50 protein-coding genes and 2 pseudogenes (1 of these 52 running past the window's edge) are annotated in these 57671 nt (G+C 59.8%); 25 read left to right on the forward strand and 27 right to left on the reverse strand.

Annotation, left to right across the window (positions count from 1 at the left end; all coding sequences use genetic code 11):
• The first annotated feature begins 554 nt into the window (after positions 1–554).
• From J2046_RS29110 to J2046_RS34415, 6 genes are all read left to right on the forward strand, one after another.
• A complete protein-coding gene (locus J2046_RS29110) occupies positions 555–926 on the forward strand; it encodes a plasmid mobilization protein (RefSeq protein WP_210057779.1) in 372 nt (123 codons plus the stop codon).
• A 1-nt stretch (position 927) separates the two neighbouring features.
• A complete protein-coding gene (locus J2046_RS29115; protein WP_210057780.1) occupies positions 928–3135 on the forward strand; it encodes a relaxase/mobilization nuclease domain-containing protein in 2208 nt (735 codons plus the stop codon).
• A gap of 158 nt (positions 3136–3293) precedes the next feature.
• The gene (locus J2046_RS29120) at positions 3294–4223 is read left to right on the forward strand and encodes a HEPN domain-containing protein (protein ID WP_210057782.1); all 930 of its coding nucleotides are present in this window, start codon (positions 3294–3296) and stop codon (positions 4221–4223) included.
• Between the two features lie 246 nt (positions 4224–4469).
• A complete protein-coding gene (locus tag J2046_RS34410; RefSeq protein WP_407721336.1) occupies positions 4470–4826 on the forward strand; it encodes a hypothetical protein in 357 nt (118 codons plus the stop codon).
• Complete coding sequence (locus J2046_RS29125) at positions 4780–5136, forward strand: group II truncated hemoglobin (protein ID WP_210057937.1); 357 nt, start codon at positions 4780–4782, stop codon at positions 5134–5136. The genes J2046_RS34410 and J2046_RS29125 overlap by 47 nt, the downstream gene beginning before the upstream one ends.
• Positions 5137–5140: 4 nt before the next feature.
• The gene (locus J2046_RS34415) at positions 5141–5407 is read left to right on the forward strand and encodes a hypothetical protein (protein ID WP_407721338.1); all 267 of its coding nucleotides are present in this window, start codon (positions 5141–5143) and stop codon (positions 5405–5407) included.
• A gap of 13 nt (positions 5408–5420) precedes the next feature.
• Here the strand turns inward: J2046_RS34415 and J2046_RS29135 are convergent, their stop codons facing one another.
• Positions 5421–6293 carry a GntR family transcriptional regulator gene (locus J2046_RS29135; RefSeq protein WP_210057784.1) on the reverse strand — a complete coding sequence of 291 codons (873 nt, stop codon included), beginning with the start codon at positions 6291–6293 and terminating at the stop codon, positions 5421–5423.
• Positions 6294–6400: 107 nt separating this feature from the next.
• Between J2046_RS29135 and J2046_RS29140 the strand changes: the two genes are divergently transcribed.
• From J2046_RS29140 to acnA, 10 genes are read left to right on the forward strand one after another with little or no spacing between them, the layout of a single operon-like run.
• Complete coding sequence (locus J2046_RS29140) at positions 6401–7561, forward strand: C45 family autoproteolytic acyltransferase/hydolase (protein ID WP_210057786.1); 1161 nt, start codon at positions 6401–6403, stop codon at positions 7559–7561.
• A 36-nt stretch (positions 7562–7597) separates the two neighbouring features.
• Positions 7598–9166 carry an ABC transporter substrate-binding protein gene (locus J2046_RS29145; protein ID WP_210057788.1) on the forward strand — a complete coding sequence of 523 codons (1569 nt, stop codon included), beginning with the start codon at positions 7598–7600 and terminating at the stop codon, positions 9164–9166.
• Between the two features lie 3 nt (positions 9167–9169).
• Positions 9170–10123: an ABC transporter permease gene (locus tag J2046_RS29150; protein ID WP_210057790.1), complete on the forward strand. Its 954-nt coding sequence runs from the start codon at positions 9170–9172 to the stop codon at positions 10121–10123.
• Positions 10120–10935, forward strand: a complete 816-nt coding sequence (locus J2046_RS29155; RefSeq protein ID WP_210057791.1) for an ABC transporter permease — start codon at positions 10120–10122, stop codon at positions 10933–10935. The genes J2046_RS29150 and J2046_RS29155 overlap by 4 nt, the downstream gene beginning before the upstream one ends.
• Entirely contained in the window at positions 10935–12542 is a 1608-nt protein-coding gene (locus J2046_RS29160; protein WP_210057793.1) for an ABC transporter ATP-binding protein, read from the forward strand. The genes J2046_RS29155 and J2046_RS29160 overlap by 1 nt, the downstream gene beginning before the upstream one ends.
• Before the next feature lie 52 nt (positions 12543–12594).
• Positions 12595–13800: an ornithine--oxo-acid transaminase gene (gene rocD, locus J2046_RS29165; protein WP_411828564.1), complete on the forward strand. Its 1206-nt coding sequence runs from the start codon at positions 12595–12597 to the stop codon at positions 13798–13800.
• Between the two features lie 18 nt (positions 13801–13818).
• Positions 13819–15258, forward strand: coding sequence for a M20 family metallopeptidase (locus tag J2046_RS29170; RefSeq protein ID WP_210057795.1), 1440 nt, complete (start codon positions 13819–13821; stop codon positions 15256–15258).
• Positions 15255–15398, forward strand: a complete 144-nt coding sequence (locus tag J2046_RS29175) for a hypothetical protein (protein WP_210057797.1) — start codon at positions 15255–15257, stop codon at positions 15396–15398. The genes J2046_RS29170 and J2046_RS29175 overlap by 4 nt, the downstream gene beginning before the upstream one ends.
• A gap of 22 nt (positions 15399–15420) precedes the next feature.
• Entirely contained in the window at positions 15421–16740 is a 1320-nt protein-coding gene (aptA, locus tag J2046_RS29180) for an omega-aminotransferase AptA (RefSeq protein WP_210057941.1), read from the forward strand.
• Between the two features lie 31 nt (positions 16741–16771).
• A complete protein-coding gene (gene acnA, locus J2046_RS29185) occupies positions 16772–19384 on the forward strand; it encodes an aconitate hydratase AcnA (RefSeq protein WP_210057799.1) in 2613 nt (870 codons plus the stop codon).
• A gap of 770 nt (positions 19385–20154) precedes the next feature.
• Here acnA and J2046_RS29190 read toward each other — a convergent pair.
• Positions 20155–20430, reverse strand: coding sequence for a transposase (locus tag J2046_RS29190; protein ID WP_210057801.1), 276 nt, complete (start codon positions 20428–20430; stop codon positions 20155–20157).
• Positions 20431–20717: 287 nt separating this feature from the next.
• A pseudogene (locus J2046_RS29195) lies at positions 20718–21341 on the reverse strand (IS5 family transposase); the annotation flags it as partial.
• A gap of 231 nt (positions 21342–21572) precedes the next feature.
• Here J2046_RS29195 and J2046_RS29200 point away from each other — a divergent pair.
• Positions 21573–21968, forward strand: coding sequence for a YybH family protein (locus tag J2046_RS29200; protein WP_210057804.1), 396 nt, complete (start codon positions 21573–21575; stop codon positions 21966–21968).
• Between the two features lie 59 nt (positions 21969–22027).
• Here J2046_RS29200 and J2046_RS29205 read toward each other — a convergent pair.
• The 6 genes and pseudogenes from J2046_RS29205 to J2046_RS29230 all read right to left on the reverse strand — a co-directional run.
• Positions 22028–22150: pseudogene (locus J2046_RS29205) on the reverse strand (transposase domain-containing protein); the annotation flags it as partial.
• Positions 22151–22474: 324 nt separating this feature from the next.
• Positions 22475–23758, reverse strand: a complete 1284-nt coding sequence (locus J2046_RS29210) for a type II toxin-antitoxin system HipA family toxin (RefSeq protein ID WP_210057805.1) — start codon at positions 23756–23758, stop codon at positions 22475–22477.
• A complete protein-coding gene (locus J2046_RS29215; protein ID WP_210057807.1) occupies positions 23758–24108 on the reverse strand; it encodes a helix-turn-helix domain-containing protein in 351 nt (116 codons plus the stop codon). The genes J2046_RS29210 and J2046_RS29215 overlap by 1 nt, the downstream gene beginning before the upstream one ends.
• Before the next feature lie 508 nt (positions 24109–24616).
• Positions 24617–24871, reverse strand: a complete 255-nt coding sequence (locus tag J2046_RS29220; protein ID WP_210057808.1) for a toxin-antitoxin system HicB family antitoxin — start codon at positions 24869–24871, stop codon at positions 24617–24619.
• Positions 24868–25350 carry a putative toxin-antitoxin system toxin component, PIN family gene (locus J2046_RS29225; RefSeq protein WP_233470367.1) on the reverse strand — a complete coding sequence of 161 codons (483 nt, stop codon included), beginning with the start codon at positions 25348–25350 and terminating at the stop codon, positions 24868–24870. Before J2046_RS29225 ends, J2046_RS29220 begins: the two co-directional genes overlap by 4 nt.
• A 402-nt stretch (positions 25351–25752) precedes the next feature.
• A complete protein-coding gene (locus J2046_RS29230) occupies positions 25753–26853 on the reverse strand; it encodes a nucleotidyltransferase family protein (protein WP_210057810.1) in 1101 nt (366 codons plus the stop codon).
• A 918-nt stretch (positions 26854–27771) separates the two neighbouring features.
• On the opposite strand from J2046_RS29230, the gene J2046_RS29235 reads away from it, so the two are divergent.
• The gene (locus J2046_RS29235; protein ID WP_210057812.1) at positions 27772–28017 is read left to right on the forward strand and encodes a BrnT family toxin; all 246 of its coding nucleotides are present in this window, start codon (positions 27772–27774) and stop codon (positions 28015–28017) included.
• Positions 28014–28304 (forward strand): BrnA antitoxin family protein, encoded by a 291-nt coding sequence (locus tag J2046_RS29240; RefSeq protein ID WP_210057814.1) that lies wholly within the window; start codon positions 28014–28016, stop codon positions 28302–28304. The genes J2046_RS29235 and J2046_RS29240 overlap by 4 nt, the downstream gene beginning before the upstream one ends.
• A gap of 392 nt (positions 28305–28696) precedes the next feature.
• Here J2046_RS29240 and J2046_RS29245 read toward each other — a convergent pair whose 3' ends face one another.
• From J2046_RS29245 to J2046_RS29300, 12 genes are all read right to left on the reverse strand, one after another.
• On the reverse strand, positions 28697–30232 hold the full coding sequence (locus tag J2046_RS29245) for a tannase/feruloyl esterase family alpha/beta hydrolase (protein ID WP_210057815.1): 1536 nt from the start codon (positions 30230–30232) through the stop codon (positions 28697–28699).
• A 621-nt stretch (positions 30233–30853) separates the two neighbouring features.
• Complete coding sequence (locus J2046_RS29250; RefSeq protein WP_411828565.1) at positions 30854–32107, reverse strand: type II toxin-antitoxin system HipA family toxin; 1254 nt, start codon at positions 32105–32107, stop codon at positions 30854–30856.
• Positions 32100–32537 carry a helix-turn-helix domain-containing protein gene (locus tag J2046_RS29255; protein WP_233470368.1) on the reverse strand — a complete coding sequence of 146 codons (438 nt, stop codon included), beginning with the start codon at positions 32535–32537 and terminating at the stop codon, positions 32100–32102. The genes J2046_RS29250 and J2046_RS29255 overlap by 8 nt, the downstream gene beginning before the upstream one ends.
• A complete protein-coding gene (locus tag J2046_RS29260; protein ID WP_233470369.1) occupies positions 32479–33588 on the reverse strand; it encodes an IS5 family transposase in 1110 nt (369 codons plus the stop codon). The genes J2046_RS29255 and J2046_RS29260 overlap by 59 nt, the downstream gene beginning before the upstream one ends.
• A gap of 322 nt (positions 33589–33910) precedes the next feature.
• Positions 33911–35407: an amidase gene (locus J2046_RS29265; protein ID WP_210057817.1), complete on the reverse strand. Its 1497-nt coding sequence runs from the start codon at positions 35405–35407 to the stop codon at positions 33911–33913.
• A gap of 13 nt (positions 35408–35420) precedes the next feature.
• Complete coding sequence (locus J2046_RS29270; RefSeq protein WP_210057818.1) at positions 35421–35876, reverse strand: TSUP family transporter; 456 nt, start codon at positions 35874–35876, stop codon at positions 35421–35423.
• A gap of 5 nt (positions 35877–35881) precedes the next feature.
• The gene (locus tag J2046_RS29275; protein WP_210057820.1) at positions 35882–36229 is read right to left on the reverse strand and encodes a TSUP family transporter; all 348 of its coding nucleotides are present in this window, start codon (positions 36227–36229) and stop codon (positions 35882–35884) included.
• Between the two features lie 3 nt (positions 36230–36232).
• Entirely contained in the window at positions 36233–37615 is a 1383-nt protein-coding gene (locus J2046_RS29280; RefSeq protein ID WP_210057822.1) for a M20 family metallopeptidase, read from the reverse strand.
• A gap of 9 nt (positions 37616–37624) precedes the next feature.
• Positions 37625–39280, reverse strand: coding sequence for a dipeptide ABC transporter ATP-binding protein (locus J2046_RS29285; RefSeq protein ID WP_210057824.1), 1656 nt, complete (start codon positions 39278–39280; stop codon positions 37625–37627).
• Complete coding sequence (locus J2046_RS29290; RefSeq protein ID WP_210057826.1) at positions 39280–40182, reverse strand: ABC transporter permease; 903 nt, start codon at positions 40180–40182, stop codon at positions 39280–39282. Before J2046_RS29290 ends, J2046_RS29285 begins: the two co-directional genes overlap by 1 nt.
• Before the next feature lies 1 nt (position 40183).
• Complete coding sequence (locus J2046_RS29295) at positions 40184–41101, reverse strand: ABC transporter permease (protein ID WP_210057828.1); 918 nt, start codon at positions 41099–41101, stop codon at positions 40184–40186.
• 165 nt (positions 41102–41266) lie between these two features.
• Positions 41267–42784: an ABC transporter substrate-binding protein gene (locus tag J2046_RS29300; RefSeq protein ID WP_210057830.1), complete on the reverse strand. Its 1518-nt coding sequence runs from the start codon at positions 42782–42784 to the stop codon at positions 41267–41269.
• A gap of 175 nt (positions 42785–42959) precedes the next feature.
• Between J2046_RS29300 and J2046_RS29305 the strand changes: the two genes are divergently transcribed.
• Positions 42960–43652: a GntR family transcriptional regulator gene (locus J2046_RS29305; protein WP_210057832.1), complete on the forward strand. Its 693-nt coding sequence runs from the start codon at positions 42960–42962 to the stop codon at positions 43650–43652.
• A gap of 38 nt (positions 43653–43690) precedes the next feature.
• On the opposite strand, the gene J2046_RS29310 is transcribed toward J2046_RS29305, so the two are convergent.
• Complete coding sequence (locus tag J2046_RS29310; RefSeq protein WP_210057948.1) at positions 43691–46009, reverse strand: transketolase-like TK C-terminal-containing protein; 2319 nt, start codon at positions 46007–46009, stop codon at positions 43691–43693.
• A gap of 200 nt (positions 46010–46209) precedes the next feature.
• Entirely contained in the window at positions 46210–47223 is a 1014-nt protein-coding gene (locus J2046_RS29315) for a 1-aminocyclopropane-1-carboxylate deaminase (RefSeq protein WP_210057834.1), read from the reverse strand.
• 159 nt (positions 47224–47382) lie between these two features.
• Here J2046_RS29315 and J2046_RS29320 point away from each other — a divergent pair, with 159 nt between their 5' ends.
• Positions 47383–47847 carry an Lrp/AsnC family transcriptional regulator gene (locus tag J2046_RS29320; RefSeq protein WP_210057836.1) on the forward strand — a complete coding sequence of 155 codons (465 nt, stop codon included), beginning with the start codon at positions 47383–47385 and terminating at the stop codon, positions 47845–47847.
• A 249-nt stretch (positions 47848–48096) separates the two neighbouring features.
• Here the strand turns inward: J2046_RS29320 and J2046_RS29325 are convergent, their stop codons facing one another.
• The 4 genes from J2046_RS29325 to J2046_RS29340 are packed head-to-tail and all read right to left on the reverse strand — an operon-like array spanning position 48097 to position 53158.
• A complete protein-coding gene (locus J2046_RS29325) occupies positions 48097–49626 on the reverse strand; it encodes an ABC transporter substrate-binding protein (RefSeq protein WP_210057838.1) in 1530 nt (509 codons plus the stop codon).
• Between the two features lie 27 nt (positions 49627–49653).
• Positions 49654–50481: an ABC transporter permease gene (locus J2046_RS29330; RefSeq protein ID WP_210057840.1), complete on the reverse strand. Its 828-nt coding sequence runs from the start codon at positions 50479–50481 to the stop codon at positions 49654–49656.
• Complete coding sequence (locus J2046_RS29335; protein WP_210057843.1) at positions 50478–51449, reverse strand: ABC transporter permease; 972 nt, start codon at positions 51447–51449, stop codon at positions 50478–50480. Before J2046_RS29335 ends, J2046_RS29330 begins: the two co-directional genes overlap by 4 nt.
• Positions 51449–53158: an ABC transporter ATP-binding protein gene (locus J2046_RS29340; protein ID WP_233470370.1), complete on the reverse strand. Its 1710-nt coding sequence runs from the start codon at positions 53156–53158 to the stop codon at positions 51449–51451. The genes J2046_RS29335 and J2046_RS29340 overlap by 1 nt, the downstream gene beginning before the upstream one ends.
• A gap of 271 nt (positions 53159–53429) precedes the next feature.
• Between J2046_RS29340 and J2046_RS29345 the strand changes: the two genes are divergently transcribed.
• The 4 genes in view from J2046_RS29345 to J2046_RS29360 are tightly spaced (at most 38 nt apart) and all read left to right on the forward strand, a layout consistent with a single transcriptional unit that may run on beyond the window.
• Positions 53430–54143 carry an SDR family NAD(P)-dependent oxidoreductase gene (locus J2046_RS29345; protein ID WP_210057846.1) on the forward strand — a complete coding sequence of 238 codons (714 nt, stop codon included), beginning with the start codon at positions 53430–53432 and terminating at the stop codon, positions 54141–54143.
• A gap of 22 nt (positions 54144–54165) precedes the next feature.
• Positions 54166–55479 (forward strand): NAD(P)/FAD-dependent oxidoreductase, encoded by a 1314-nt coding sequence (locus J2046_RS29350; RefSeq protein ID WP_210057848.1) that lies wholly within the window; start codon positions 54166–54168, stop codon positions 55477–55479.
• 38 nt (positions 55480–55517) lie between these two features.
• The gene (locus J2046_RS29355) at positions 55518–57572 is read left to right on the forward strand and encodes a hydantoinase/oxoprolinase family protein (protein WP_210057850.1); all 2055 of its coding nucleotides are present in this window, start codon (positions 55518–55520) and stop codon (positions 57570–57572) included.
• Positions 57569–57671, forward strand: partial view of a hydantoinase B/oxoprolinase family protein gene (locus J2046_RS29360; RefSeq protein ID WP_210057852.1) — the 5' end (the start) only. Its footprint extends 1550 nt past the window's final position; the window shows 103 of its 1653 coding nt (coding positions 1–103); it begins with the start codon at positions 57569–57571; its stop codon lies off the right edge, out of view. The genes J2046_RS29355 and J2046_RS29360 overlap by 4 nt, the downstream gene beginning before the upstream one ends.

The following is a 57671-nucleotide window of genomic DNA, read 5'->3' on the forward strand; positions in this document are numbered from 1 at the left end:
CCGAGGCTGAAGATCGGTACTACACCATGCTGGACCTGCCAGCCATGGCCGCATAACTTAACCTAACAGGTCTCCGGTAAACCCGGTGCGGTTCATGACGAAGTATTTCTGGACATAAGACGACTCCTTCTCATGTATCCGCGGGTGGACCATTGGCTTGTCGAGAAGTCCTGTCCCGGGCTGCGCATGCATCGATCCCTCGTCACTCATACAGCCACGGCATTTCTTGCTTTACCTCGGACATCCATTCATCGTCCCATCTCGTAATTTAACGAAAAAGGTTATAAACTTATCCCACGGAAATTAATAAAATTGATTAATTTTTTACTATATAACACTGATAAATAACAGTTTTTATCAAAAGAAAAGCCGAGGAACGGAAAGGTTGCAGTATCTCCAAAACTCAAGAATATAACAAATTACGTAACCTTCCCTAGATCAGCGCAAGAAACTGCGATATGCTCGCCGTCGCATTTGCCAAACATCGAGGTCGAGGCTGAAAATGCCATCAAAGAGCAGCGATCGAGATGCACCAACGGTTGAGGTTTACTCATATGGGCCAGCAGCAAAGAGTAAAATGCATCTCCGTCCGTGTTACGGCAAATGAGCTTACAGCGATAGCGCGAACCGCGGCGCAGGCGCAAACGACCGTGACTGATTTTGTTCGCTCCGTGGCGCTCGACCGTGCCGGGGTTCATCCGTTCTATTCCGAGGAAGATCGTCTGCTTCTTCTCTTTTTACGCGATGAGCTCAAGCGGGAGGGGCTGAACCTCACTCGCCTGTTGATCGCCCTCAACCGCGATGAACGGTTTGCCGAAGCGTCTTGCAAGCAAGAAGTACTCGGCATGCAGCGTGTGATCGCGGCTTTGTGCGTGGAGTTGTCCGCTCATACGAAAAGACTGACGACACATCCAGGGAAGAGTTGAAATGCAACCGATCTATCACCGCTTAGCAGAGGAGTGGCTTGGTCAGCGCGAGACCCTCCTGCCGGAGATTTCGAAAAGAAAGGAATTGCTTGAGGACGATTGGCGCCGGCGCGCACGAGCAAGTCTTGCTCCTCAGGCACCGGAACAAGCCGGAATGAATGCCGGTAGCCATGCCGGGCGCTTACCGCATGGAAGATTTGATTGCAGCGATGAACGGGACATGAGGCAACGTTTTGTCAGCCTCGCCTCCGGAGCCCAGCCTGCGGTCGTCAAGGTGGCCGGCTTTGGCGGCGGCATCGGGGCCAGAAAGCTCGTTGACTATGTGTCACGCGGCGGCGAGGTCAAAATCGAGAATGAGCGTGGCGAAACACTAACGGGCGGCCACGCACCGAATATTACCGTGAGAGATTGGGAGCCCCTCCTCAGTAATCGAAAGGCGAGCCAGGACCTCGGACTGTTCGAAATCGAAGTTTCCTGGCAGGCTTCGCACAGGCCACCTGAGGATGCTGGCTTACAGATTGCCAGATATGCCTTCAAAGACAGATCATTTGCGTTCACGGTGACCCAGGCCCCACAATCCGTGCGCATAGAAGGATTGGTCGTGCTTCTGTCTCCGACAGAAGGCCGTCTTACAGCCGATCGTCGGGCGAGCGGGGCGATAACCGGGCGACTGAAAGAAACGCTGTCGCGAGAGGCTGAAACGGTAAGCGTCCAGTTCACCGGTCATGGTCACGGCGTTCGGTTTGGGACAAAACGGCTTCGAGATCTCGTTGAGAAGCATCCTGATCAGGTTCACGACGAGCGCGGCAGACCGGTTGCTGACGTCAGTGCGGCAAATGAGCTTGTCCGTCGACGGTGGCGGGACAACCTCGGAAGCAGCCGGCCGCGGGATACGCTGCATCTTATCATATCGGCGAGCAGTGGAACGGACGCCGCACGGTTTCAGGACACTGTCCGGGCCTTCCTCGCCGAAGAATTCAAGGGACACCGGTATATATTTGCAGTGCATGATCCGATGCGAGATCCGAGGCCGCAGCGTGAGGGGGGAAAAAGACCCCACATCCACGCGCATGCCGTCATTACGACAGTGTCAGACTACGGTGATCGGTTGAAGACTTGGGTTACCGATCTTCGGCGCTGGCGCTTGAGCCTTGCGGAAAATGCCCGTGCCAACGGCATCAATATGGAGATGACCGACCGCCGTGAAACGGTGACAGCACCTGCATATACGAACCATCACGTTCGACCTGTCAGCTATGTCGGCCGCACGAAGCATGAGGGTACGAGTTTCAGCGCACAACGCCGTTACGATTATAAACGCTTGGAGGTTCCACATCTCGCCGGCGGCGAGCGCAGCCGAGACTATCGCGCAATGGCTCGACGGAACTGGCAGGCGTTGGCCAGCCAGGGCTATAGCGAGACAGTCCAACAATTCGCGAAATCGACCCTTTTTCGGTTTGAGGTAGCCGATCGACGATCATCAAATAGACGGTCGGAATCCGTCAGACAATTACCGCTCACGTCTGATCGGACTGCTGGAGCGGCGCAGAGGCTTCACTCCGAGGCGAACCCAAGCGGAGAACCCCAGCGCGGAAACAGGAAAGCGATGGCAAGTGCTGCCGAGAGGTCCAAGCAAGATCTGCGGGATCTTGAACGGAAACTGGCCGAGGGAAACGATCGCAGCGTCTCTGAACCAATTCGAGGACCCCGTCCGCCAGCGCCACGCCACATGCCGGAACAAAAGAAGCATGCGAGAGAAGCGGCCGATCAGCACTACACCGGAGAACGATCTGATACCGCCGCCGCTGCGCCGGAAAGTCGCAGTCTCGCCGAGGTCGCGACGTCGGTCTTCAGAGCGTTCGGGCGCCTGAGAGAAGCAGCGATCCGGTCGAAACATGACGAGCATGACCGTGCGGTGCTCAGATCGGAAATAAGACAAACTATGCAAGAAAGAATATTAAAATCAGCGGAAATCCCAGGGAGCGGTAGAATTCACGACTGGTCTACCATTGAAAGCCATGCCGATCGAAGCTCTGCGACGCAGGGGGCAGAAGCCGGCAGAGCTACTGCCGTACCTGCTTGGCAATTGGAACAGAAACGCGAGAGCGGTGATCGGCAACTTGATGTTTCAACAATATCAGAGCTTCAGAATTTACGGGCTAGCCGGGAACGGGATCGTGATAATGACCGAGACGAGTACGAGAGGTGACTTCGCTCATGGGAGCCGATGACCTTCGAAGCCAGCCTTCCAATGTTTCGCCAACCTTCAGCGCTTGCGTCCTTGACGGCGGATAGTCCGAGGTGAATGTTGACTGCCAATCGGATCCGAGCGCGTAAGTTGCAGCGAATGAAGGTGCGACGCAGACCATGGACACAGGTGTTTTGGTGACGGACAACAATGACGGCCTCGGCCATCTTCCGGAGCGCAAGCAGCGGGAGCTTTCGCGCGCCTTGAAAATCATTTTCGAGGAATTCGAGGCGGCTCAACAGTCGAAGCTTTCCGAAAAGAAGAAAGCCGGGCGAATCTTGAAGGTCATCCTCTTTGGTTCGCACGCCCGCGGCGACTGGGTGGAAGACCGCAAGAGCGGTTACAGGTCCGACTACGACATTCTCGTTGTCGTCAACATGAAGAGCGTCGGGGAAGACAATGATCTATGGCACGAGGTATCCGATCATTTCCTGCGCGAATTGACGATCACCAAGGAAATCGAGACACCGGTCAACATCATCGTTCACACGCTGCAGGACGTGAACGACCAGCTGGCACGCGGACGGCCATTCTTTATCGACATCATCCGCGACGGCATCATGCTCTACGAGAAGGAAGGGCATCCGTTTGTGACGCCAAGACTTCTCAGCGAGGACGTGGCGCGAAAAGAGGCCCAAGGTTACTTCGAAAAATGGTTTCCTGCTGCGGGTTTTTCCCTTCATCTCGGTCAATATTCTTTGGGCAGTGGGCAAGTCAATCATGCTGCATTCAATCTTCATCAGGCGACAGAACAGCTTTATCACTGCGCCCTGCTTGTCCTGACCCTCTACTCGCCTAAGTCGCATCGCCTGAAATTCCTGCGCTCTTCGGCCGAGCGGATCGACCCGCGACTGATCGAGGCGTGGCCGCGAGATACCAAGTTTGCTCGCCGCTGTTTCGAGCGGCTCGATCGCGCTTATGTCGACGCGCGCTATTCTCCGCATTACGAGATCACCGAAGAAGAGCTGGAATGGCTGATCGAGCGCATCCAAGTGCTTCAAGGGCTCGTCCGGGTTAGTTGCGAAGAGCGCCTGATGAAAATACCGTAGCCCGAATGCCATCTCCTCTGCCTCCACAGGCCGAACTGCCACGCTCGCGGGCTGGCTAACTCGTCCTAAGGTCGTCGAATCAACCGACGGATCCGAACTCGCTGCCAAGGGTATCGATCACGGTTGCCTCTTGCCCGGGCACCCAATGTCCCGGTGACAGAAGTTATTATGCTTGCTCCTCTATCCCTGCCAGGTCCTTGAAAGGACGGGGCCTTCGACAGTCATAATGAAGCCGTCCAAAACGAAGTGGTCGGCCTCGATAAGCGAGTTCAAGCAGCCAAGCAGGACAGGCATTTCAGCCAATTCGTCCGTGGGATGCATATTTCTCCAGCAACGGAGATTCTTGAAACGGCCAAGACCAAAAATTGCGGCCTGATCGCAATTGCCTCTGACGGGTGCGAAGGCCTCAGTTGCATCATGCTCGAGAGCCAGGCCACGGAAGTCGCCGAAAATTCGGTAATCCCCACCTCGTCGTCAATAGGACGTCCCCACGAGACCATCAGTGCCGGACGATCCAACCTTGCACGGACAATCATCGCCAACCTCCGAATAGCCGATCGGCGGCGACACGACGGTGCGCGCCCTGGTGAAGCGCTTCTATGAACTGATGGATACGCTGCCGGAAGCAGCCCGTTGCCGTGCCATCCATCCGCCGAGCCTTAAAGGCAGCGAGGCGAAGCTTTACGATTATCTCACCGGTTATCTCGGAGGCCCTCCGGTCTCTGTGGAAAAACATGGCCATCCGAGGCTGCGCGCCCGCCATTTCGCCGCGGCAATCGGCCCTCAGGAGCGCGACGAATGGATGCTCTGCTTCCGCCGTGCGCTGGACGAGACGATCGACAACGAAAAGCTGCGCGAGATTATCTGGCCACCGGTCGAGCGCCTCGCCCTCCACATGCAGAACCGGGAATAGGCCGATGGAAAGACTCGACAATCTGCGGCCGTTGATTCTTTTTGTGAGCGGCATGATGGGGGCCATGGGCGTCGCCCTGGCGGCAGCGGCAAGCCACGCAGGCGACACGCTGTTTCTGGGTTCCGCCTCCACCATGTGCCTGGCGCACGCCATCGGAGGAACCGTAGAGGGCACTTGGTTGGCATACTCCCGAAAGACGCGATGCTTGTCACCACATCCCTGCGCGCAAGTCTGGCGTCGCGATGATCAGCTGACCAATATGGTATTTTAGAAACCAAAATGCATCATCTCGCTTTTGCCGTGCCCCGCGCGCCCATCAGATGCTTGCGCATCAAGGCCGCAGCCACGTCTTGATCGCCTTTTTCCAGCCGCTCAAGGATTTCCAGGTGTTCACGGCACGTCACCGCGACGCGATCGGATCCGTGCTGCCAGTTGTAGTTTGATAGCCGCCGAAGCTGGTTCTGGCGGTGCATTGCCTCCTTGATATAGCGATTTCCGGAAGCCGCACTGATGACCAGGTGAAACTCCGCGTTCATCTCAAACAGCGTGACGCTCGACGAATCCGTCCAGGGCGCGCTCAATATCGCTTCATGCCGCGACTGCATGGATTTTATCCAATCCGCGGAAAGAGAAAATTCAGGCGACATGATGGCTGCGCATTCGATGAGCAGGCGGAAATCATAGCTTTCCGCGCGCGCGCGGGCATCGCGGACCGGATCAAGGAACTGCCAGCCATAGCCCTGCCGGCGCTCGATGACGCCAAGTCCCTCAAGTTTGATCAGCGCATGGCGCACCGGCGTTCGCTCGCAGCCCGTCAGCCGCATCAACTCCAGTTCGGCAAATTGTTCGGCAAGCCCCCCCTCGCGGCGCAGCCTTGCGATGGCGACGAGCAGTTCTTCATCTTCCGGCGGCGTTTCCGGTTTTTCGACGCGTGGCGGGATTGTTGCAAGCCTCATGCCGCGGTTGGGCTCGTGCTGCACGAAACCTTCCTCCGCCAGCATTTCCAGTGCGATGCGCACCGGCGTGCGGGAGACGCTGAGCCGGGCGGCAAGCTGGTTCTGACGCAGCCGCGCACCTGGCTTTAGATCGTCGTCATGGATGACGTCGATGATGCGGCGCATCAGGTCCTGTTGAAGAGGCGTGCTCGCGTCCGACATTTTCCGCTTGCCTTCCCGTCATTTTTGGTTTTTGTTTTATGAAATACTTTTTTGATGAAGGCAATCGGGTCCGCCCTCGCCATCGTTCAGCATCTGGAAAAGCCGCCATGACCTCACCCCTTCCCTGCCCCCTCATCGAAGTTTCCGGTACGCCGTTCGAACGCGGCCAACAATACGGAGAGCAGGCTGCGGACCGGATTCTCACAGGCGTCGAACATTACAAGGTCCAGCTGCATTCCTCAGGCCTGAAGGATGGCGATCTTGCCGCGATGATCGACCGCTTCGCCGGCGCGGTCGACAATTACGGCAGCCAGTATATCGAAGAGATGCGCGGCATCGCCAGAGCCGTCAATATCGACCTTGCGGCGATCCTTCTTCTCAACGCACGGACGGAAATCCTCAAGCTTGCACGAAGAAGGCAAAAGGGTGAGGCCGACTTCATTCAGTCGGACGGCTGCACGGGCGTCTTCATCATGCCGCAGGCCAGCCGCGACAAGACCTTCATTCACGCCCAGAACTGGGACTGGAAGGCGGAATGCGCCGATACCGCAATCGTCCTGAAGATCAAGCGCAACGACGGTCCGGATATCATCACCTTCACCGAGGCCGGCGGCCTTGCGCGCACCGGCTTCAACGCCGCGGGCATTTCCATCAGCGGCAACTATCTGGAGACCGATCGGGATTACCGTGAACTCGGCGTACCGCTCGCCATCATCCGCCGCAAGGTGCTCGAACAGGATCATCTGGCGATGTCGATGCAGGCGGTCTACGGCACCCGCAAATCGGCCTCCAACAACATGATGATCGGCCACGCACATGGCGTCGCGATCGATTTCGAATGCGCGCCAGACGAGACCTTTCTCATTCATCCGCAAAACGGCGTGCTTGTGCATGCAAATCACTTCCAAAGCCAGGTCGCGCTGTCGAAGCTGCTCGACAGGGGCGTCGTCAACATGCCGGATTCGCTTTATCGCGATCTGCGCGTCCGCCAGCTGATCGAGCCGCATATCGGCAAGGTTACGGTCGACACGGTGAAGGCGGCACTTTCCGACCGGTTCGAAAGCCCGTGGTCGGTGTGCCGCCCACCGCGCAAATCGCTGTCCAACAACCAGTCCGCAACGGTGGCGATGATCGTCATGGTGCCGGCTGAAGGCCGCATGGAAGTGGCACTCCTGCCGGCGCTCGGAGCACATTTCTGGGACTACAGCCTCGACATGCAGATCAGGCCCGTCGACGAGCCCCGCAAGGCACAGACGACCGCGGCCTAACCAAAACCAACAAGGGAACGAATACGGGAGCCTCCAATGAAATTTCAAACCCTCTTGAAGACCACGGCAGTCATGGCGCTGCTGGCTGCAACCGCCGGCACGGCGATCGCGCAGGACAAGATGATGCGGGTGCGCATCAATGCCGACATCCGCTCGACCGATCCGGGTGTCAATCGCGATGCCAACAGCGATGCGGTCGTGCTGCACATGGTCGAGGGCCTTGTCGGCTATAAGGACGACGCCTCGATTGCGCCTCTGCTGGCAAAATCGGTCGATATTTCCGCCGACGGCAAGACCTATACGTTCAAGCTGCGCGACGGCCTGAAATTCAGCAATGGCGAGCCGCTGACCTCCGCCGACGTGCTGGCCTCCTGGCAACGCTATGTCGATCCGAAGACCGCCTGGCGCTGCCTGAAGGACGTGACGGGTTCGGGCGTCGCCAACGTTACAAACGTCACCGCCCCGGACGCGTCGACCGTCGTCTTCACGCTGGAAAAGCCGACAGCCCTCTTCCTCACCACGCTTGCCCGCACCGATTGCGGCGGCACCGGCATCTACCACAAGAGCTCGCTCGATGCGCAGGGCAAATGGGTAAAGCCGATCGGCACCGGCCCGTTCATGCTGAACGAATGGCGCAGCGGTCAATATGTCGAGCTTGCCGCCAATCCGAATTACGTCTCCCCCGGCGGCGAGCGAAGCGGTTACGTGGGCGACAAGACGCCGAGGGTCCCCGCCGTGCGTTTCATGGTCATTCCGGATGATGCCGCAGCCAAGGCGGCGTTATATTCCGGCGATATCGACGTCATCAGCGACGTCAACAATGCCGATGTCGAAGAGTTTTCGGCAAGCGACGAGTTGAAGGTCGACAAGGTCGCCAGCATGGGCCTCACCGGGCTTCTTTTCCAGACGCGAGACCCGCTCCTGAAAGATGTCCGGATCCGCAAGGCGCTGCTGCTCACGCTCGATATCCCGCAGATCGCCGAAGCGCTGACCAATAGCCAGGCGCCGGCCAACTTTTCGGTCATTCCGGTTCCAAGCCCCTATTCCGGCAAGCTGCAGAAGGACGTACCGGCCCGCGATCTCGAAGCGGCCAAGACGCTGCTCGCGGAAGCGGGATACAAGGGCCAGCCGATCAAGTGGCTGGCGACAAAGTTCTATCCCTCGCTCTTTGATGCTGCCGTACTCGTGCAGGCAATGGCTCAGGAAGCCGGCATCAATATCGAGATCGAAACGCTCGATTGGGCAACGCTGCTCGACCGTTATACGGCCGGCAACTATTCGGCCATGTCGTTTACCTATTCCGCCCGGCTTGATCCTTCGCTCTCCTTCGACATGGTCAGCGGCAACAAGGACAAGAGCCCCAACAAGGTCTGGGACAATCCGGAAGGCCTGAAGCTGATCGCAGAAAGCACGACCGTCAGCGACAGCGAAAAACGCCAGGTCCTGTTCGACAAGCTGGAAGGCATGATCCGCGCCGACGTGCCGTTGATCCCGCTTTATTCCGGCACCCGCATCGGCGCGGTGCGCGCCAATGTGGACGGCTACAAGACCTGGCCGGTCGGTTATCCGCGCATGTGGGGCGTCTCCTTCGCAGCCGGAAAGTAAGCCATGCACGCCCTTTCGAAATATGTCGCGAAGCGTCTGTTATGGACGCTTCCGACACTCCTGCTCGTGGCCGTCATGGTGTTCTTCCTGGTGAGGATGATCCCCGGTGACCCCGCCCAGCTGATCCTCGGCGATAACGCCAGCCCGGAAGAACTGGCCAACCTGCGCGCCAATCTCGGCCTCGACCAGCCTGTGCCGCTGCAGTTCGTCTATTGGCTCGGCAATATGCTCAGGGGCGATCTCGGTCACTCGATCTCCAACGGTGCGGCCGTCCTGCCGTTGATGCTCGACCGTTTCCAGGTCAGCGCCACAATCGTGCTTGTCGCCGTGGCACTCGCAACCGTGATCGCAGTCCCGGCCGGCCTGATTGCAGCCTGGCGGCAAAACGAGCATGTGGATGTCGCGATCGTCGCCCTATCGACATTGCTGATGTCGGTTCCAAGCTTCTGGCTCGGCCTCGTCCTGCTGCTGGTCTTCGGGCTGAAGCTTGGATGGCTGCCGGTCGTCGGCTACGTACCGTTCACCGAAAAGCCCTGGACCGCGATCACTTATGTGATCCTCCCGGTGGTAACGCTGATGCTGATCGAGGTCGGCGTGCTGACCCGCATGATGCGCGCAAGCGCCATCGAAGCCCTGCGGCTGGAATATATCATGCATGCCCGCGCCAAGGGCCTTTCGGAACGCAAGATCCTGCTGCGCCACGTGCTGCCCAATGCCTTTGCCCCGACCTGGACGATGATCGGCCTGGTGCTCGGCGGCCTGCTGGGCGGCATCGCGGTGCTGGAAACCGTCTTCACACTGCCCGGCCTCGGGCGCCTTCTCGTCGATGCGATCTTTGCTCGCGACTATCCGGTGGTACAGGGATGTCTTCTGTTCACCGCCTTGATCTACGTGATCGTCAATCTCATCGTGGATCTTTGCTATCCGTTGTTCGATCCGCGGGTCACCGCGTCATGATCAGACAACCCGCAAATCTGATCATAGGCTCCATCCTGCTGATCTTCATTGGCGGCATGGCGCTGCTTGCGCTGTTCTGGACGCCCTATGATCCGGCGGCGATCAAGCTCATCTCCAGGCTGAAACCGCCGTCGGCGCAATTCTGGCTCGGCACCGACGAATTCGGCCGTGATGTCGTCTCCCGCCTGATGACCGGCGCGGTGCAGAGCATGACGGTCGCCATCTTGACTGTCGCTTTCGCGGTCACCGTCGGCACCCTCACCGGCCTCATCGCCGGATATACGCGCGGACTGGCAGACCGCATCCTGATGGTCTTCAGCGACGCGCTGCTCGCCTTTCCCGGCACCCTGCTGGCGCTTGGTCTGATGGTGATTTCCGGTCCGAACAAATATGGCATCATCCTTGCTCTCGGCATCGCCTATTCCCCGTCGGTACTGCGTATCGTCCGCGCCAGCGTTCTTTCAGCCCGTGAGCGCGAATATGTCGAAGCCTCCCGTGTCATCGGCAATTGCGAACTCACCACGATGTTCAGGCATATCCTACCGAACTGCACGGCGCCGATCGTGGTGCTCGCCACCTCCATGTTCGGGTGGGTGGTGCTGGCGGAAAGCGGGTTGAGCTTTCTAGGGCTCGGCGTTCCGCCACCGGCGCCGACCTGGGGCAACATGCTGTCGGCGGCGCGCACCTATATCGAAAAGGCCCCGTGGCTCGGGCTTGCCCCCGGCATCTGCATCTCGCTGACTTTGCTCGGCATCAACCTTCTGGGTGACGCATTGCGCGACCGCTTCGATCCGAGAATGGAGCAACGGTGATGACTATCGAAACGTCCCGCCCTCTGCTGAGCGTCCGCAACCTTCGCGTCGAAACATCCAACGGCCATCCGGTTTTGCACGACATGTCCTTCGATGTCGAGGCTGGCAGCATCGTGGCGCTGGTCGGCGAAAGCGGCAGCGGCAAGACGGTTGCGGCCCGCGCCGCCATGCGGCTGCTTCCCAAGGCAATCAGGCCGGTTGCCGGGGAAATCCTGTTCGACGGCCGCGATGTCCTGAACATGTCGGATGCCGAGATACGTCAGGTCCGTGGCGCAAGGATCGGCATGGTTTTCCAGGAGCCGATGGTCTCACTCAATCCCGCGATGACGATCGGTGCCCAGCTCGTCGAGGGCCTGCGGTTGCATGAACATCTCACCTTAGAAGAAGCTCTCGCCCGCGCGACGGAAATGCTCGAACGGGTAAAAATCGCCGACCCGGCCGCCTGCCTCTCGGCTTTCCCGCACCAGTTTTCCGGCGGCATGCGCCAACGCATCATGCTCGCGTCCGTCATGTTGCTCAGGCCGAAACTGCTGATCGCCGATGAACCGACCACGGCGCTCGACACGCTGACGCAGCGCGAGGTTCTGGAAGTGATGGTGGATCTCACCCGCACCTTTGGCACGGCGGTGCTGCTCATCACCCACAATCTCGGCCTCGTCGCGCAATATGCCAAAAAGGTCATCGTTCTGGAACGCGGCAGACTGATCGAGACGGGGCCGGTGGCAGAGGTGCTTCATCACCCCAAGGAACAATATACGCGCACGCTGATCGACGCGCTTCCGAAGCGCGACCACGGGCGCAAGCCGCCGGCCGATGGGGCACCGCTGATTGAGGCGCGCAATGTCGAGGTCACCTTCTCGGGTGCCGGCAACATGTTCAGCACGGCGCAAAAGAAGCTTGCCGTGCGCGGCGTCTCGCTTAGCGTTCGCCCCGGCGAAGTCGTGGCGGTCGTCGGCGGCTCGGGTTCCGGCAAGACGACGCTCGGCCGGGCGATGCTCGGCCTGCTGCCGCTTTCCGACGGGGACGTATTTTTCCGCGGACGCCCGATGGCATCCGCCGATCGCGCGACACGCCGTGATTATCGCCTGCAATGCCAGCTCGTTTTCCAAGACCCCTACTCCTCCCTCGACCCGCGTCAGAAGATCTCCGACATTATCGGCGAGCCGCTGGCGCATGGCCCGAAACTCAGCCGGGCGGAGAAGGCGGAAAGGGTTGGCGCCATGCTGAGCGAGGTGGGACTTGCCGGGCTTGGCGAGCGTTTCCCGCATGCACTTTCCGGCGGGCAGAGACAACGCGTCGCAATTGCGCGGGCGGTGATCCGCAACCCGGCCTTCGTCGTTGCCGACGAGCCGGTCTCGGCGCTGGACATGACGATCCAGAAGCAGATCCTCGATCTCTTCCGCAGGCTGCAGGAGAACCATGGCTTCGCCTGCCTGTTCATTTCACACGATCTTGGCGCCGTCTCCCGCGTGGCCGATCGGATCGTCGTCATGCAGCAGGGCCTGGTCGTCGAGGAAGGCAGTGTCGACCGGATCCTGGATCACCCGCAACATCCCTATACGCAGGCCCTGATCGAGGCGACGCCGACCCTTAAAATCGCGGCCTGACGAGACGAGAAGTCTGTGAAAAATGGCCTCCCGGAGGCAGGAGAAATCCATCATGTTAACGGAAGACTTGATCGCTATCGAAGCCCGGTTGGGCGCCAACAACTACAAGCCGCTCGACGTGGCCCTGTCGCGCGGCGCCGGCGTCCATGTCTGGGATACCGACGGAAACCGCTATCTCGACTGCCTGTCGGCCTATTCCGCCGTCAACCAGGGCCATTGCCATCCGAAGATACTGGCCGCCATGATCGAGCAGGCCGGCAAGCTGACGCTGACCTCCCGCGCTTTTCGCAACGATCAGCTTGCGCTGTTTTACGAGGAGCTTGCCGCGCTGACGAAATCGCATCGGGTACTGCCGATGAACAGCGGCGCGGAGGCGGTAGAAACCGCCATCAAATCGGTGCGCAAGTGGGGATACGAGGTCAAGGGCATCGCGGAGGACCGCGCGGAGATCGTCGTCTGCGCCAACAATTTCCACGGCCGGACGCTCGGCATCATCAGCTTCAGCACGGACGAGACGGCGAGAGAGAGCTTCGGCCCGTTCCTGCCCGGTTTCAGGATCGTGCCGTTCGGCGATATCGAGGCGTTCGAACAGGTGATCAACGCCAATACGATCGCCTTCCTGGTCGAGCCGATCCAGGGCGAGGCCGGTGTGCTGATCCCGCCTGCCGGCTACTTCACGAAGGTCCGCGAGATCTGCACGGCCAACAATGTCATGCTGATCCTCGACGAGATCCAGACCGGCCTCGGGCGCACCGGCAAGCTGCTTGCCGAAGAGCACGAGGCAATCGAGGCGGATGTGACGCTCGTCGGCAAGGCCTTGTCGGGCGGCTTTTACCCGGTCTCCGCCGTGCTTTCCAACAATGAGGTGCTGGGCACCCTGAAACCGGGCCAGCACGGCTCGACCTTCGGCGGCAACCCGCTGGCCTGTGCGGTCGCTCGGGCGGCATTGAAGGTGCTCACCGGGGAAGGCATGATCGAGAACGCCGCCGTTCAGGGCGACTACTTTCTCCAGGGACTGAAGGACATCCGCAGCAACATCATCCGGGACGTGCGCGGGCGCGGCCTGATGCTCGCCGTCGAACTGCATCCGCAAGCTGGCGGCGCCCGCCGTTACTGCGAAGCGCTCCGCCGGTCGGGCATCCTTGCCAAGGAGACTCACGACCACACCATCCGTCTTGCGCCGCCGCTGGTCATCGAGCGGGAGCAGATCGATTGGGCGCTGGAGCGGCTGACGCCGGTTCTAAGCGGCATGAACTGATCAGGCAACGAGGACGCAATGCAGAATTCCCAATCCATCTGGACGATTGTCGACGAAAAGAGCCCCGCCTTTTTCGAGCTCAGCGACCGCGTCTGGGAGACGCCGGAGATCAACTACGAGGAGTTCCGCTCCTCCCGCGAACATCGGCGACTTCTGGAGGCGGAAGGGTTCAGGATAAAGCCCAACGTCGCGGGCATTCCGACTGCCGTCATGGGAGAGGCTGGCGAAGGCGGTCCAGTCATCGCCATTCTCGGCGAATACGACGCCCTGCCCGGTCTCAGCCAAGAAGCCGGCGTTGCCGAAAAGCGGCCACTCGTGAGCGGCGGGCACGGGCACGGCTGCGGCCACAATCTTCTCGGCGCCGGTTCGATGCTCGCGGCCGCCGCCGTGAAGGACTATCTCGCCGCCAACGGTCTGAAGGGACGTGTCCGCTATTACGGCTGCCCGGCGGAGGAAGGCGGGTCGTCAAAGGGCTTCATGGTGCGTGCCGGTGTATTCGACGATGTCGATATCGCCATTTCCTGGCACCCGGCCGCCTTCAGCGGCGTCAACAATCCGATCTCGCTTGCCTGCAGCGAAATGAACTTCCACTTCTCCGGCCGGGCTTCGCACGCCGCCGCGACGCCGCATCTCGGGCGAAGCGCGCTCGACGCGGTCGAACTGATGAATGTCGGGGTTAATTTTCTGCGTGAGCACATGCCCACAAGCGCTCGTATCCATTACGCGATCACCGATACCGGCGGATCTGCGCCGAACGTTGTGCAGGCCAACGCGACGGTGCGGTATCTCGTCAGAGCAAGGACGCTGCCAGAACTTCTTTCGCTTGTAGCGCGCGTCAAGCGCGTGGCCGAGGGGGCGGCATGGATGACCGAAACGTCCATGCGGCAGGAGATCATATCGGGGGACGCCAATCTGATTGGCAACGAGCCTCTGGAAAAATGCATGCATGCTCAGCTGGAGCGCCTGGGACCTGTCGTTTTCGACGAAACCGACAAGGCAACCGCGCGAACGTTCCAGGCGACATTCACGCCGGACGATATCGCCTCGTCCTATGCTCGCTTCGACCTCAAACCCGGCAAGGACGAACCGCTTTGCGATCTGATCGTGCCGCTTTATGCGGGCGACGGATCGATGGTCGGGTCGACCGATGTCGGCAGCGTCAGCTGGGTGGTCCCAACCGTGCAGATGCGCGGCGCGACCTACGCGATCGGCACCCCCGGCCATTCCTGGCAACTCGTTGCGCAGGGCAAGCTGCCCGCAGCCCACAAGGGCATGGCGCATGCGGCAAAAATCATGGCTGCCACGGCGATCGAGCTCGTGTGCAATCCCGCACTCATCGAAGCGGCCAAGGCCGACCATAAAGACCGCCTCGACGGCAATCCCTTCGTTAATCCCATTCCCGATGAGGTCATGCCGCCTATCCGGCCGGAGCCTGACACACCGGATGCTGGGCAATGACGAAACAGATCCCTGCGAGCGGCGACAAGCTCGCCCGCGACGCCGATGCGCGCCTCGGGCGGTATTTTGTCAAGGATCGCTGGCCCCACGTTGTCGGGGCCGCGATCGCAAAAGCTCGCCAGAAGACCGACGTCACCTGATCCGAGAATGAAAGCCATGCCCATGCAGCAGCTGAATGCCAATTCGCTCGAAGCCTTTTGGATGCCGTTCACGGCGAACCGGGATTTCAAGAAGAAGCCTCAGATCGTCACCGGCGCGTCTGGCATGTATTACCAGATGAACAACGGCCACCGGGTGCTGGATGCGATCGCCGGCCTTTGGTGCGTGAATGCCGGGCATGGACACCCGAAGATCGTCGAGGCTATTCAAAAACAGGCAGCACAGCTTGGTTTCGCGTCCTCCTTCGGTCTCGGTCATCCGCTCGCTTTCGAATATGCCAGTCGGCTGACATCCGTGGCGCCCGAGGGGCTCGACCACGTCTTCTTCACCAATTCCGGGTCGGAGGCGACCGATACCGCGCTCAAGCTTGCACTTGCCTACCACCATGCGCGCGGCGAGGGACAAAGGCAGCGAATCATCGGCCGTCAGCGTGGCTATCACGGCGTCGGTTTCGGGGGCCTTTCCGCGGCCGGCATGGGAGCGCACAAGAAACAGTTCGGCATGCTCCTGCCGGGAGCCGCCCACATGCCACATACACACGACCTTGCCCGCAATGCCTTCAGCCGCGGTCAGCCGAGCCACGGCGCGGAGATCGCCGACACGCTCGAACAGATGTTGCAGACCTACGATCCGTCGACGGTCGCGGCGGTCATTGTCGAACCGGTCGCCGGCTCGACCGGGGTTCTGGTCCCGCCGCTCGGCTATCTCGAACGGCTGAGGGAAATCTGCACGCGTTACGGTATTTTGCTGATTTTCGATGAGGTCGTCACTGGTTTCGGCCGGCTGGGGCGGCCATTCGCGGCTGATCGTTTCGCCATCACACCCGACCTTATCGCCATCGCCAAGGGCATGACGAACGGAGCGGTTCCCATGGGCGGGGTCATCAGTTCAAACGAGATCTGCCAAAAGCTCATGGAAACCGCGCCGCAAGGGACCGTGGAATTTTCCCACGGTTATACCTATTCCGGTCATCCGCTGGCTTCGGCGGCGGCGCTTGCAGCGCTCGATGTCTACGTCAATGAAGGCCTGTTCGAGCACGCAACGTTGATTGAACCGGTCTGGGAGGAGCACGCGCATGCGCTTAAAGCCGTGCCCGCAGTGGTCGACATCCGCAATATTGGCCTGCTTGCAGGCATCGAGCTCGGTGAGGAGGTCGCAAGCGGCAAGGCGATGGCCAAGAAGGTATATGACTTCTGCTTTGAGCGCGGCGTCCTGGTACGCCCCGTTGCGAACACGATCGTGCTGTCTCCCCCTTTGGTTATTTCAGAAGCGGAAATCGCCACCGTGTTCTCGACGATTGCCGCCGGGTTGAAGACGCTGTAGCGCGGAAACGGCGAGAGGCTGAACCGAAGGCATGCACGCGAACATCGAAATTGACGGCGTAAGTTTTGACTTCATCGACGTGCCGGCGGTCGTCGGCGAGGCGCTTGTGCGCATGCCCTATATCCATAGGATCTTGCTGGAGAACGTGCTGAGGACGGCCGGAGGCGACGCTGCGAGGGCCAAGGCGGCCATGATGGGTTGGCTAAAGACGGGCTCCAGCGATGCCGAGATCCCATTTCTGCCAAACCGCGTCCTGATGCACGACACGACTTGCGGCCCGGCCCTGGTCGACATTGCCGGCATGCGCTCCTGCCTGGCGGAGGCAGGCGGCGATCCGGCGCGGCTCAATCCGGTCGTGCCGGTCGACGTGTCTACCGATCATTCGGTCGCGGTGGACGCTTTTGGCGAACCTTTTGCCCTCAAACACAACATGAAGCGCGAATACGAGCGCAATGCCGAGCGCTACAGCTTCATGAAATGGGGAACGAATACGCTCACCGGTTTCCGGGTCCATCCCCCTGGGACCGGGATCATGCATACGCTCAATCTCGAACGCCTTGCCACGATCGCGACATCGCACCGGCAGGGCGGTCGGCTCTGGGCCATTCCCGACACGCTGATCGGCACCGACAGCCATACGCCGATGATCAACGGGATCGGAGTGTTAGCCTGGGGTGTGGGTGGGCTCGAGGCCGAAAGCGTCTTCTTTGGGATGCCGGTCACATTGCGGGTGCCTGATGTTGTCGGCGTCCGCCTGACGGGTGCGTTGAAGAAAGGTGTTCTTGCCACCGATCTGGCGCTCCTCGTCACGCATCTCTTGCGCCAGATCGACCTTCAGGACAAGTTCGTGGAGTTCCATGGCCCCGGCGTCTCCAATCTGACAGCCGGCGATCGAGCCGTCGTCGCCAACATGGCGCCTGAATTCGGGGCCAACAGCGGCTTTTTTCCGATCGATCGCCAATCGATCGACTACCTGCTGAGAACTGGCCGCAGTGAGGGTCACGCACGGTTTGTCGAACGTTATGCGAAACGGGCTGGTCTTTGGTTCGATCCCTCCACCGATCCTTGCTACACCTCGACGCTCGCTCTGGACCTCGGCAGTGTCGAGCCGAGCCTTGCAGGCCCACGCCGCCCCCAGGACAGGATCGCGGTCAGCGAGACGCGTTTGGCCATTCGCGGAATGAAGAAGCGTTGCGACAAATCAACCAAACAGGGCGCACCCAATGACGGCGCCGTTGCAATCGCTGCGATCACCAGCTGCACGAACACCTCCGATCCGCGGCTTCTCGTGGCGGCAGGTCTCCTCGCCCGCAAGGCACGCGCCTGGGGGCTCCGGCCAACGCCTTGGGTGAAGACGTCCCTTGCGCCCGGATCCCCGACCGCCGAGCGGTATCTCGCCCGCGCCGGCCTGTTGGAAGACTTAGAAGCCCTTGGCTTCGGCATCGTTGGATATGGCTGCACATCCTGTATCGGCAACTCCGGATCTCTGACCGAGCCTATTGCCGAGGCCATGACCGAACGCGGCATACTGCCGGTGGCAGTCCTGTCCGGGAACCGGAACTTTCCAGGCCGGGTGCATCCGCAGTTGGAGGCCGCCTTCCTCGCCTCGCCGCCTATGGTCGTCGCCTTCGCGCTCGCCGGAACCGTCGCGCTCGACATTCTGCGGGATCCGATCGGCACTTCCGCCGATGGAACGGCGGTCACGCTGTCGATGCTCTGGCCAGATGCTTGCGAAATCGACGCAACTCTTTTGGCCGCGTCTGACGTCAACGATTTTTCATGTGCCTATGATGCCGCCGAGGCGAGCAGGGCTTGGAAAGAGCTTCCCGCACCTGGAACAACACTGTTTGCCTGGGATGAAGGCTCCACGTATATCCGGCGCCCTCCATTCGCAAGCTTCGGCGAAGGAACACGGCTCGGCACCTATGAAGCGCATCCGATCCTCGTTCTCGGCGACGACATCACCACCGATCATATCTCGCCTGCCGGTGCCATCCCGGCAAACGGCGAGGCAGGGCGGCATCTCATCGAACGCGGCGAAGACCCGAAGAACCTCAACGTCTTTTCATCTCGCCGCGGAAACTGGGAAGTCATGGTTCGCGGCATCTTCACCAACAAGACAGTGGGTAACCTTCTGGCAACAGGCATTGCGCCAGGCTCCACTGTTTATGCCGGGTCGGAGAAGGTCCTCCCGCTATGGGATGCGGCGCAGCGCTACAAAGCTGAGGGAAAGTCCGTCGTGCTTGTGGCGGGAGAGCGATACGGGATGGGCTCGTCCCGCGACTGGGCGGCCAAGGGCGTGGCACTTCTTGGCGTGCGGGCCGTCCTTGCATCAAGCTTCGAGCGCATACACCGCTCGAACCTGATCGGCATGGGCATCCTGCCGCTGCGTTTTCCACCCAATGTGAAGCCGCAGACGCTCGAACTTCGTGCGAACGATCTCCTGGCAATCCACGCCGATATCGACATGGTCTCCCCGCGCTGCGAGATACCGGTCACGGTCAAAAGAGCCAACGAGCCATCGATGACGTTCAACACGTCCGCGGCGATTGAAACAAATGCCGAAATTGAGATCTTGCGCGCCGGCGGCATTCTTTCGCTTATCCTCAAGCGGTGTCACGCAGAAGTGCCGCAGTCCAGGTGACCCAATGAGCATGTCTCGATGATTTCCATTCTTCAATGACAGACGAGGTGCAGGGACGAGGGTGATCGCCCTCGCCTCAGCAATGGGGACGGATCGCGAGCCTCCAGGCTGTCTGTCTTTCGAAAGTCGACCCGAACCGGAGTTTGATCGTCCCTGTCTCTTTCCACCGTCCGGAATGGACGTTCCCAATGGTCGCCCAGGCCGATATTCGCGTCCAGATTGACATCCATGCGGTTCGAACCGGGTTCATCGTGACCTTCACTTCGCTCGACACGGACAACGACCAGCGCCGGGTGGCTATTTGAGGAGACGCAAGATCGTGGCGTGGCGTTACCGACGTCTTTTTTCAACGCCAACAGCAGCTCCTGTTAACGGGCCCAATTGGACAACGAACTCCGTTTGAGATGCGCTGTGCACCGATGACCTCCCTGCAGCGTAACGGATTCTGCGTCGTCACGAGCCGGCGGTTCCCAGGCGCCCTTCGGAGGCGCTTGGAACGGCACTTATCATCGGCGAAGCTTGCATGGCTGATCGAGCACATAAAGGTTCTGCAGACGCTCGTACGGGCCAGTTGCGAGGAGCGTCTGATGAAAATGCCGTAGCGGGAATCTTGTCAAGGCAAGGATGGCACCCATTTTCTGCCGTGTCTGAGCAGCGCGTTTGCCGGAACGATGAGTTTTCGCATGATTGCGTCATGGCAACCTTTGGTGCTTTTCCGGCGGCCTTCAACTGATGGTATTTTGCCTTGAGATCGGGATTGAAGCGCATGGCTACGAGTGCCGGCTGCATAGGGCTTGCCGGACATTGGCCCGGCCGTCGCGGATGAAGGCGCGGCCCGTCCATTCCCCGGACTGCCGTGCCACAGGTGCCAGGCCTGCGAGCGAGGCTGCCTGTCTTTGATGGAGTGTACCGAGTTCCGGCATGTCGATCAGGAGCGAGAAGGCGGTGACTGCAGACAGGCCTAGGATCGAGACAAGGATGTCGAATCGGCCTGCAAGGTCAGGATCGTCCTTAACGAGCATGATTTCTTTTTCGATCGCGATCATCTGACGTTCGATCTGCGTGAGTTGCTCGGTGTTGTGTCGCTTGGCCGAGCTGATTCCATTTTCAAATGCAACGAAGACAATAAAGGTCCTGATTTCAGGAGGATAGTATGCTCGCTCATTTGTGCAGTTGAGTATGGGTTGACCTTGCCCCGTTGAAATAATCCATTTTGAAGTAAGCTCTGGCCCAACCCATCCTAGAAGATCCCGCCTCCTCCAAAAAATCAGGAGGTCAGCAAAATGTCACAGGCGACAGCAGTTGCGGGCTAAGAGCCTGACTCGAAAAGATCTCAATAGACATGGTACCTTGCGAGCCTTCGGGTGAGAATGCGGATGTGGGCGATGAGCATCCAGGCTTCGGCGGAAGCGATTGATTTCTCCCAATCCTTGGCCATTCGCCTGCATCTACCAAGCCAGGCGAATGTGCGCTCGACGACCCAGCGACGCGGCAGCACTTCGAAGCCCTTTGCCCTGTCTGTTCGCTTGACGATCTGCAGCGTGAACTTCGCGACATTGCGCAATGCGGCTCGCAGTTTCGGACCGGCATAGCCGCCATCAACAAAGATGTGCCTGAGCCACGGCCAGCGTCTGAGAACGGTTTTGAGAGCCGCCGCTGCACCATCGCGGTCCTGAATGTCCGCGCTGTGAACGACCAGCCCCACCATCAAGCCAAGCGTATCGACGACAATATGGCGCTTGCGGCCCTTAATTTTCTTGCCCGCGTCAAACCCTACAATCCCGCCGCTTTCGGTCGTTTTGACGCTCTGACTGTCGATCACACCTGCCGTCGGTGACGCTTCCTTCCCTTCCAGCTCTCGCGTGTCTATAACGAGGTGATGGTTGATCCGCAGCCACAAGCCAGTCGCCCGCCATTCGTAGAAGTAACCCTGCACAGTTGAATAGGGTGGAAAATCCGTAAACGGTGTGCCGCTGGCACCTTGACTAGCTTGCTCAAAATTGGACGTGATCATTTGCCAGTCGCTAACGCTGGTGATAAAGACGCACCATGGAATTTGTTCGCGCTTTCACTTTGATTATTATCACCATTCATCGAGTGGTGGGTTAAGCGCGTCATATTTCAAGACAAAGCAACCCGCCGCGAGGCGGGTTTTGTTTTTCCGCTCGCGGCCATTTTGGAGTCCAGAATGTCCGACCATCCCTTGAAAGCCCTTATCGAATCTGCAGACCGCTCCATATCGGCCAAAGACTTCGACGGCTTGATGCGATTTTACACCGATGATGCCACCTTGGTGGTCAAGGCAGGCATGTACGCCGAAGGCAAAGACCAGATCAGGAAAGCGTTCGAAGCAATCTCTGCTCATTTCCAAGGTAAATTGAAAGTCCGCCAAGGGAGGATGGAGGTGATCGAGAGCGGAGACACAGCGCTGGTCATCATGGAAACCTGGTTGGATGCCGTCGACGAAAGCGGCATTGCGACGTCGACGGTACGGCGTGCCACCTATGTGTTTCGTCGGGACTCGTCTGGCACCTGGTTATGCGCTGTAGACAATTCCTACGGCACGGCTCTCCTCGATAGCTGAGAAGGCTCCCGGCCCGGTGCCCACGTTGGGTCGGGGGACAGCGTTCCGGTTGGCGCAGATTACGTTGCCTCATACTTCCACGGCAGAAGCTCATCGATCCGGCTCTGTTTATGGCCGTTGACAATGACGGTCAGGGTGGCCGTCAGATAGGCGAAGGGATCAACCGGATTGAGCTTGCACGTTTATGCCGACCGGCGAACTATGCCGAGTGTCTCTTCTAATATTTACGGCAAACCGCGCATTCCCAGCCAGTTCGGCGGGTCGCCGTTGGTTGGCACTCGGCATAGTCCTCATGCTCAGAGGGCATTCAGGAATTCCAAAAGCCGGTCGCTTGGTCGAAATCGCTCAGCCTTGACGCGTTCGTATGGCTTCAGTGTTGAAATTGGCCGGGTTCCCAACGGTTTCCTGGATGACGGTAAGGAAATTGAAGAGGTCATCATGATGCGTCGCCTGAATGGATGACGATTTCCCTTGGCCCCTGTCCAGCCTGAATTCACTCCGAAAGCTCAGCCCATCACCTCGTTGACCAGCGTTAGCGTCTTAAGCCTGTCGATGATCCGTTTTGCCCGCTCCTCACCAAGCAATTCGGGAGCCGCTGACGGCCATAGCTCCAACGCGCGTTCCACGGCCAACGTCACTTCACGAACGATCCATTTCGGATCGACCTGGAGAAAACTCGCCACCCGCTCAAAGCGATGTAGATTTACGCTTTCGAAACTGTGTGTTTTGACGAACCTCAGGGCCATCGTGTCGCTTGGCATGTAAAGCACTGTGGGCACGATGTCGTAAGCCGGCGAGAGATGGATTTCGCCCGGCTGCGGGAAGCAAAAAGACCAGTTCTTGAGGTGATTGTCGCCATTTCCCAGCAGGACATCCGCGACCACGCGGCGAATAGCCTCCGATAGATCAGCGCGATGATCGGTGCTGAAGTGCCGGACCATATTGATGATCGTCTCGGTGGTAGCCATGGTATATTTGCGATCGCCAACCGCCCCGATGATCTGCCCTGCATCCTCGATATGAACGCGCTGCCCATCGGCTGTGCGATCAAACCGATCGACGACAAGGACGTTTTCACCGTGCACCAGAAACTCGGCAGGCACACCTTCTATCGCGTCACGCGCGACGAGTCGGCACTTGGCGGTCCGGACTCCGATCATCTCGGCCAGACGCATCGCGCCATATTCCGCCTCGGGAAGGCCGGGGAAGCGCTCGCTTGCCACTTTTACTATGCAACGGCCGGTATCGCCGCGTCCAGGCATGGTCAAACGTTCGCCATCCGGATTGACCGTGAATTTCAGCTGAATGCCGGCAAGCGAGAATTTGACGGCCCCTTCCGGCAGCGGTGCCTGGAACCCCTGGACATTCTCCAGAGTAAGCGGACCTGCGGATGATGGCACCCCGGTTTCCGGCACGATCAGAACGGCACCCGGAAGATCCGCGCCGAGCCTGGTCAGCACGTCGAACTCGTCGTGATCGCCAGGCCCCATTTCGGCCAAGACCAGCTCTCGAAGAGCCCCTTCCGGCAACAAGCCGGAAAACCAAGGGGGCAATACCCCGTGCAGACCTATTTTGTCCCCTCTGTTCGAAAGCCGGTCGCGCGTACCCTCATCGTTTTCAGGGTCATACCAGCCGAGGCTTAGAATTGGACGCTCAGACTCTCTAAGATAGGTTTCCGCGACGACAAACGCGACGCCGCCGTCGGTATCACGTGTCAACGTCCCTACCCTCACCGTGCCGAACGCGCGATCGAGAAGATAGACACCGAGGATAGCGGGGGCCTTCGCCATCAGTTATCCTCCTCATCCTCTTCGCCGAGATCGACGAACAACTCGTCGAAGGCTGAGGGCATCTGCTTCGATTGCCGCTTCTCCGAACTGGTTTCCTCGATCAATCGCCGAACTTCGGCAACCCGGGAGCGTGGAACCAAGACGGGTATCAAATCGAGAGCATCACAAATCTCGGCGAAAAGGGTCAAGCGGTCGCGACCCCACCGATTGCTGGCCAGATCGCGTTCGAGTTCGGAGATGCGCGCCCTGTTACGGCCAAGCCGGGCAGCGATTTCCGGCTGGCTCAAACCACGTCGCATCCGGGCGGCCCGAAGCTGAGTACCCAAGATATTGAAGGTTGTCTCTGGCATGCGGCATTCCGATCATTTCCCAGTCAACATGCGGAATATCGCTATACCTTAATTTTCAGCTTCACAAGCGGAATTCCGCTACTTTTGACATCTTGATGCGGAATAACGCAATTACTTGCCGACAGCGACGAGTTTCCAGATACACCCCCCCTTTTTGCGACTACAATGGCCGCGTTACGCAATCATAAGGAGTGCAACTCTTTCATCTCGGGCACCAACTCCCAAGACAGTGAGAACATTCATCGACGCGCTTTTCACGGCAATGGAAATTCGTGGGCGCTAAAAAGAAAATGCATCCGCTCGATAAACGTTCTCCGAGCGGAGAACGGGCGATGCACTCATCAAGTCGCGCAGTGCGGCTCCGGCGGCAAATTTCCCGGCGGAGATTTCTCATGCGGCACGCGCCACCGCGCAGCGGCTTGGCCTTGAGGGGGCGGGTTCGTTCCGGCCCAATCCTTCAGCCAAAAAAGGCTTTCACCGCAGATGCATTCCGGCCCGATGCATGGCATCAAATAGTGTCTTCCTTCAGCGGCGGAACATCCGGCGCTTTGTCCAGCAAGCCCGTCAGCGCACCGCGCTTCGTCGTGCCTGCACGCGCTTTCAGGAATTCACTGGCCGTCTCCACGGCCCCGATCTTCTGCGCGACCGCAGAGATGATCCACTGATTGAGCGATACGCCGTCTTCTTGTGCCAGACGTGCCGCCGTCTCCTTGAGCGACTGCGGCAGTTGCAGCGGGTATTTGTAACGTTGGGCCTGCGTCATGTGTTCAGTCTCCTGACGATCTCTCCCGGTGTAACTACGGTCATGCCCAGCCCGAGCGCCGGGCGGAAATCCTTGACGTTATGCGTCACGATGGCCTCGGCCTGTCCGTTCAAGGCTGCTTCCAGCACCATTTCATCGGCGACATCGGAGAGCATCGGCCGCGTCCGAAACGAAATATCGACCCCCTCGGCAATGGCGGCAAGCGCACTCATCACCAAGGCAAAGTCCTCAAGACTCTGGCCAATCGCCTGCCGGGTTTCCGGTCGGCTCAACACCGCCTCGTATTCCAGGAACAGCGCCGGCGAACAAAGCGGCGTCACCATGCCCCGATCGGCAAAACGCAGAAGCAAATTGCTTGCGCCATTGCGGCTGCGGAACGCCGCCACGATTACATTGGTGTCCAGAGCCAGCCTCATGGCAGACAGTCTATAGACATCCCATAAGATGTCAATATTTGTACGATGACTCTCCTCATCCATCGTCATCCTCTGCGCTGTCTTCGCTTCTGGTCTGATTATCGTTGGCGGCAATCCGGGCTGCAAATCCTCCCCCCGACCGGCGAGGATGGCGTACCGATTGGATAACATTCGATGGCCGCACCGCTCGCGTAGACACGATCGGAGACCCAGCGACGCGGCAGCCGCGAGATACGGCAACGGCGAAGATCGAGATCGAGGTGCTTGTCGCGCCGGCACGACGCAGAGCTTTTTGAATTCGCCCCTCATGACCTTGCCCCGTTGAAATAATCCATTTTGAAGTAAGCTCTGGCCCAACCCATCCTAGAAGATCCCGCCTCCTCCAAAAAATCAGGAGGTCAGCAAAATGTCACAGGCGACAGCAGTTGCGGGCTAAGACCGGCAACTCCAGAGCGGCACCAGCGCCTAGACGGACAATTCATAGGCCGCCGGGTCGACACCAGCCTTCTTTACCACCTGGCCGAGCGTCGTTCTCACGGTGACGGAGCTAGCGGCGTCGAAAGCCTCCAGGCCAAGACGAATGGCCTCGCGCCAAGCAGGCCCTCGCTCCCAAGCCTCCATATAGGCGTCCGCCAGATCCGCCGTCCGTCGTTGCTCGATCATCGCCCCCATCAGCATGGCTGCCTGCCTGACATCCTTATCGCTCTTGGCCGCGCTATCGCGATTATCAAGACGACGGCGCGTGCTCACGATGAGTTTGTGCATGGCATATCGCTCCGGCGCAGGCACGAGAACCGGCACCCCGGCACCGTGCAGAAGCACCGCCCGCACCGGCTCATAGATAAGGAAGTCGAGAAATCGCAAGGGCTGCGCCGCTGCCCCACCCAGGGCGGGCATGGGGGCCGGACGCCCATCGTAATCAGCAGAGCCAGTGTTCGGAGTCAAGAATTCAACCTTGTAGCCCGACCGGGTCGCAAACTGAGTCGAAACACGGCCATCCACCTGATGGGGAATTTCACGGAATGTGGGGTCGACCTCGCGCAGCACCTGCAGCACGGGGGGGATGGCATCCTCGACGGCGACAGAGATCGAGTGGAATTGAGCGAAATCCGCATCACTCGTCTGCATAATGACGTCGGACAGGCGAACGCCCAGAAGCGCCGAGTAGCACTGAAAGGCGACCGTTCCGACGAGAACGCCACGCAAGCGGAAGAAGCCCGCCTCGGCGAGCGCCTGAACGATGTCGCCGACCAGAGGATCGGGTCGCGGCAGATAGGCTTCGCGCGTAAGGGTCGAGACCAGTTTGCGTCTGGCGCGATAGTCCGCTTTCAGATCCTTGAAGTGCGCGACGCGCGCGGTGATTTCAGGATCATCAACAGGGCCAACATAACGTCTCTGCTTTGCGCCATCCGGCTGGGAAAGGTCGAAATACCAGTAACGCCTCCCCCGGCTTTGCATGCTGACGAACCTGCCTTGGAGAGAGTATTCGGACGTGAATTCGGCATCGAGCGCGCGTTGGGCGAGTTCGGAATAGAGGACGCGATAGCTGTGATCGATGACCTTCATCGGCGTTATGACCTATTCTTTGAAAATGGTCATAACATAGTCGGATCAGGATTTCCATTACCATATTCGCAAGAATGGTAATAACACATTTTCTTCACCGGTTCCGGCGGGGAGCTGCTGAACTCTCAAGAAAAGAAAGTTCATGTCTAGCGACGCCGCTCACTGCGAACAGGCAGTGCGCCTTGCCGTCATCTGCCGCGCCCCCCGCGCCCCCTCAGAGCTTTGCTCCAACCCTCAGTCTCAGGCTCAACTATCCGGAGGCACCAGAGGGCAGACAACAACAACCATCTAAGAGCTAACCCACATCACTCGGCCCCCGGCCAATCATGACAGCCATATGGCCTCTGCCATCCCTATACCGAACGCGCCTCCCTATAATGCTCGATAACCTTGACGGAACCGAAGGTCTACAAGACGACTTATTGATGGGTGCCGATGCGATCGCACAAATCCCTAGCCCTTGGCGGCCTCCTGGGATTTATGGAGCAGAAAATAGCTGGAAGATAAACTAGGCGTCCACTGGCTATACATCCGCAGATCCTGCCGCCATGTTTCACGTTCGGAATCTCTACAACAGACTGATTTTGCGAAGCATTGCCGATGCCTGCTGATGATGAAGTGCTGCAGGCATACATCCGGCGGCGAAACCAGAAGTGCGAAGAGCTCACGGTCGAACGAATTGACCATGCGCTTCCTAAGCTTCTCGATTTGAGAGAAAAGCTACCAAATGGCGATCGCCTATGGCCTTGGTTTGAGAGCTTGGAAGCAGCACGAAACAGAATGGCCACCAACATGGATCGTCTAGCAAATGCGCGCCGGCGCCTCAGAGAGAGACAGGAAGGCTCAAGAAGCGCAGGTTGATTTTTTTGTCGTACATTTATTCTTGTTCCCCATATTTAACGTGATACATATATTTCGATGAAAATCACCTTCGATCCCCCGAAGCGCGAAACGACCCTGAAAGATCGCAAACTTGATATGGCGGACTTGACCGTCGAATTTTTCGAGGCGGCGACGATCTTCGAGACGAAGCAAGGCCGGCTGAAGGCGGTAGGTCTATTCGGAGATGACGTGATCACGGTGATTTTCAAGCTGCTCGGCACGGAGGCGATTTCCGTCATCTCCATGCGTCGGGCATCCCGCAAGGAAAGGAGTGCGATATGAGCAAATTGCCCAAGCACCTGAAGACGATCAGCGATGAGGAAGAGGCGGAAATTCAGCGCCAGATCACCACCGATCTCGATGATGAAGACCTGAGCGACAAGGCCGCAAAGCGTCCGATGACGTTCGCCCAGGCGATCCAGCGCCAGCGCGGCCGACCGCCTGTCGAGACGCCGCGCCGACAGATTTCTATCCGGCTCGATCCCGATGTAATCGACTACTACAAAGGGACTGGCAAGGGGTGGCAAGGGCGCCTGAACGACGTCCTCCGGAAAGCTGCAGGATTATGAGAGGTAAGGCGATTAACAATTTTCTGGGGCGCAGGGGCAAATATGACTTGGAAAGGCGACAGTGACCACCGCTGGCGAAGATGACCTCCTCCATGTAGTGGAACAGATTGAGGGTTGCTTTCAAAATTCGTCGAGTCTCGGTCACTCGGTCGGCACCCTGAGACGCGTGACCAGGCAGAGTTTAAGCGCCCTGTCATCGAAGCGAAAACGATCATCGATACAGAGCTGGGCTCCGCCAACTCCTTTTCACTCAATTTGGCAACTGTAAATATCCATTCAGGCGGCATGGCGAGAGGCCCCCTATGCTGGGGTGCAGGAAGCTGCAGTTATCGTGCGCGGGGCGATAAACGGCATTCGTCGGAAGGTGGCAAACTCATATGCGGCGCCTCAGCTCATCGGCGGCATTCGAAGCTCGCTGCATTGTTCGCGTCGCCCTCGCCTTTGTAATGCGCATATGAAGGATATGGGCAAAGCGGCCTTGTTCGATCGGCAGGTGCGGCTCCTCCTGCGTCCACGCTTTGTGGAGTCTTTCCATTTTCCACCCAATCCACGAGTTTCGTCAGCATGTCGAACTTTTCGAGCCCGCCTGGACCTCCCCGGCAATGCGACATGCCTGGAACCAGATAGAGCCTTGCCCAATCATCGGCAGGTATGTTGGTCTTCGTTGCCTTTTTCATTCGACTGAAGAAGTCGATGGTGTCATTCGCGGAAAACCATGGATCGCTCATCCCATGGAAGAAGATGATTTTGCTCCCCTTTGAAGCAAAGGAACTGAGATCGGTCCATTGGTCTACATTGATCAGCCGTTGCTGCGGATCGTCGACATCCACCTTCTCAATAGCGTCGTCGACATCAAATGTGATGGCATGATTGGCGAATTGGCGGTTGCGCTTGTCGTCGAAGCGCATGAGGCCGGGAATGGCGTCAGTCGTGCTCATAATCCCGCTATCGTAGGGAAATGCGGGATAGGCCGTTCGCCCTGACGCGTCGAGGGTGGGAGAAAAGATCTCGGCAACGACCTTCGCCTGTTCGGGTCTCAGGCAATCCTTTGATGTACCGCTTGCGCATATCAGGCTCGAAGGATCGAATTTGCAGGCAGAGGCATTTGCGATCATGCCGTCTTCGATCCCATCCAGCTTATCGCAGGCATTCAAAATTCCGCTCAGAACGAGTTTCCGATCAGCATCGCTGAAGGCGGCGGAACGATCAGGCACCCCGTCCGTTCCTACCGGCGAAATCCGGTTCATCGCCACATTCTTTTGGGCCAAGGACATATTCGAGCGTCCGGTGCGTATGGCAGGGGCCCCGGCAATGATACCGTCAAACAGCAAGGGGAAGCGCTGCGCGGAGGTCATCGCCTCTCTTCCGCCGGTTGAGCAGCCAGCAAAATAAGAATGGTGCGCGCTTGTGCCGTAGTAATTTGAAACAATCGCCTTTCCCAGAGCGGCAACCTTTTCGACCGACCATCCGGCAAAGTTCAGCGTCGCAAGCTGGTCAGCCTTGAACGAGCCGTCCCACACCTCTCCTCGATGGCCGCTGTCATGCGAAATAACGGCAAAGCCCCGAGCAAGTGCGGTATTCGCCCCGGCAGCGACATCCCCGATGGGCGGCTTCACCACACCGTTTAGTCCCCCTCCTCCTTGAACGAGGAACCGCCCTGACCAATCATCCGGCAAGGCGATCGAAAAACCGATAGCGTACGGTTTTCCGTCGGCTCCCGTTCGATGCTCAAAGGAGCCGTTCACCAAACAATAGGACGGTCCCTTGCCGCTGACGTATTCAGTGCCGGCAACCTTCATGTCAAACCCCGGCAACTCGAGGGCTCTTGCGGCTTTGCACGTCGCATCGGTTGATTGGTCAGATGCCCCGTATGCGAATTGCACCATCAATAAAAGCGCTGAAGCCGTTGCAGATAGCAGCGTTTTCATGCCTATCTCCTCCCTTTTGCCTTCTCCACTCTCCCACAACAAATGGAACGAATCTCAGGCTTCCTGTCAATCGAGAACTGCAAGCTTGCGAGGACGTTGAATTCAGCGCCCAGGCCTGCCCTAGACAGTGCTGCGCCAGGGCGGCGTCGCCTTCACGGATTTTGCTGTGCGAAGTGATATTCGATGGCAACCGAAAAGCCCCGCTCGTTACCGACGCCATCGTTTTCCAGCCGAAATTATCGCCTAGGCCGTAGGCTCTCTTGTCGGCTTCGGCTGAACCTGCGCGACGTTGAGAACCTGCTTGCCGAGCGCGGCATCGCGTCTCGTTTCAGACCGTGTAGGAGTGGGCGGCGACCTGTCGATGACGTCGACAGGTCATTCCCGCATGTCGATCAGAAAGTACACATGCTTCCTCCATTGAGGGAAAGACAGACCCTGACGGAAGTGGATACAGTCCAAATGTGCCAGCAATGGCCGGAAGCCTTCGTCGAATCGACAGGACGTTGCTGCGTCCACGCTTAAGCGCGTGCCAGGTGAAGACGCGCCAGGAGAATTGTCGTTCGGGTTGATGGGATTGGCGGTGTTTCACTGACGGTTTGAACGTTTGGCACGATGATCACGTCAGCCGGCACAGGTACCGAGGATCGGTGTCATCAGCTTCACGTGCGCGTCGATCCGCTCAAGCACCTTTGCCGCAACGACCTCACGCTCTGGCAGCGACCACCAAAGCTGGTTTACGCGTTCAACTGTCTCGGTCACCGCTTTAAGCACGGCAGCTTCCGGCAGGCGTGCACGATTGGCGAAGACCTTCCATCGCTGCGCGTTCATCGTCCTGAACGAGCGCTCACCTGCAAGCGACAACGCCATGGCATCCGCCGGGATATAGGGCACAGTCGAGAGCACGTCATAAACGGGGGCGAGTGCCGGCTTGTCATCCGCGCCGCGATAGATCAGCGACCAGTTTTTGAGATGCATGTCGCCATTGCCGGTGATGGCGGCCAAAGCCAGCCGGCGGACGAATTCAAGCGCAGCCGCAGTAGAAACGGCAATCCCGATGGCAGCGGCGATATCGTGATAGGCCGCACCTTCATATTTGCGCGAAGGATAGATGCCAAATACCTGAGCGAAATCCTCGATATGGATCCGCTCGCCGCCAGCGCCGCGATCGAAGCGTTTGACGAGCAGGACTTTCCCGTCCGACAGCGTCTTGAATTCCTCCGGAATACCCTCGAATTCCGATTGCTCGACGAGCTCACGTTCCGGCACGCCCATGCCGATCGCCTCGGCCAAAGCGAGATTGGCATATTCGTTTTCCGAGACGCCCGGAAACGATGTCGACGGAAACTTGGCGATGTAAGACCCCTGCTCATCCCCCAGTGGTATGGTCAGGCCGCCACCCTTGCCCGTGTTCTTGATGACAGATAGCTTCATCTGCACACCCGCGAGCGAAAATCGGGCTTTCGGTGTGGGAAGTGACAAATCGTCGATACGAGCAATCGACCCTTCGCCCGGTACGACGCGGACTGCACCCGGCAGATCCGACCCGAGCGCGATCAGCAGATCGAAGTCGTTTCCAGCGCGAACACTGCCTGCGTGGTGCTTCTCCATCGCCTCACGCAGCTTGTCCTCGGGAAGAAGATTGGCAAAAAAGGCCGGTAGAGCCTTGGCCACAGGCTTCGGATCTTTGCGCAGACCTCCGGTTGCCGCTCGGAAAGACAGGCTGAGCACAGGAAAGCCGCCCGTCGCGCGATAGCTATCCTCAAAGCTGAACGCATTGAAGTCGCCCGGCGTCCTGACGATCGTGCCCACTTTCAGATCGTTCAGCAGCACGTCAAGTGATGAGATAGATTTCGGATCAGGATACGTCTCAGGCATCAGCATCACCATCGGGGCTGGTGGCAAAGGCGGGCAAGTCATCCTCGTCATCATGCGGCTGCAATAGGGCATCGACAGCCGGAACCATCGCCTGCGGGATAAGCATCAGTTCGAGACCAAGCGCGCGAGCAATGTTGATCAGGGTCGTCGCGCGGGCCGCAGCACTTCCGGTTTCGATCTCTCGATACCGAGGACGCGATATGCCCGCCATGTCGGCAACCTGCTCTTGAGTGAGCCCCAAGCATTTGCGCGCCGTTTTCAACAGCCGACCGATTTCCTGCAGAGACTCTGACTCAGGCCTCATTTTGATCCTCAAACATATCATTACCTTCAAGATGACACGTCTAAATATCTTTCTTGATCCAAGCCAGTCAAGGAAAATGATACGTAAGAGGATCACCATGGAGAAAATGATCTGCTTGCGGATCATCTTTCTGTCGTTTAGGTGATGCTGGGTCGATCTTCACCTTCGCTCTGCTGATGCCAATGGCGCGGATGAAGAGCTTCATCTTGTCCGTCTGCCTTGCGAAGACATGCTCGACGGCGGAGCGCTCTTTCGAGCGGCAGCCATTGGCCCGCGACATCGCTTCCGGCATGGGTTTGCCCTTCGGCTTCCTTTGATGGATGTCCGACTTCAGGCCATTGTCCTGCAGCCATTCCTCATTGGTCTTCGAGCGATAGGCACTGTCGGCCCAGACCGTCGATGCCGTGTTGTCCTTGGCGACAACATTCCTGAGTTGGGCGCCGTCATGGCCGCTCGCACTCGTCACCGTCCATCCGCGGATGAAGCCGTGTGCCCGGTCGATGCCGGCATGGTTTTTGTAGCCGAACATCGGAATGGCAATGTCATGCTGTTTCGTCGCGGCTGATGTCGGCGTTTCCGTGGACTGCTTGGCCTTGGAATACTTCACCGTCCAGCGCGCGTCGCGGTCCTTCTGCGCGAGCTTGGCGGGCTTGTCTTTCCACTCCGGCGGGATTTCGCCAGCCTTGATCGCCGCCTCCCCGTCGTGGTTATTGTGCTGCTTGGGAGCCTGAATGATCGTCGCGTCAACGATTTGCCCACCCTTGGCCAGATAGCCGGATCGCGAGAGATGTTTGTCGAAACGGGCGAAGAGATTGTCGATGGCGCCGGCCCGAACAAGGCTTTCGCGGAACAGCCAGATCGTCTTGGCATCCGGCACCTTCTCCGACAGGGACAGACCCAGAAACCGCATGAACGACAGCCGGTCCTGGATCACGAACTCGGCCTGGTCGTCGGAGAGGTTATAGAGCGCCTGCAGCACCAGGATCTTGAACATCAGCACCGCAGGAAATGGAGGACGCCCGCCCTTCGATCCGTCGGACCGCTTCAGCGCCTTCGCCAATGGCTTCTCGAACACAGGCCAGGGGATGATCGCGTTGAGCTTCTCCAGCGGGTCACCCACCGCGCTCAACCGCTGATATCGCTCGTCCAAATCCCAAAAGCCAGACTGTCCCCGCATCATCCGCTCCATGCAAATCACCTCTGACCGATAACGAGAAGCGGTTCAGATCGCCCGGTGACAAAGACTGGAAAAGGGAATGGGTGCCGACGGGCTGGCTCGTTTTCGAGATCAAACCTGGCAGTGACCGGATGGCCTTCCGCGTCAATGGCTTGAATCCGAAAAGCAGCCGATGGAGGGCATGCCGCCGGACATTTTGGCCACCTTCGTTGCAGCCGGACCGTTGCTCGTTCAACAGCGCAAGGACCGAGAGGCGGCGGAGCGCGAGCGCCAACTTGCCGAGCGCCACGCGAGCCACCTATAAACCGCGTACAACACACTCTTAAAAGCCTAGGAACCCCTCGCAGTCGGCCAGTTTTGGAGCCGCCTTCAGCGTCTCCACATCGACAATGGGAATCCCAAAAACAGGGTCGCCCGCAAAGATCTCCTCGAGCGCGGCCGCCACCTGCAGGACGCCGGCGTCATCATGTCGGCGACCGACGATCTGCAAGCCGAAGGGCATGCCGAGCGCATCTCGGCCGACAGGGATTGTGATTGAGGGATGGCCGGCCAATGTCGAGGCGTAGGCCATGGCCAGCCAGTGATAATAGTTTTTCGTCGGCTGACCATCTATCTCGGTCGGATAAAGCTCGTGCCAGTCGCGTGGACTGATGGTCACGGCGGGGCTAAGCACATAGTCATGATCTTCGAAAAACCGCTGCCAGTTGCGATAGAAGCGGCCCTGTTTCACCAACGCATCGGCGATATCGAGCGGGCCGTAGCTTAGCCCCTCCTCGACATTGGCGCGGACATTCGGGCCTATCTTGTCCGGGTGTTTCTGCAGCAACGTGTGGTGCATACCGAGAAACATCACGCCGCGAAGAATGGAAAAAATGCGATCGGCATCGTTGCAATTGGGATGCGTCTCCTCGACCCTGCCGAGTTGGTCGGACAGCCGCGCCACCACCCGGCCAAAAGCCTCGCGGATCACCCTCGACGTCGGCGCAAAGCCGAAATCCGCGGTCACGGCGATCCGCAGGGCCGTCAGATCCGGGCGCCGGCCGTGGCCAAAGCGATCGGCCTGCCACGGCGTCTGCCCATCGATGACCACCGTATAGGGGTCGAGCCGATCGGGGCGCGCCATGACTGACAGCATCAGCGCCACATCGGCGACGCTGCGCGCCATCGGCCCACTGGTCGACAGATGCATCAGCGCCATGGCGCGCGTATCGCCAGGAACGACACCAGGCGATGGGCGAAAGCCGACGACACCGCAGAAAGCCGCGGGGTTGCGCAGGCTGCCTCCGGTATCCGAACCCGTGGCCAAAGGTGCCATGCGGGCAGCAAGAAGGGCTGCCGACCCGCCCGACGAACCGGCCGCACTTTTCGTCGTATCGTGGGGATTGGCCGTGACGCCGTAGACAGCGTTGCGGGTATTGCCGCCGGCGCTCCAGTCCGGATTGTTGGTTTTGCCGAGAGGAATGCCGCCGGCCCGGCGCATGGCAGCAACGATGGCATCGTCCTTGACAGCGATATTGTCGCGAAAGATTTCCGAACCGAACGTGGTCGGCAGGCCCTGGACGTCGATCATGTCCTTGACCCCGAAAGGCAGGCCATGCAGCGGACCGAGAGCCTCATGGCGCATCACGCTCTGCTCGGCATGGCGTGCCTCGGTGAGGACCCGGTCGAAATCCTGCGCCACTATGGCATTGACCGCAGGATTGAGCTGTGTGACGCGCTCGATACAGGCCTCGGCCAGTTCGACCGGCGAAAGTCGGCGCTGCCCGATCAGCCGGCGTGCATCCATCGCATCGAGATCGGCAGGATGTATCTTGCTCATGGCGATACCTTTTTCACATCGAGAGAGCGCCGAGCCCCATGATCAGCATATTGAGGGCCATCAGCGAGATGAACAAAGCGAAAATCCGCTTAAGCACGGCAGCCGGCAGGTCATGCGCCAGCCGGACCCCGAGCGACACCGTGGTCATCGAGATGGCGACGATGACGACCAGAGCCGGCAGGTTGACGAAGCCGTTCGTGTAGGGTGGGAGACCGGGAAGCCCCCAGCAGGCAAGCAGAAATCCGACAAATGATGACACCGAGATCAGCAGCCCGACGCCCGAGGGCGGGGCCACTGCCTCCTGCTCGGCACGCCATAGAGCATCATCGCCGGCACGCCGAACGAACCGCCGCCGATGCCCATCATCGCCGATAATCAGAGCATAGACGCTGGCCAGCGCCCGGCCAGGCATCGTGTTCGACAGTTTCCAATGGGGCCGGCTGATCAGTGTGTAGAGCCCAAGCAGCAAGCCGATCACCCCAAAGATAACCGAAAGATTGGCCGGGCGCAGCGAAGCGGCACCGACCACTCCTGCCAGCGCGCCGAGAGAAATGGCTGGCCCCGGCGCTTCAGCACGGACCAGTCGACCGCCCCGCGCCGAGGACGCATCAGAACCGAGCGTGCCGAATTGAAGATGATGGCGCCGCCGGACGTGGCTGCGCAGACCTGCATCAGGCGGTCGCTCTCATAGCCGAGGAACTCGAAGACATAATAGGGCGCCGGCACCAGGACGACACCGCCGCCGATCCCGAGCAGGCCAGCGATCAGGCCGGACACGACATCAGTGGCGGCCAGGAAGTCGAAAAGCACAACGAAATCCATCGATCAGGCAATCTGCTTCAGGCTTTTGGCATTCTCGGCGATATCGAGGAACAGTGCCGTCATCACCTGCATGCCTTCACGGGCAATCGGCACCAGTGCATGCTCGTTGGGGCCGTGCTGGCCGCATTCGGCATGGGAGTGCGGAATCCAGATCGTCGGCAGACCAAGGATGTCGGTAAAGGCATCGTTGGGCAGTGAGCCGGCCAGATTGGGCAGCACATGCGGCCGCTTTCCCGCTGAGCGCGCCAGCGAGTTCTCGACAAAACGCACCCAGGGATGATCCGGCGAAGAGCGGGTGGCCCGGAATGCTTCGCCGCGCGCCGGACGAATCTCGACCATGGGAAAACCATGGATGTCGAGATGGCGGCGTAATGCGGGGATGATGTTATCCATGTCGGTGCCGACCACGAAGCGCAGTTGGCAAGTAGCCCGCGCCGAGCCGGAAATAGCATTCTGCGGCGCATCGATATTGCCGGACGACATGGCGAGTACGGCAAAGGAATTCCAGCCAAAGACGCGCTCGCTCGGCGTCAGGTCGCTCTCGCCCCATTCGGCGTCGTGACGGCGCGGCGGCAGATCGCGCAGGGTGGCGCGGATATCGGGCGTCAGGCTGGTCGGGCGCCATTCGGGGACAAGGATCTGGCCACGCGCATCGGTGATCGTCGAGATTGCCTGGGCCAGGATGATGGCGGGATCGGCCAGCAGTCCGCCGAAATTGCCGGAATGGTGGTCTCCGTCCCGCAGATTGACCATCAGGTTGATCGACATGCCGCCGCGCGACCCCATGAACATGGTCGGCGTGTCGACTGCCAGACGCGGGCCGTCCGAGGCGATCAGCACATCGGCCGCCAGCAGTTCCTGGTTTGCCGTGAAGAATTCGCGCAGCCCGAAGGAGCCGGTCTCCTCGGCCATTTCGAGAATGATCCTGGCATTGAAACCGAGCCGGCCATTTTCGCGGATCAGCAGTTCGAGCGCCTTGATGTTGATGAGATGCTGGATCTTGTTGTCGGCCGTGCCCCGGCCATAGAGCTTGTCGCCCTCCCGGATCAGCGTGAAGGGTTCAAGGCCTTCCCGCCAGCGATGGGCCTCTCCATTGCAGACATCGCCATGGCCATAGACCAGAACCGTCGGCAGGCTCTCGTCTTCGATGCGGCTGGCGATCAGCATGGGCGCGCCGCCCTCGCGAGGATTGTCGAAAATCTCGACTGCAAAGCCCATGGCCGAGAGCAGAGGCTGCATATCCTCCTGCAGATAGGCGTAGAGGTCCTCCCGCCGTCCTTCCGACTGGCTGACGGAGCGTCGCGCCACGAGAGTGGCCAGATCTGCGACCAGCCCTCCACCGTCAACATAATGGGTGGCGGCGTCGATCAATTGTGTTCTGTCCATGGAATGCACTTACCTCGCTGCGTCGGCAGGGCCAGGCGCTGCCATGTCTGGCGCTTCCCAGCCGCGGCCAGGCATGGCGGCGAGCAGTTGGCGCGTATAGGAATGTTGCGGATTGCCGAAAACGTCGTCGACCGTGCCATATTCCACCACCTCACCTTTCGACATGACGAGGATATGGTCGGAAATCTCGGCTGCCACACGGAGATCGTGGGTGATGAAGATGACCGTCAGGCCAACGGCCTTGCGAATGTCGTCGAGCAGCTTCAGCACGTCCTTCTGTACGGATACGTCGAGCGCCGACACGGCCTCGTCGGCGATCAGGATTTTCGGCTCGACCATCAGGGCACGGGCAATCGAGATGCGCTGGCGCTGGCCGCCGGAAAATTGTGCCGGATAGCGATCGAGTGCATCTTCCTCCAGCCGGACGATCTTCAGAAGCGCTCGGGCCTTTTCCATGGCTTGGCTGCGCGGCACGCCGAAGTTGACCGCCCCCTCGATCAGCAGGTCGCCAATCTTGCGTCGCGGATTGAGCGCCCCATAGGGATCCTGGAAGACGATCTGGATATGTTTCCTGAAGTCACGGCGCCCGGCAGCGGTGGTCGTTTCCAGCCTCGAACTGCCGATCCAGACGGACCCTTCGTCAGGCTCCACAAGTCCCATCAGGCAACGCACCAGCGTCGTCTTGCCGGAGCCGGATTCCCCGACGATGCCTAACGTCTGGCCTTCCAGAACGGTAAAGTCCGTCGGCTTGACGGCATGCACCTTGCGGGCCGGCTTGAACATCGTTCTGGCGGTCGAATAAGTCTTTTCAATGCCGGCGACCCTAAGCGCGATCGGTGTAGACATATCAGGATTGCCCTTGACGCCATGGCGCTTGGGAACCGCATCGATCAGCATGCGCGTATAAGGATGGCTCGGGTTGTTGAGCACCTGCTCGGCGGTCCCCTGTTCGACGACCAGGCCCTTCTGCATGACCAGGACGCGGTCGGCGAGTTCGGCCACCACGTCGAAATCATGGGTGACGAACAGGATGCCCGCCTTGCGGCTTTCCTTCAGCGCCTTGAACATGTCGAGGATCTGCGCCTGCGTTGTCACGTCGAGCGCGGTGGTCGGCTCGTCGGCGATCAGCAAGCGCGGCTCCATGGCGAGCGCAATGGCAATGACGATGCGCTGGCGTTGACCGCCCGACAATTGATGCGGATAGGCATGATAGAGGCGCTCGGGGTCGGGAAGACGCACCTCCTTAAGAAGAGCCAATGTCCGAGCCCGGCGCTCGGCCTTGGACATTTGCGCATGCGCCTCAAAGACTTCCTCGATCTGGTTGCCGACGGTATAGCACGGGTTGAGCGCGCTCATCGGCTCCTGGAAGATCATGCCCATGCGGCTGCCGCGCAGGTCGGCATGCTCGGCTTCGGAAAGCTTCAGCACATCCCGGCCTTCAAAGAGGATTTCGCCTGCCGACGGCTTCAGGATCTTCGGCAGGAGGCCCATGGCGGCAAAGGACGTGATCGACTTTCCGGAACCGGATTCCCCGACGATACAGAGGATTTCCTTCTCGTGAATGTCGAGCGACAGGTTACTGACGGCATGCGGGCGATCGCCACCCTTGGGCAGGTCTATGGTCAGGTTGCGGATCGACAGGACGGGTGTGGCGGTGTGGGTCATCAGTTCCTGCCCTCCGGCGCGGTCACGTCGCGAATGCCGTCGCCCAGCATGTTGATGGAAAAGACCAGGATGAACAGAGCGATACCGGGAATGGTGATGAGCCAGCTTTCGAACAGCAGCATTTCTTTGCCTTCGGAGATCATCAGGCCCCAGGACGGTGTTGGCGGCTGCACGCCAAGCCCGAGGAAGGACAGTGCCGCCTCCAGGATGATGGCGTGGGCCATTTCGAGCGTGACGATGACGATCAACTGGTTCATCACATTCGGCAGCACATCTTTGAAGAGGATACGCGGCAGGCTGGCGCCCAGAACTTCGGCCGCGGCGATATAGTCCATCTGTCGCACCTGCATCGTGGCGCTGCGCAGCACCACCGCAAAGCGGTCCCAGAGCAGCAGTCCGAGCACCGACACGACTACGGTCAGCGAGCCGCCGAACAGCGCCACTACGGCCAGCGCCACCAGCGTCGCCGGCAAAGCCAGCCGTACCGAAACGATGAACATCACCACCGCATCGACCTTGCCGCCGAAATAGCCACCAAGAACACCGAGCGTCGTGCCGATCACCGCGGAGATCAAGGCCGCGGTAAAGCCGATCAGCAGAGAGACGCGAGCCCCATAGATCAGCCGCGACAGGTAATCCCGGCCCAGCGCATCGGTGCCGAGCAGATGTTTCCAGTCGCCGCCCAGAAAGACCGGTGGGGCAAGCCGCGCCAGGAGGTCCTGCTTGTAGGGATCATAAGGGGCGATCAGCGGCGCGAAAAGCGCCGTAAGGCCAACAAACAGCAGGATCAGGAAGCCGACCATGAAACCGCGATGCCTCAGGGCCTTGCGAGCCAGGACGCGGGATGGCGCTGGCGATGCTGCGGGAAGCCCGGGGCTGATGGTTAGGGACGTGTTGCTCATGTCAGACAGTCCTCAAGCGGGGATCGAGCCATGCGTTCAAGACATCGGCCAGGAAGGTGAAGGCGATGTAGAACATCGCGAAGATCAGGATGAGGGCTTGCATGGTCGGCAGATCATTGCGGGAAATTGATTCCCAGGCGAGGTAACCCGCTCCATGCAGCGCGAAGATGGTTTCCACCACAACCGACCCGCCGAACATGAAACCGAGCTGCACCGCCGCCAGGCTGACGACCGGGATGATGGCATTGCGAAGGGCATGCTTGAACAGAACCCGACGTGGCTTGATGCCCTTGGCTCTTGCCGTGCGGATGTAGTCGGCGGACAGCACTTCCAGCATGCCCGCCCGCGTCAACCGCATGATGGCCGGCGTCGCGTAATAGCCGAGCACGATCATCGGCAGGACATAGCCGGTCCATTGTCGCGTCCCCGAGGCAGGCACCCAGCCGAGATTGACCGAGAAGACAACGATCAGGATAAGGCCGAACCAGAAGCTCGGGATCGCCTGCCCGACGACGGCAATGCCGAGCGCCAGCCTGTCGATCAGCGTATTGGGAAAGGCGGCGGCCAGAACCCCCATGGGAATGGCGAGCAGCAGGGCGAAGCTCATGCCGAGAAAACCGATGGTCATGGTGACCGGCAGTCGTTCGGCGATCATGCCCGAGACCGGCGCCTTGAAATAATAGCTCATGCCGAAATCGCCGGAGAGCGCGCGCATCAGCCAGTCGACATACTGAACGAGCAACGGCCGGTCGAAACCGTATTGGCTCCGAATCGCCGCGATCACCTCTCCTGAAGCCCCCTCGCCGGCGATGGCGATCGCCGGATCGCCGGCCATGAACAGAAGAATGAAACTGATGAAGGACACCGTCAGCGCGACCAGCGCCGCCATGCCGATCTTGGTCAGGACAAATTTCAACATCTGCGATCCTTAAGCAGGCGGTGTCGCGGGCAGTGGCGACACCCGGCTCACGCCTGCCGCGCGAAAGCGTGCTGCGTTTCGCGATCACGACAGGCCTTGAAAACAAGAAGCCCAAACCCTGGCCGGGCCACCGGCAACCGGTGGCCCGACCAGCGCACTCGGATGTCATTTCCAGCCGATTTCGTAGAAGCGGACCAACTCATCCGGGGTCGGCGTGAAGGAGATGTCACCACTCATGACGTAGTTGGTGGAGTAGTTCCACAACGGCACCCAATAGGCCTTGTCGGCGATCACCGACAGCGCCTGGGTATAGAGCGTCTTGCGCTCGGCCGGATCGATGGAAGAATCGGCCTTTTCCAGCAGATCGGACAGGCTCTTGTCGCGCGCGTCATCTTCACCGCCCATGGTGAAGAATTCGCTGGTGATGGCCGAGACATCGGCAATCGAGTTGGACCCCCAGGTCAAGAAGGAGATCGGCGCGCCTTCCTTTATGCGCTTTTCGCGCAGCGCCGCGTATTGCATGTAGTTGAGGTTGGCCTTGATGCCGATTTCGGCCAACATGCCGATCATCGCTTCGGCCAGCGGTCGGTCGCGATAAGCATAGAGTTCGATTTCGAACCCATCGGGATAGCCGGCTTCCGCCAGCAGCGCCTTGGCCTTCGCCGGATCGTATGCATAGGTCGCGACAGCGGTGTCGCAGCCGAACTGGCTGGGCGAGCAGGCGCTGTTGATCACTTCCGTTGTGCCCTTCATCAACGCCTCGACGATACCCTCGCGATTGATCGCATGATAGATCGCCTGGCGAACCTTGACGTCCGTCATCGGGTTCTTGTCGCCCGAGCGGCCAGCCGCATCGAGCGACAGATAGCCGACGCGCATGGTCGGGGCATTGATGACCTGGAAGCTGTCCCGCCCGTTCATCTTTTCGGCCTGGTCGGAGGGCACCTGCCAGACCAGATCAATCGTGCCGTTAAAGAGCTCGGCCATCTGCGTGTTGATGTCAGGGATGGTGCGAATATCGATGGTGCCGACCTTCGCCTTCGGCTTGGCCGCGGCGAAATAGTCCTCGTTGCGCTTCAGCACGAAATGCCTGCCAGGTTCGACATTCTCGAACTTGTAGGGACCCGTACCGATCGGCTTGGTGGCAACGCCTGCCGGGCCGACGGCTTTGTAATATTCATCGGGATGGATGATGACCGGACCGGCCAGATATTCGAGCGCTGCCGGGAAAGGCCCATTGGTGATGATGCGCACCTTGAACTGATCGATCTTTTCGGCCTGCTTGATCCAGCCCGTCGCCACCTTGTTCTTTGCGCCGTTCTTGGGGTCGACGGTGAAGTTCAGCGTGTAGACGACGTCATCCGCATCAAAGGCCTCGCCATTGTGGAATTTGACGCCTTCCCGCAGCGTCAGGTCAAGCGTTGTGGAATCCACCCAGGTCCAGCTGGTCGCCAGATTGCCGACATACTCTCCGGTTGCCGGATCGCGATAGAGAAGGCCGTCCCAGGCGGCATTGCCGAGCAGGACGCCCTCGCGCGCAGTGTTGAAATAGGGATCGACATGCTCGAGTTCCTTCGCAAAAGCGATAGAGACCGTGTCGTCGGCCTTGCCGGCCCAGGCGGCGGTTGCAAACAGGAGTGCGGGCAGAAGAGCGGCGGCAGCCGCAGTCTTTGTCAGTTTCATTCTCGTTCCCTTTATATAATGCCTATTATATAGGCATTTACTGTTAATGGCGCTATTGTAGTCGATTTTCTATTTTTGTATACGATATATTTGTATTGCGTACATATTTTGATAGTTGCATACGTCTGCTTGCCAAATCCCGCAGATCGCACAACAATGCGCGTGGAGGACCGATATGAATTTGCCTGCACCAAAAACGCCGACCGCAGACGTGCTCTACGAGCGTATCGAAACGATGATTGCCGAAGGACAGGTCAAGGACGGCGAGCGGCTCGACGAAATGCGCCTTGCCCGCGATTTCGGCGTATCGCGCACCCCCTTGCGTGAGGCGCTGCGTCTTCTGTCGGGGACCGGCCTGGTCGAGCTTATTCCCAATCGCGGCGCCTTCGTGCGCCAGCCCGATTTCACGCGTCTTGTGGAGATGTTCGAAGTCATGGCCGAGGTCGAAGCCTGGTGCGCGCGGCTGGCGGCTGGCCGCATCACCAAGGCGCAGTTGCTGCTTCTGCGCAAAGCCGCCTCTGCCTGCGAAGCAGCCCTGCAGGCGCAGGACTACAAGCGCTACTATGTCGAGAACGCCACCTTTCACACCATGATCTACGAGGCGTCCGGCAATGGCTTCCTGGCCGAGGAAGCCGCCAACCTGCACAGACGCCTCAAGCCCTTCCGGCAGGCCCAGCTTTCCTTCGGCGACCGACTGTCGCAGTCGATGATCGAGCACCGCGAAATCCTGTTGGCGCTCGAAGCCGGCGATGCGGCCCGCGCCGACGCCGTGATGCGCAACCATATCCGTGTCCAGGGCAGTATCTACGAGGAATACCGCCAATCGATGAGCGGAGAGCGCGAGGTCGCCGGTCAGCAAGCCTCGTAAGACCTGCCGTCGATTTCGGGCAACCGCGTCGCCGGTCCTCATGGGAATAGCAGAAGCTCGGAAACCGCAGCCCCTCGCGTCAACCGCGACACCGTCCTGACGATACCCGCCTTGTCGATGCCATAGTGCCGATAGAGATCCTGCACCGTGCCGGTCTGGCCGAAATGCTCGACCCCGAGCGGTATCATCCGGTGGCCGTGAACAGCACCAAGCCAGGCAAGTCCCGCGGGATGTCCATCAGTGACGGTGACAAGGGTGCAATGGGACGGAAGGCCGGCGAGCAAGGTTTCGACATGACCGGATGCTCGACTGGCGCCGCGGCTCCGCGCCCGCTGGGCTGCGGTCCAGCCGGCGTTCAGGCGATCCGCGGAAGTCACCGCCAGCACGCCGATATCCCGTCGGCTCTCACCGAGCAGCCCGGCCGCCGCGATCACTTCCGGCGCGATGCAGCCCTGATAGACCAGCACGACATCGGCATTCGGACCGGGCGGCTTCAGCCAATAACCACCATCGATGACGCCCTGGCGGAAACGCGGATCGCTGCGCGGCGCCGGCTGTTCGAGCGGCCGCGTCGTCAGCCGCAGATAAACGGAGCCGCCCGTCTCGTCGCGCAACCAGGTGCGCTCGTCCGGCTGACCGTCGCCATCGCGCTGCATATAGTCGAAAGACCAGTCCATGATGATTGCGAGTTCGTCGAGAAAGGCCGGCTCGAAACTCGCCAGCCCATCCTGGCTGATGCCGATCAGCGGTGTGGCGATCGACTGATGCGCCCCACCCTCCGGCGCCAGCGTGACGCCTGACGGCGTGCCGACGATCATGAAGCGGGCATCCTGGTAGCAGGCATAATTCAGCGCATCGAGACCGCGGGAGATAAAGGGGTCATAGACCGTACCGATCGGCAACAGGCGCTCGCCGAAGAGCGAATGGGAGAGGCCAGCGGCGGCCAGCAGCAGGAAGAGATTCATCTCGGCAATGCCGAGTTCGATATGCTGCCCCTCCGGCGAGAAATGCCATTTCTGCGCGGACGGCACCCTTTCGTCGCGAAACGTATCGGCCCGCGCGTCGCGAGCAAACAGGCCACGCCGGTTGACCCAAGGGCCGAGATTTGTCGAGACCGTGACATCCGGGGCGGTGGTCACGATGCAGTCGGCCAGCGCCGTGTCCGTCTTGGCCAAAGCGTCGAGGATCTTGCCGAAACCGGCCTGCGTCGACAGAACGCGATCCTCCAGCATGATCGGCCCCTCAGTTGCAATGCGCTCCACCTTGAAGCGTCGCGGCCCCGGCTCAAAAAACGGCACGCGGGCGAGGAAAGCCTTTGCATCGGCGCTGTCGACGATGGTCGAAAACGGATCCCACTCTGCGCCGGGCGCGACCCCCATTGCCGCTTGGAAGTCGGCCATCTGGCTCATCGTCATCAGGCCGGCATGATTGTCCTTGTGGCCCGCGAGCGGCGTGCCCCAGCCCTTGATCGTATAGGCCAGGAAGACCGTCGGCCGGTCGTGATCGATACCGTCGAACACGTCGGTCAGCGCCTCCAGGCAATGGCCGCCGAGATTGTTCATGAGTTCGGCCAGCTCAGCATCGGATCGGCGCTCAATCAGCGCGGTCACATCGCCCTGGTCGCCGATCTCGTCGAGCAGTCGACGTCGCCAGGCGGCCCCGCCCTGAAAGGTCAATGCTGCGTAAAGCTGGTTGGGGCAGGCGTCGATCCAGTCCTTCAGGCGCGTTCCACCCGGCTCCGCAAACGCGGCCTTCTGCAGCGCACCATATTTGACGATGACGACATCCCAGCCGAAGGCCTTGAAAATGGCCTCAATGCGTTGCCAAAGACCTTCGCGCACCACGCCGTCGAGGCTCTGGCGATTGTAGTCGATGACCCACCAGGTGTTGCGCAGATCATGCTTCCAGCCCTCCTGCAGGCATTCGTAGACATTGCCTTCGTCCAGTTCAGCATCGCCGACCAGGGCAATCATCCGCCCGAGCGGGTTCTTGCGCGCCCAGGGTCTGGCAGCGATGTAGTCCTGCACCATCGAGGCAAAGGCCGTGACGGCGACGCCCAGGCCAACCGAACCGGTGGAAAAATCGACATCGTCGATATCCTTGGTGCGACTCGGATAGGACTGCGCGCCGCCGAAGCCACGGAAATTCTCAAGCTTCTCGCGCGTCTGGTTGCCCATCAGATACTGGATGGCATGAAACACCGGCGAGGCATGTGGCTTGACCGCGACGCGATCTTCCGGGCGCAGCGCATGAAAATAGAGCGCCGTCAGGATCGACGCCATCGAGGCCGACGAAGCCTGATGCCCACCAACCTTGACCTCGCCCTTCTCGCGCAGGTGATTGGCGTTGTGGATCATCCAGCAGGCGAGCCACAGGACCTGCTTCTCGATGGATTTCAGAATTGCGATATCGGTGCTTGTCACGGTCGAATCCCAGTCATGTGTTCACGCCTGATGAGGATCCGCTGGCGGCTTTTCGCCTTGCTCTGCTCGGATCCCGTTCCCATGTCTGCGACACTCGGCGGGACGATCATCCCGCCGAGTGGCTTGGCAAGTCGTCAGCCGTTGCGGAACGTGTAGGCATAGCCATTGATGGCCGGCGCGCCACCGAGATGGGCGTAAAGCACCTTGGAGCCTTCCGGGAAATAGCCCTTCTTGACCAGGTCGATCATGCCCTGCATCGACTTGCCCTCATAGACCGGGTCTGTGATCATCCCTTCGAGGCGGGCGCACAGGCGGATGGCTTCCTTGGTCTCGTCGGACGGCACGCCATAGACCGGATAGGCATAGTCCTCGATCAGGATAATGTCCTCCGACGTCAGATCCCGGCCAAGTTCGACCAGTTCAGCGGTGCGCCGGGCAATCTCCAGCACCTGGGATTTGGTCTGGGCCGGCGTGAAGGAGGCGTCGATGCCGATGACATTGCGCTCGCGGCCATCCTTGGCAAATCCGACCGTCATGCCGGCATGGGTCGATCCCGTGACCGTGCAGACGACGATATAATCGAACTTGAAGCCGAGTTCGGCCTCCTGCGCGCGCACTTCCTCGGCAAAGCCGACATAGCCGAGGCCGCCATATTTGTGCACGGATGCGCCGGCCGGAATCGGATATGGTTTGCCGCCCTTGGCCTTGACGTCCTCGATGGCATCTTCCCAGCTCTGGCGGATACCGATATCGAAGCCCTCATCCACCATCTGCACATCCGCACCCATGATCCGGCTCAGCAGAATATTGCCGACGCGGTCATAAACAGCGTCCTCGTGCGGCACCCAGCTTTCCTGCACCAGCCGGCACTTGAAGCCTATCTTGGCGGCCACGGCGGCGATCATGCGGGTATGGTTGGACTGTACGCCGCCGATCGAGACCAGCGTATCGGCATTGGAGGCAATCGCGTCGGGAATAATATATTCCAGCTTGCGCAGCTTGTTGCCGCCGAAGGCCAGACCGGAATTGCAGTCCTCGCGCTTGGCATAGAGCTCTACCTTGCCGCCGAGATGCTCGGACAGTCGCTCCAGCTTCTCGATATGGGTCTGACCGAATGTGAGCGGATAGCGCTCGAATTTCTCCAGCATGGGGTTCCCTTCTGCTTGTTGTGACACAAGGGAAACGCTAACATCACTTACCTGAAAGGTGCTCTCAAAGTTCGCCATGAAATTGTGGCTTCTATGGGAATGTGCGCAAATCTAAGACTGAATATTTCAGTATTCAGAATTATTTCGGAAGATTCTTCCATGCCCAATGATCTCGACCGCATCGACCTGAAAATGCTCCGTCTGCTTCAAAACAACGGCCGGCTCAGCAATGCCGAACTGGCACAGTTGGTCGACGTCAGCGCCGCCACCTGCCATCGGCGCACGCAGCGGCTCTTCGATGATGGCTATATCAAATCGGTCCGAGCCATGGTTGAGCCACGCAAGGTGGACCGAGGCGCGCTGGTCATGGTCGGCGTGGTGCTGGATCGTTCGACACCGGAAAGCTTCGACGCCTTTGAAAAGGCGGTCGCCAAGCTGAACTTCGTTCTGGATTGCAATCTGGTCGCGGGCGATTTCGACTATTTCCTGAAAATCCGCGTAGGTGACATGGCGGATTTCAATCGCATCCATGGCACGCAACTGATCGCGCTGCCTGGGGTGCGCCAGACCCGCACCTTTTTCGTGATGAAGGAAGTGGTCGACAACGCGCCGCTGAACTTTTGACAAATGCCTTCCCGCCTCGACCAAGCCGGGAGAATAACGGGCTCAGGCTCAATTCCCTGGTCGCTCAAGTATTGATTCTTTGCCTTTGCCGTCGGCAACCCCGCCTCCTGCAAGGCGGCTCAGTTCGGATGCTTACGCTGTAACCCAGCCGGGTAGTGCTAAATCGTAAAGGATCGTTGTTCCGGCAAGCGCCTACGCAGTGAGGCCGGCATCCCGGCCTCACTTTACGCAAGCGCCATACCGGCATTCTCACTCGATCTTGGTATTCTCGATGCTGAAGCCGGACTGGAAGGTCAGGAAGCCAGGCATATTGGTGAAGCCCGTCACACCCGTGCGGACAGCATAGTCCTGGTGCCGCCACATGAAGAACACGAGCGGCGAAAGTTCCAATGCGCGATCGACGAAAGCACCATAGATCTTCTCTCGTTCCGCAGAGTCGACTGTGGCCCTGCCCTTGTCGAGAATTTCGTTGATCTGCGGATCGTCGAAATATGGCGAGTTGTTGGTGCGCACCAGCTTGTCGCCGCCATAATAGTAGTTGCTGAGCCAGTCGGCGTCGGTGATTTCCCCCAGGCTGCCGAGCACGGCAAAATCGTAATCGCCGGCATTTGCCTTCGCCATGCGGCTTGCCCAGTCGGGCAGGTCGAGCGTCAGCTTGATACCGATCTTGGCGAGTTCCGACTGGATCGCGATCGCAGTGTTCTGATGGAAGCTGTATTGGGACGAAGCGAGAAGCCGTGCTTCGAAGCCGTTCGGATAGCCCGCCTTCTTCAGCAGTTCCTTGGCCTTGTCGATATCATGGGAGAAGTAGTTGGCCTTCTCGGCGGAATAGCCCATATAGCCTTCCGGAATAGCGATACCGTAGATCGGTGTGCCCAGCCCGTTGAAAGCCGTGTTGATGATGACGCTGCGATCGACGGCATAGGCGATAGCCTGACGCACCTCGGGCTTGGAGAACGGCTCGAATTTGGTGTTGAACTGGAGCCCCATGAAGGGGCCGTTCATGGTCAGGAGCTTGGTGTCAGGCCCTTTCTCCAAGGCCGTGGCGTCCTTGGCCGGCACATATTCGATGATATCGACGTCCCCCGATTTCAGCGCGTTCACACGCGTGTTCTCGTCGCCGTAAAAGACGTAGTGGACTTCGTCGAGATCGGGTTTGCCCTGCTTGTAGTAGCCGGGAAACTTCTTGACCACGATTTCGCGGCCTCGCGTCCAGTTGACGAATTGGAACGGCCCCGCGCCTATTGGCGAAGCCGTGGCATTGTCCGCATTCTTGGCAAGCCACGCGGCCGGAACGATCACCGATTCCGGCAGTGCCAGATAGCCCATCAGTGACACGGAGGGCTGGGACAGCTTCAACGTCACCGTCTTGACGTCCGGCGTATCGATGCCGGAGATGATCGAAAGCTCGTTGCGGAAAGCCCCTTTGCCCTTGGGATCGAGAATCCGCTCCAACGAGGCCTTGACGTCCGCAGCCGTGACCGGAGAACCGTCATGGAACTTCGCGTCACGCAGGTGGAAGGTATATTCCTTGGCGTCAGGGCTGATCTCGTAACTCTCCGCAAGCTCGGGCGATATCTTGCCGTCGATCCCATAGTTGACGAGACCGCGATGCATGGCGAGTTTGACCGTACGGCCCGCCGTGCCTGGCTGGATGATCGTGTCGAGCGTCGACGGTTCTGCCGAAAGCCCAAAATAGAGGGTGCCGCCGGCCAGGGCCGTCGTGGTCATCAGGCCGAGAAGACCTGCAGCAAGAGCCATTTGGAGAATTCTCTTCATGCTGTTCCCTTTCCTTGTTGAAGATTGTCAGTTTTCACGCAGCCTCGGATCGAGATGATCGCGAAGCGCATCTCCGAGGATGTTGATGGCGAGAACCGTGAATGCGAGGCACACGGAGGGCCAGACCACGTACATTGGATTCTGGTTCAGATAACCGCGCGCTGTTCCGATCATTTGCCCCCAGGATGGCTCCGGAGGCACGATCCCGAGACCGAGAAAGCTCAGGCCGGATTCGAGCAGGATCGCCGCGGCGATCGTCAAGGTTCCCTGGACGACCAGTGGAGAAAGGATATTCGGCAAGATGGCCTTGAAGACGACCCGCAGATAGCGCGCCCCCATAGCATGCTCCGCCTCGACGAATTCCTGCCGAATGACCTGCAGGGTGGCCGACTGAGCGACGCGCGCGAATTGCGGGATAAAGATGATGCCGATGACGACGCTGAGGCTCGCGATCCCGCTCCGCCAGAAGCCGACGGCGAGAAGTGCCAGCAAGATCGCCGGGAAGCTCAGCATGATATCGACGGCGCGCATGACGAAGAACGCCATGACTGGCCGGCTGTAGGCACCGATGATACCAAAAGCCGTACCGCCGACTGCGGCGATCAGGGTAGAAATGACCGCCACCATGATGGTCGGGCGGATTCCCACCAGGAGGCGAGAAAGAATGTCTCGGCCAAATTCGTCGGTGCCGAGCAGATACTGCGTCGAACTCGCCTGATTGACAGCGTTCTGGTTGATCGCGAGCGGATCATGCGGAGCGATGACCGGCCCCACCAGCGCGATGCCGAGAACCGTCGTCACCACGAGCAGGCTGACGAGAACGAGCGGATGGCGGAAAGGAAGGAACGTCTTCATGCGCGTTTCCGGCGGATGCGTGGATCGAGCAGGCTGTAGAGGATGTCGACGCACAGATTGATGAGGATGAACAGCGCCGCAATCGTCACAATACTGCCCTGAACCAGAGGGTAGTTGCGGTTTGAGACGGCGGTGACGAGCAGCGTACTCAGCCCCGGCCAGTTGAAGAGGGCCTCGACCAGCACCGTCCCACCCATCAGGTTGCCAAGTTGCAGGCCGACGATCGTCACGATCGGGATTGCCGCATTGCGCAGGACGTGTAACCAGATGACGCGACGCTCGCGCATACCCCTGGCCCGCAGGGACCGCACGAAGTCGCGGCTCAGGATTTCCAGCATGGACGAGCGTGTCATGCGGGCAATCGAGGCGGCCAGCCCCAGCCCGAGGGTCACCGCCGGCAGCGTCAGCTTCTGGAAGTGCAGAAAGGCGTTTCGGGAAATATCGGTGTAGCCACTGGAAGGAAGCCACCCGAGCTTAAGGCTGACCAGCAGGATCAGCAGCGATCCGAGAATATAGACTGGCACTGAGATACCGAGCGTCGAAAGCGACGTCAGCAGACCATCGAGAAATCGCCCTCGCCACAGGGCCGCGGCAATACCGACCGGCACACCCATGATGGCCGCCACCAGGATCGCCGCACTAGCGAGTTCCATGGTCTTCGGAAGGCTCGCCGTCACATATTCGATCACCGGATAACCGTCGAGGGATTTACCGAGATCGCCGACGGCGGCATTGCCGAGCCATTTGAGATATTGCGACAATACCGGCTGATCGAGACCGAGCTGCTGCCGCATGGCCGCGACCGCCTCTGGCGACGGATGGCTCTCAGGACCGAGCAACAGGAGAACCGGATCGCCTGGCATGATGTACATGATGGAGAACACAAGTGTCGCGATGACCCAGAGCTGCACCAGCGCGGTCGCCAGCCTTGCTCCCACCACGATGACGAATGTCGAAAGGGTCTGCATCAATGCGCCTCCAGGGCTATCGGATCTGCGTTGCCGATCTTCGGCACCGCGCTGAGAAGCGTCCGCGTGTATTCCGCTTTCGGGTTGTCGAAGACCTCGCCCGCGGGGCCGGCTTCAACGATCCGCCCTTTCTGCATCACCGCGATCATATCGCTGACATGACGAACGACTGACATGTCGTGAGAAATGAAGAGGTAGGTCAGGTCGAATTCGTCCTGCAGATCCTGCAACAGGTTCAGGACTTGCGCCTGAACGGACACATCAAGTGCCGAAACGGCCTCGTCGCAAATCAGAAGGCGCGGCTTGAGTGCAAGCGCACGGGCAATCACGATGCGCTGGCGTTGGCCGCCGGAGAATTCGTGAGGATAGCGTTTCATGGCATTTCGCGGCAGGCCGACGGCATCCATGAGCTTGGCAACCGCCGCCTCCCGATCGCGTCCGCCCTGATGAATATCGATCGGCGCTGCGACGAGATCGGTCACCGTCTGGCGGGGATTGAGCGATCCGTAGGGGTTCTGGAACACCAATGCCATGTCGCGGCGAGCAGCGCGCATCTCCTCGCGGCCGAGCGAAATGAGGTTGCGGCCGTCGAATTCGATGGCGCCGTCATCCGGTTCTATCAACCGCATGACGAGCCGGGACAGTGTCGATTTTCCACAACCCGACTCACCAACGAGACCGAGCGTCGAACGGGGCGGGATGGCAAGGCTGACATTGTCCACGGCGCGAAACGCCCGCGGTGTCGCAAGAGCATTCTCGCGGACCCAGTAACTCTTGGTCAGATCCCGGATATGCAGCAGCGGTTCGGACGCCCCATTTATGGCAGGCTTCGGTTTCGCTGCCGGCCGATCCTCTGCCGCGCTGGAAATCATGCCGCTTCCATCTCTTGTTATAACCGGAAGACGGCTTTGCGGCGCGGATGCGGACGGCATGGAGGCGATCAGCGCCTTGGTGTAGTCGCTGCAAGGCGCAGCGAAGAGGTCAGCCGTGGCAGCCTCCTCCATAAGATCGCCGTGGTAGATAACAGCGACACGGTCGGCGACCTCGTAAATGACGCCGAGATCGTGCGTGATGAGAAGAATTGCCGCGCCGATTTCCCGATTGAGGCCGCGCAGCAGGTTAAGAACCTGTTTCTGGACCGTGACGTCCAGTGCCGTCGTCGGCTCGTCGGCAATGATGACATCCGGCTTGCAGGCCACCGCCATGGCGATCATCACACGTTGGCATTGGCCGCCGGACAGCTCATGAGGATAGGAGCGCAGGCAGCGCGCCGGATCCGCGATCCCCACTTTCTGCAACAGTTCCAGCGCCCGTTCCCTGGCCTGGCGCCTCGTCATCCGCTCATGCAGCAGGATCGCTTCGACGATCTGATCGCCGCACCTAAAGACCGGGTCGAGCGACGCCATCGGATCCTGGAAAATCATGGAAATCCGCTTGCCGCGCAGCTTGCGCAAGACGTCCGGCCGCGCTGTGAGCAGATCTGCGCCGGCAAATTCCACACGGCCACTGGTTACGACCGCGTTTTGCGGCAACAGTCCCATGGCGGCCAGCGACAGGATTGTCTTGCCGCTGCCGCTTTCCCCGACAAGTCCCAATATCTCGCCGGAGACAAGTGACAGGGACACGCCATTCACTGCGGGACGAAGCCCGGCCTCCGTCCTGAAGGCGACGGAAAGATTGTCGATTTTCAGTATTTCCCTACCCGGCATACCGCGATCCGATTTGCGATGAGCTCCCCACACCGGCGAGCGAGTTCCCGTAGTTTTTTGAGCGCTTCTGGCGCATATTTTCATCATTAAGGCATAAAGCGCCAAACTACGTCAAGCATACGTTTGTATTTTGCTGGATTACCTTCAAGTTTGATAGTTTTTGAAGCTTTTCTGAAGTTTCTACCAAATTCAGCCTTGCCAGAAATGAAAAGCCACCTTACCGTTCATGCAAACGAATGCGCGACCTGCCGGCCGCGCCAAGGGGATGACAATGACGTCCGAAAATCTCTCACGCGTGGTGCTGATCTCCGGCGCGGGCCGCGGCATCGGCCTCGCGATCGCGAACGAGCTTGCCGAACATGGCTACCGCCTCAGCCTTGGAGCCCGCAACGTCGGTACGCTCGAAGCCGAGTTCGGACCGGAGAGCGAACGCTTTCACTATGCGCGGTTCGATGCCTACGATCCGGCAACATCGGAAGCCTGGGTGGCGGCGGCTATTGCGAAATTCGGAAGAATCGATGCCCTGGTCAACAATGCCGGCCTCGGCGAGCGCGTTTCGCTCATGGACGACAACGACGAGGCGCTCGACCGGCTATGGGCGGTCAACGTCAAGGCGCCACTGCGCATGACGCGGCTTTGCATGCCGCACCTTGAGGCTACCGGTGCGGGCCGCATAATCAACGTCGCCTCGATGTCCGGAAAGCGGGTCAGGAATGCCTTCGTCGGCTACAACATGACAAAGTTCGCGGTGATGGGCCTCACTCATACGACGCGCCACGTCGCCTGGGAAAAAGGTGTGCGGGCAACCGCCATATGCCCGAGCTTCGTGCGCACGGAAATGAGTTCCTACACGAACAAGGTGACACCCGACCAGATGATCCAGCCGGAAACGCTGGCCTCTCTCGTCCGCACAGCGATCGAGCTTCCCAACAATGCAGCCATGGCCGAGATGCTGGTAAACTGCCGGCTCGAAGACATGCTTTGATCGACGCCCTCGGGAAAAAGCTATGTCACGTATTATTCCTGATGCAGTCTCTTCCACGCAGACCCTGCCGGCAAAGGTGGATGTCGTCATCATCGGCGGCGGCATTGTCGGGGTTTCGACCGCCCTGGAGCTTGCGGAACGCGGCGTTTCGGTCGCCCTTTGTGAAAAAGGCCTGATCGCCGGCGAGCAGTCAGGCCGCAATTGGGGCTGGGTGCGTCAAATGGGCCGCGATCCATCCGAACTGCCGCTCGCCATCGAAAGCCTTTCGCTGTGGAAAGACATGAACAATCGCGTCGGCGAAGAAACAGGTTTCCGGCAGACGGGTATTGCCTATCTTTGCCGTAATGCGCGCCAGGAAGCGGAATACGAGGCCTGGCTGGTGCATGCACGCAACTTCGGCCTCGATTCCCGGTTGCTTCGCACTGAAGAACTGCGCCAGCATCTTCCCGGCATGACCGGACGTTTCACTGCCGCGCTGCACACGTCCACCGACGGCCGGGCGGAACCGTTCAAGGCCGCTCCGGCCGTCGCCCGCGGCGCCATCCGCGCCGGCGCCCATGTGCTGACGGGCTGTGCCGTTCGCGCTGTCGAGCGCTCCGCAGGACGCGTCAGCGGCGTGATCACCGAGCGGGGGCGCATCGCCTGCTCCTCCGTCATTCTGGCAGGTGGCGCCTGGTCACGGCTCTTCAGCGGCAATATGGGTATTGATTTTCCACAGCTGAAGATCCTCGGCTCGGTGGCGCGCGCGACCGCGGTGGAGGGGGTGCCGGATATGCCGGTCGGGGCGGATAATTTTTCCTTCCGCAAACGGCTCGACGGTAGTTTCTCGATTGCGATGCGCAACGCCAATATCGCACCAATCGTCCCGGACAGCTTCCGTCTCTTCGCCGACTTCGTACCCACGCTGATCAAGAGCTGGCGAGAGCTGAAATTGCGCGTCGGCAACCGCTTCATTCAGGAATGGCGAACCCCACGTTCCTGGGCCTCGGACGAGGTTTCGCCCTTCGAGCAGGTGCGTATCCTCGATCCCGTGCCTTTCGAGCGCTTCAACCGCGAGGGCCTTGCTCATCTGGTAAAGGCTTTCCCTGCTTTCGCAAACAGCCGCATAACGCAGAGCTGGGCCGGTCTCATCGACGTCACCCCCGACGCGGTCCCGGTCATCGGTCCGGCCGGCGGCGTTCCCGGCTTCTTCATTGCCAGCGGCTTCTCCGGACACGGGTTCGGTATCGGGCCGGGCGCCGGAAAGCTGATGGCCGACATCGTCACCGGCGCTGAGCCCTGCGTCGATCCCGCTCCTTTCCGCTTCGATCGATTCAAGAAGACCAAGGCGGCCTGATCCGTTCCTAAACAACCTTGGCCAAAGAGGGTGAAGAAATGGCATTGAGAATTGGCGTAGACTCCGGAGGCACGTTTACCGACGTCTGCCTTTTTGACGAGGAGACCGGCAAGCTCGACATCTGGAAGGTGCCGTCAACGCCGGACGACCCTTCCCGCGGCATCTCCAATGGCGTGTCGGAAGGACTTGCGACCGTCGGCAGCACGGCAGCACATGTGGCTTTCCTCGGTCATGGAACCACAGTCGCGACCAACGCTCTCATCGAACTTAAGGGTGTCGAGACGGGGCTTATCACCACCGACGGGTTCCGCGACCTGCTGGAAATCGGTCGCCAGAAGCGCCCGAGCCTTTACGATATGAATGCCGAGAAGCCGGAAATCCTGGTGAGCCGCGACCGCCGGCAGGAGGTTCCCGAACGCCTCAAGAGTGACGGTTCGACGGACCGGTCGCTGGACGAAGAAAAGCTCCGGGCCGCCATCCACAAGCTCGCGGACGAAGACGTCAAGGCAATCGCCGTTTGCTTCCTTTACGGCTTCTTGAACACCGCGCATGAGCGTCGGGTCGTCGAAATCCTTCGCGAGGAAATGCCGGATGTGTTCGTCAGCGCTTCGCATGAGGTGGCTCCGGAGTTCCGCGAATACGAGCGCATGTCCACGACGGTCGTCAACGCCTATCTCGGCCCTGTCATGCAGCGATATATCGACAGGCTCAAGCTGCGACTGACCGAGCTTGGCGTACCGGTCGCTCCGCAGCTGACGCAATCGAACGGTGGCGTCATTGGTTTCGACACGGCGGCGCAGCTTCCGGTCCGTACCGTCCTCTCCGGCCCGAGCACAGGCGTTGTCGCCGCGCAAGCCGTTGGAGGAATGGCTGGCTTCGACAACATCATCACCTTCGATGTCGGCGGAACGTCAAGCGACGTGGCCCTTCTCCAGGGCGGTGTCTGCAAATTGACCGGCGAGGCGAACGTCCACGGCTATCCGATCAAGGCGCCCATGCTCGACATCCATACGGTCGGAGCAGGCGGCGGTTCGATCGCATTTGTCGACAGCGGTGGATTGTTGAAAGTCGGTCCGCGTTCGGCGGGCGCCGACCCAGGCCCGGTCTGCTACGGACGCGGCAACACCGAAGCGACCGTCACCGATGCCAACATCGTGCTCCAAACCCTCAATCCGGTCGAAATCCTCGGCGGACGGATGAAAGTCAGGCGCGATCTCGCGATCGAGGCCGTGCAACGGCTTGCCGATCAGTTGGGTCTCGGACTGATGGAGACGGCGCAGGGCATCATCTCTGTCGTCACGGCCAACATGGCAAAGGCCATACGCCTGATCAGCGTCCAGCGTGGCCACGACCCGCGCGACTATGCGCTGATGGCCTTCGGTGGCGCGGGTCCGCTGCATGCTGCCCGGCTCGCCAAGGAGCTCGACATGAGCCGTATCATCGTGCCGCTTACCCCGGGCACGCTTTGCGCACTCGGCCTGCTTTTGACCGACCTGCGTTCCGACTTCGCCATCTCCCGCCTCATGAAAGTGGATCAAAACGCGGTCGAACCGATGATCAGCGGCTTCGAAACGCTTGAAGCCCAGGCCGAAGCCTGGTTCGAGCAGGAAGGCATCGAGCCCGGCCGCCGCGTCGTTAACCGGACTGCCGACATGCGTTATGTTGGCCAGAACTACGAACTGCAGGTTTCGGTGCCTGCCGGCACGGTCGGCGGGGATACCCTTCAAGCTTTGGTCAAAGGCTTCGAACAGGCGCATCTGCAACGTTTTGGCTTCATCGCCGAAGGTGAGGCGATCCAGATCGTGACCTTGCGGCTAGAGGCCGCCGGCATCGTCAACAAGGCCCAGTTCACTCCGCGGCCGGACGCCGGGCCGGCATGCGATGCGGCCGTCATCGGGTCGCGCCAGGTCTATATGGACGAGGCCAAGGACTTCCTGCCCTGCCCGGTCTACGCGCGCGAGAAGCTGAAACCCGGCAACCGCATCGACGGACCGGCGGTCGTCGAACAGATGGATACCACCACCGTCATCCTTCCAGATATGCAGGCGACGGTCGATCCCTACCTCAACCTCATTCTGGAGACCCGGGCATGACCAAGATCGACCCGATTACGGTAGAAGTCATCGGCAGCGCGCTCACATCGATCGTGGAGGAGATGGGCGAAGCGCTGGTTCGTGCCAGCTATTCAACCA

It is taken from the genome of Neorhizobium petrolearium (assembly GCF_017873175.1).
Lineage (GTDB): Bacteria > Pseudomonadota > Alphaproteobacteria > Rhizobiales > Rhizobiaceae > Neorhizobium > Neorhizobium petrolearium.

What these genes read in the sequence shown, in the direction of transcription:
- J2046_RS29350 (WP_210057848.1), top strand. Translation starts at nt 54,166, where the DNA reads ATGTCACGTATTATTCCTGATGCAGTCTCTTCCACGCAGACCCTGCCG.
- J2046_RS29330 (WP_210057840.1), bottom strand. Translation starts at nt 50,481, where the DNA reads ATGAAGACGTTCCTTCCTTTCCGCCATCCGCTCGTTCTCGTCAGCCTG.
- J2046_RS29250 (WP_411828565.1), bottom strand. Translation starts at nt 32,107, where the DNA reads ATGCCTGAGACGTATCCTGATCCGAAATCTATCTCATCACTTGACGTG.
- J2046_RS29355 (WP_210057850.1), top strand. Translation starts at nt 55,518, where the DNA reads ATGGCATTGAGAATTGGCGTAGACTCCGGAGGCACGTTTACCGACGTC.
- J2046_RS29155 (WP_210057791.1), top strand. Translation starts at nt 10,120, where the DNA reads ATGATCAGACAACCCGCAAATCTGATCATAGGCTCCATCCTGCTGATC.
- J2046_RS29275 (WP_210057820.1), bottom strand. Translation starts at nt 36,229, where the DNA reads ATGGATTTCGTTGTGCTTTTCGACTTCCTGGCCGCCACTGATGTCGTG.
- J2046_RS29285 (WP_210057824.1), bottom strand. Translation starts at nt 39,280, where the DNA reads ATGACCCACACCGCCACACCCGTCCTGTCGATCCGCAACCTGACCATA.
- J2046_RS29305 (WP_210057832.1), top strand. Translation starts at nt 42,960, where the DNA reads ATGAATTTGCCTGCACCAAAAACGCCGACCGCAGACGTGCTCTACGAG.
- J2046_RS29235 (WP_210057812.1), top strand. Translation starts at nt 27,772, where the DNA reads ATGAAAATCACCTTCGATCCCCCGAAGCGCGAAACGACCCTGAAAGAT.
- J2046_RS29190 (WP_210057801.1), bottom strand. Translation starts at nt 20,430, where the DNA reads ATGATCGCGATCGAAAAAGAAATCATGCTCGTTAAGGACGATCCTGAC.
- J2046_RS29115 (WP_210057780.1), top strand. Translation starts at nt 928, where the DNA reads ATGCAACCGATCTATCACCGCTTAGCAGAGGAGTGGCTTGGTCAGCGC.
- J2046_RS29225 (WP_233470367.1), bottom strand. Translation starts at nt 25,350, where the DNA reads ATGGATGAGGAGAGTCATCGTACAAATATTGACATCTTATGGGATGTC.
- J2046_RS29145 (WP_210057788.1), top strand. Translation starts at nt 7,598, where the DNA reads ATGAAATTTCAAACCCTCTTGAAGACCACGGCAGTCATGGCGCTGCTG.
- J2046_RS29140 (WP_210057786.1), top strand. Translation starts at nt 6,401, where the DNA reads ATGACCTCACCCCTTCCCTGCCCCCTCATCGAAGTTTCCGGTACGCCG.
- J2046_RS29210 (WP_210057805.1), bottom strand. Translation starts at nt 23,758, where the DNA reads ATGGCGAAGGCCCCCGCTATCCTCGGTGTCTATCTTCTCGATCGCGCG.
- J2046_RS29175 (WP_210057797.1), top strand. Translation starts at nt 15,255, where the DNA reads ATGACGAAACAGATCCCTGCGAGCGGCGACAAGCTCGCCCGCGACGCC.
- J2046_RS29335 (WP_210057843.1), bottom strand. Translation starts at nt 51,449, where the DNA reads ATGCAGACCCTTTCGACATTCGTCATCGTGGTGGGAGCAAGGCTGGCG.
- J2046_RS29265 (WP_210057817.1), bottom strand. Translation starts at nt 35,407, where the DNA reads ATGAGCAAGATACATCCTGCCGATCTCGATGCGATGGATGCACGCCGG.
- J2046_RS29290 (WP_210057826.1), bottom strand. Translation starts at nt 40,182, where the DNA reads ATGAGCAACACGTCCCTAACCATCAGCCCCGGGCTTCCCGCAGCATCG.
- acnA (WP_210057799.1), top strand. Translation starts at nt 16,772, where the DNA reads ATGCACGCGAACATCGAAATTGACGGCGTAAGTTTTGACTTCATCGAC.
- J2046_RS29325 (WP_210057838.1), bottom strand. Translation starts at nt 49,626, where the DNA reads ATGAAGAGAATTCTCCAAATGGCTCTTGCTGCAGGTCTTCTCGGCCTG.
- J2046_RS29245 (WP_210057815.1), bottom strand. Translation starts at nt 30,232, where the DNA reads ATGAAAACGCTGCTATCTGCAACGGCTTCAGCGCTTTTATTGATGGTG.
- J2046_RS29220 (WP_210057808.1), bottom strand. Translation starts at nt 24,871, where the DNA reads ATGACGCAGGCCCAACGTTACAAATACCCGCTGCAACTGCCGCAGTCG.
- J2046_RS34415 (WP_407721338.1), top strand. Translation starts at nt 5,141, where the DNA reads ATGGAAAGACTCGACAATCTGCGGCCGTTGATTCTTTTTGTGAGCGGC.
- J2046_RS29320 (WP_210057836.1), top strand. Translation starts at nt 47,383, where the DNA reads ATGCCCAATGATCTCGACCGCATCGACCTGAAAATGCTCCGTCTGCTT.
- J2046_RS29215 (WP_210057807.1), bottom strand. Translation starts at nt 24,108, where the DNA reads ATGCCAGAGACAACCTTCAATATCTTGGGTACTCAGCTTCGGGCCGCC.
- J2046_RS29200 (WP_210057804.1), top strand. Translation starts at nt 21,573, where the DNA reads ATGTCCGACCATCCCTTGAAAGCCCTTATCGAATCTGCAGACCGCTCC.
- J2046_RS29255 (WP_233470368.1), bottom strand. Translation starts at nt 32,537, where the DNA reads ATGATCCGCAAGCAGATCATTTTCTCCATGGTGATCCTCTTACGTATC.
- J2046_RS29135 (WP_210057784.1), bottom strand. Translation starts at nt 6,293, where the DNA reads ATGTCGGACGCGAGCACGCCTCTTCAACAGGACCTGATGCGCCGCATC.
- J2046_RS29170 (WP_210057795.1), top strand. Translation starts at nt 13,819, where the DNA reads ATGCAGAATTCCCAATCCATCTGGACGATTGTCGACGAAAAGAGCCCC.
- aptA (WP_210057941.1), top strand. Translation starts at nt 15,421, where the DNA reads ATGCAGCAGCTGAATGCCAATTCGCTCGAAGCCTTTTGGATGCCGTTC.
- J2046_RS29160 (WP_210057793.1), top strand. Translation starts at nt 10,935, where the DNA reads ATGACTATCGAAACGTCCCGCCCTCTGCTGAGCGTCCGCAACCTTCGC.
- J2046_RS29345 (WP_210057846.1), top strand. Translation starts at nt 53,430, where the DNA reads ATGACGTCCGAAAATCTCTCACGCGTGGTGCTGATCTCCGGCGCGGGC.
- J2046_RS29315 (WP_210057834.1), bottom strand. Translation starts at nt 47,223, where the DNA reads ATGCTGGAGAAATTCGAGCGCTATCCGCTCACATTCGGTCAGACCCAT.
- J2046_RS29340 (WP_233470370.1), bottom strand. Translation starts at nt 53,158, where the DNA reads ATGCCGGGTAGGGAAATACTGAAAATCGACAATCTTTCCGTCGCCTTC.
- rocD (WP_411828564.1), top strand. Translation starts at nt 12,595, where the DNA reads ATGTTAACGGAAGACTTGATCGCTATCGAAGCCCGGTTGGGCGCCAAC.
- J2046_RS29300 (WP_210057830.1), bottom strand. Translation starts at nt 42,784, where the DNA reads ATGAAACTGACAAAGACTGCGGCTGCCGCCGCTCTTCTGCCCGCACTC.
- J2046_RS29260 (WP_233470369.1), bottom strand. Translation starts at nt 33,588, where the DNA reads ATGCGGGGACAGTCTGGCTTTTGGGATTTGGACGAGCGATATCAGCGG.
- J2046_RS29230 (WP_210057810.1), bottom strand. Translation starts at nt 26,853, where the DNA reads ATGAAGGTCATCGATCACAGCTATCGCGTCCTCTATTCCGAACTCGCC.
- J2046_RS29295 (WP_210057828.1), bottom strand. Translation starts at nt 41,101, where the DNA reads ATGTTGAAATTTGTCCTGACCAAGATCGGCATGGCGGCGCTGGTCGCG.
- J2046_RS29150 (WP_210057790.1), top strand. Translation starts at nt 9,170, where the DNA reads ATGCACGCCCTTTCGAAATATGTCGCGAAGCGTCTGTTATGGACGCTT.
- J2046_RS29240 (WP_210057814.1), top strand. Translation starts at nt 28,014, where the DNA reads ATGAGCAAATTGCCCAAGCACCTGAAGACGATCAGCGATGAGGAAGAG.
- J2046_RS29120 (WP_210057782.1), top strand. Translation starts at nt 3,294, where the DNA reads ATGGACACAGGTGTTTTGGTGACGGACAACAATGACGGCCTCGGCCAT.
- J2046_RS29310 (WP_210057948.1), bottom strand. Translation starts at nt 46,009, where the DNA reads ATGATCCACAACGCCAATCACCTGCGCGAGAAGGGCGAGGTCAAGGTT.
- J2046_RS29280 (WP_210057822.1), bottom strand. Translation starts at nt 37,615, where the DNA reads ATGGACAGAACACAATTGATCGACGCCGCCACCCATTATGTTGACGGT.
- J2046_RS29110 (WP_210057779.1), top strand. Translation starts at nt 555, where the DNA reads ATGGGCCAGCAGCAAAGAGTAAAATGCATCTCCGTCCGTGTTACGGCA.